The 53,952-nt window shown below is 64.1% G+C and carries 58 protein-coding genes and 1 pseudogene (2 of these 59 only partly in view); 34 read left to right on the top strand and 25 right to left on the bottom strand.

The window, feature by feature from the left end; genetic code table 11:
- A protein-coding gene (locus RFM98_RS12985; RefSeq protein WP_320309233.1) for an ACT domain-containing protein crosses the window boundary here: on the bottom strand, positions 1-166 show its beginning. The gene continues 251 nt to the left of window position 1, outside the view; the window shows 166 of its 417 coding nt (coding positions 1-166); the start codon lies at positions 164-166; its stop codon lies off the left edge, out of view.
- A gap of 172 nt (positions 167-338) precedes the next feature.
- On the opposite strand from RFM98_RS12985, the gene RFM98_RS12980 reads away from it, so the two are divergent.
- The 4 genes from RFM98_RS12980 (at position 339) to RFM98_RS12965 (ending at position 2,826) form a co-directional block, all read left to right on the top strand.
- Positions 339-1,244: a bestrophin family protein gene (locus RFM98_RS12980; RefSeq protein WP_320309232.1), complete on the top strand. Its 906-nt coding sequence runs from the start codon at positions 339-341 to the stop codon at positions 1,242-1,244.
- A 215-nt stretch (positions 1,245-1,459) separates the two neighbouring features.
- The gene (locus RFM98_RS12975; RefSeq protein ID WP_320309231.1) at positions 1,460-1,870 is read left to right on the top strand and encodes a DoxX family protein; all 411 of its coding nucleotides are present in this window, start codon (positions 1,460-1,462) and stop codon (positions 1,868-1,870) included.
- Positions 1,871-1,882: 12 nt separating this feature from the next.
- Positions 1,883-2,410 (top strand): SRPBCC family protein, encoded by a 528-nt coding sequence (locus RFM98_RS12970; protein ID WP_320309230.1) that lies wholly within the window; start codon positions 1,883-1,885, stop codon positions 2,408-2,410.
- Between the two features lie 152 nt (positions 2,411-2,562).
- On the top strand, positions 2,563-2,826 hold the full coding sequence (locus tag RFM98_RS12965) for a YMGG-like glycine zipper-containing protein (RefSeq protein ID WP_320309229.1): 264 nt from the start codon (positions 2,563-2,565) through the stop codon (positions 2,824-2,826).
- 80 nt (positions 2,827-2,906) lie between these two features.
- Here the strand turns inward: RFM98_RS12965 and rpsP are convergent, their stop codons facing one another.
- The 4 genes from rpsP to RFM98_RS12945 form a co-directional block, all read right to left on the bottom strand.
- On the bottom strand, positions 2,907-3,308 hold the full coding sequence (rpsP, locus tag RFM98_RS12960) for a 30S ribosomal protein S16 (RefSeq protein WP_320309228.1): 402 nt from the start codon (positions 3,306-3,308) through the stop codon (positions 2,907-2,909).
- Between the two features lie 48 nt (positions 3,309-3,356).
- The gene (locus tag RFM98_RS12955; RefSeq protein ID WP_320309227.1) at positions 3,357-3,683 is read right to left on the bottom strand and encodes a chorismate mutase; all 327 of its coding nucleotides are present in this window, start codon (positions 3,681-3,683) and stop codon (positions 3,357-3,359) included.
- A 7-nt stretch (positions 3,684-3,690) separates the two neighbouring features.
- Positions 3,691-5,280, bottom strand: a complete 1,590-nt coding sequence (ffh, locus tag RFM98_RS12950; protein WP_320309226.1) for a signal recognition particle protein — start codon at positions 5,278-5,280, stop codon at positions 3,691-3,693.
- Between the two features lie 345 nt (positions 5,281-5,625).
- Entirely contained in the window at positions 5,626-6,576 is a 951-nt protein-coding gene (locus RFM98_RS12945) for a CPBP family intramembrane glutamic endopeptidase (protein WP_320309225.1), read from the bottom strand.
- Positions 6,577-6,975: 399 nt separating this feature from the next.
- On the opposite strand from RFM98_RS12945, the gene RFM98_RS12940 reads away from it, so the two are divergent.
- The gene (locus tag RFM98_RS12940; RefSeq protein ID WP_320309224.1) at positions 6,976-7,275 is read left to right on the top strand and encodes a HigA family addiction module antitoxin; all 300 of its coding nucleotides are present in this window, start codon (positions 6,976-6,978) and stop codon (positions 7,273-7,275) included.
- A gap of 72 nt (positions 7,276-7,347) precedes the next feature.
- On the opposite strand, the gene RFM98_RS12935 is transcribed toward RFM98_RS12940, so the two are convergent.
- A complete protein-coding gene (locus tag RFM98_RS12935; protein WP_320216794.1) occupies positions 7,348-7,953 on the bottom strand; it encodes a DUF1236 domain-containing protein in 606 nt (201 codons plus the stop codon).
- 406 nt (positions 7,954-8,359) lie between these two features.
- Between RFM98_RS12935 and RFM98_RS12930 the strand changes: the two genes are divergently transcribed.
- Together RFM98_RS12930 and RFM98_RS12925 are read left to right on the top strand one after the other, a co-directional pair.
- Positions 8,360-9,163, top strand: a complete 804-nt coding sequence (locus RFM98_RS12930) for a lytic murein transglycosylase (RefSeq protein ID WP_320309223.1) — start codon at positions 8,360-8,362, stop codon at positions 9,161-9,163.
- Between the two features lie 287 nt (positions 9,164-9,450).
- Positions 9,451-9,739: pseudogene (locus RFM98_RS12925) on the top strand (GIY-YIG nuclease family protein).
- A 166-nt stretch (positions 9,740-9,905) separates the two neighbouring features.
- On the opposite strand, the gene RFM98_RS12920 reads toward RFM98_RS12925, so the two are convergent.
- On the bottom strand, positions 9,906-11,126 hold the full coding sequence (locus tag RFM98_RS12920) for an argininosuccinate synthase (protein ID WP_320309222.1): 1,221 nt from the start codon (positions 11,124-11,126) through the stop codon (positions 9,906-9,908).
- A gap of 207 nt (positions 11,127-11,333) precedes the next feature.
- Here RFM98_RS12920 and RFM98_RS12915 point away from each other — a divergent pair, with 207 nt between their 5' ends.
- Positions 11,334-11,975, top strand: coding sequence for a LysE family translocator (locus tag RFM98_RS12915; protein WP_320309221.1), 642 nt, complete (start codon positions 11,334-11,336; stop codon positions 11,973-11,975).
- A 23-nt stretch (positions 11,976-11,998) separates the two neighbouring features.
- On the opposite strand, the gene RFM98_RS12910 is transcribed toward RFM98_RS12915, so the two are convergent.
- Positions 11,999-12,466, bottom strand: coding sequence for a hypothetical protein (locus tag RFM98_RS12910; RefSeq protein WP_320309220.1), 468 nt, complete (start codon positions 12,464-12,466; stop codon positions 11,999-12,001).
- A complete protein-coding gene (gene rlmN / locus RFM98_RS12905; RefSeq protein ID WP_320309219.1) occupies positions 12,463-13,695 on the bottom strand; it encodes a dual-specificity RNA methyltransferase RlmN in 1,233 nt (410 codons plus the stop codon). The genes RFM98_RS12910 and rlmN overlap by 4 nt, the downstream gene beginning before the upstream one ends.
- A 311-nt stretch (positions 13,696-14,006) precedes the next feature.
- On the opposite strand from rlmN, the gene RFM98_RS12900 reads away from it, so the two are divergent.
- Positions 14,007-14,306: a hypothetical protein gene (locus RFM98_RS12900; protein WP_320216803.1), complete on the top strand. Its 300-nt coding sequence runs from the start codon at positions 14,007-14,009 to the stop codon at positions 14,304-14,306.
- Between the two features lie 145 nt (positions 14,307-14,451).
- Positions 14,452-15,801, top strand: coding sequence for a chloride channel protein (locus RFM98_RS12895; RefSeq protein WP_320309218.1), 1,350 nt, complete (start codon positions 14,452-14,454; stop codon positions 15,799-15,801).
- 70 nt (positions 15,802-15,871) lie between these two features.
- Here RFM98_RS12895 and RFM98_RS12890 read toward each other — a convergent pair whose 3' ends face one another.
- From RFM98_RS12890 to RFM98_RS12880, 3 genes are all read right to left on the bottom strand, one after another.
- Positions 15,872-16,378 (bottom strand): invasion associated locus B family protein, encoded by a 507-nt coding sequence (locus RFM98_RS12890; protein ID WP_320309217.1) that lies wholly within the window; start codon positions 16,376-16,378, stop codon positions 15,872-15,874.
- Positions 16,379-16,719: 341 nt separating this feature from the next.
- Positions 16,720-17,082 carry a YkvA family protein gene (locus tag RFM98_RS12885; RefSeq protein ID WP_320309216.1) on the bottom strand — a complete coding sequence of 121 codons (363 nt, stop codon included), beginning with the start codon at positions 17,080-17,082 and terminating at the stop codon, positions 16,720-16,722.
- 699 nt (positions 17,083-17,781) lie between these two features.
- A complete protein-coding gene (locus tag RFM98_RS12880; RefSeq protein WP_320309215.1) occupies positions 17,782-18,075 on the bottom strand; it encodes a 4a-hydroxytetrahydrobiopterin dehydratase in 294 nt (97 codons plus the stop codon).
- Positions 18,076-18,124: 49 nt separating this feature from the next.
- Between RFM98_RS12880 and RFM98_RS12875 the strand changes: the two genes are divergently transcribed.
- Entirely contained in the window at positions 18,125-18,643 is a 519-nt protein-coding gene (locus RFM98_RS12875; RefSeq protein ID WP_320309214.1) for a low molecular weight protein-tyrosine-phosphatase, read from the top strand.
- Here RFM98_RS12875 and thpR read toward each other — a convergent pair.
- On the bottom strand, positions 18,547-19,143 hold the full coding sequence (gene thpR / locus RFM98_RS12870; RefSeq protein ID WP_320309213.1) for an RNA 2',3'-cyclic phosphodiesterase: 597 nt from the start codon (positions 19,141-19,143) through the stop codon (positions 18,547-18,549). The two genes, RFM98_RS12875 and thpR, sit on opposite strands and share 97 nt — an antisense overlap.
- Before the next feature lie 118 nt (positions 19,144-19,261).
- Positions 19,262-19,924 carry an arylesterase gene (locus RFM98_RS12865; RefSeq protein ID WP_320309212.1) on the bottom strand — a complete coding sequence of 221 codons (663 nt, stop codon included), beginning with the start codon at positions 19,922-19,924 and terminating at the stop codon, positions 19,262-19,264.
- Between the two features lie 82 nt (positions 19,925-20,006).
- On the opposite strand from RFM98_RS12865, the gene RFM98_RS12860 reads away from it, so the two are divergent.
- The 4 genes from RFM98_RS12860 (at position 20,007) to RFM98_RS12845 (ending at position 25,044) form a co-directional block, all read left to right on the top strand.
- On the top strand, positions 20,007-20,702 hold the full coding sequence (locus RFM98_RS12860) for an ABC transporter ATP-binding protein (protein ID WP_320309211.1): 696 nt from the start codon (positions 20,007-20,009) through the stop codon (positions 20,700-20,702).
- A gap of 181 nt (positions 20,703-20,883) precedes the next feature.
- Positions 20,884-23,382 (top strand): ABC transporter permease, encoded by a 2,499-nt coding sequence (locus RFM98_RS12855; RefSeq protein ID WP_320309290.1) that lies wholly within the window; start codon positions 20,884-20,886, stop codon positions 23,380-23,382.
- Between the two features lie 229 nt (positions 23,383-23,611).
- Positions 23,612-24,352 (top strand): Bax inhibitor-1/YccA family protein, encoded by a 741-nt coding sequence (locus RFM98_RS12850; RefSeq protein WP_320309210.1) that lies wholly within the window; start codon positions 23,612-23,614, stop codon positions 24,350-24,352.
- Between the two features lie 116 nt (positions 24,353-24,468).
- Entirely contained in the window at positions 24,469-25,044 is a 576-nt protein-coding gene (locus RFM98_RS12845) for a GNAT family N-acetyltransferase (protein WP_320309209.1), read from the top strand.
- A gap of 79 nt (positions 25,045-25,123) precedes the next feature.
- On the opposite strand, the gene RFM98_RS12840 is transcribed toward RFM98_RS12845, so the two are convergent.
- Both RFM98_RS12840 and RFM98_RS12835 read right to left on the bottom strand, forming a co-directional pair.
- Positions 25,124-25,510: a DUF2794 domain-containing protein gene (locus RFM98_RS12840; RefSeq protein WP_320309208.1), complete on the bottom strand. Its 387-nt coding sequence runs from the start codon at positions 25,508-25,510 to the stop codon at positions 25,124-25,126.
- A 565-nt stretch (positions 25,511-26,075) separates the two neighbouring features.
- On the bottom strand, positions 26,076-26,879 hold the full coding sequence (locus RFM98_RS12835; RefSeq protein WP_320217921.1) for a DUF1223 domain-containing protein: 804 nt from the start codon (positions 26,877-26,879) through the stop codon (positions 26,076-26,078).
- 184 nt (positions 26,880-27,063) lie between these two features.
- On the opposite strand from RFM98_RS12835, the gene RFM98_RS12830 reads away from it, so the two are divergent.
- On the top strand, positions 27,064-27,735 hold the full coding sequence (locus RFM98_RS12830) for a ceramidase domain-containing protein (RefSeq protein WP_320309207.1): 672 nt from the start codon (positions 27,064-27,066) through the stop codon (positions 27,733-27,735).
- An 83-nt stretch (positions 27,736-27,818) separates the two neighbouring features.
- Here the strand turns inward: RFM98_RS12830 and acnA are convergent, their stop codons facing one another.
- The gene (acnA, locus tag RFM98_RS12825) at positions 27,819-30,509 is read right to left on the bottom strand and encodes an aconitate hydratase AcnA (protein WP_320309206.1); all 2,691 of its coding nucleotides are present in this window, start codon (positions 30,507-30,509) and stop codon (positions 27,819-27,821) included.
- Positions 30,510-30,793: 284 nt separating this feature from the next.
- On the opposite strand from acnA, the gene ccmA reads away from it, so the two are divergent.
- The 4 genes from ccmA (at position 30,794) to RFM98_RS12805 (ending at position 33,261) form a co-directional block, all read left to right on the top strand.
- Positions 30,794-31,396 carry a heme ABC exporter ATP-binding protein CcmA gene (gene ccmA / locus RFM98_RS12820; RefSeq protein ID WP_320309205.1) on the top strand — a complete coding sequence of 201 codons (603 nt, stop codon included), beginning with the start codon at positions 30,794-30,796 and terminating at the stop codon, positions 31,394-31,396.
- A 208-nt stretch (positions 31,397-31,604) separates the two neighbouring features.
- Positions 31,605-32,270, top strand: coding sequence for a heme exporter protein CcmB (gene ccmB, locus RFM98_RS12815; RefSeq protein WP_320309204.1), 666 nt, complete (start codon positions 31,605-31,607; stop codon positions 32,268-32,270).
- Positions 32,271-32,512: 242 nt separating this feature from the next.
- A complete protein-coding gene (ccmD, locus tag RFM98_RS12810) occupies positions 32,513-32,686 on the top strand; it encodes a heme exporter protein CcmD (RefSeq protein WP_320309203.1) in 174 nt (57 codons plus the stop codon).
- On the top strand, positions 32,683-33,261 hold the full coding sequence (locus tag RFM98_RS12805) for a DsbE family thiol:disulfide interchange protein (protein WP_320309202.1): 579 nt from the start codon (positions 32,683-32,685) through the stop codon (positions 33,259-33,261). Before ccmD ends, RFM98_RS12805 begins: the two co-directional genes overlap by 4 nt.
- Positions 33,262-33,418: 157 nt before the next feature.
- On the opposite strand, the gene RFM98_RS12800 is transcribed toward RFM98_RS12805, so the two are convergent.
- Positions 33,419-33,583 carry a hypothetical protein gene (locus tag RFM98_RS12800; RefSeq protein WP_224584863.1) on the bottom strand — a complete coding sequence of 55 codons (165 nt, stop codon included), beginning with the start codon at positions 33,581-33,583 and terminating at the stop codon, positions 33,419-33,421.
- A gap of 293 nt (positions 33,584-33,876) precedes the next feature.
- Here RFM98_RS12800 and RFM98_RS12795 point away from each other — a divergent pair, with 293 nt between their 5' ends.
- Both RFM98_RS12795 and RFM98_RS12790 read left to right on the top strand, forming a co-directional pair.
- Positions 33,877-34,797 (top strand): SMP-30/gluconolactonase/LRE family protein, encoded by a 921-nt coding sequence (locus tag RFM98_RS12795; protein WP_320309201.1) that lies wholly within the window; start codon positions 33,877-33,879, stop codon positions 34,795-34,797.
- Between the two features lie 205 nt (positions 34,798-35,002).
- Complete coding sequence (locus RFM98_RS12790; RefSeq protein ID WP_010912352.1) at positions 35,003-35,209, top strand: tautomerase family protein; 207 nt, start codon at positions 35,003-35,005, stop codon at positions 35,207-35,209.
- A gap of 191 nt (positions 35,210-35,400) precedes the next feature.
- On the opposite strand, the gene RFM98_RS12785 is transcribed toward RFM98_RS12790, so the two are convergent.
- From RFM98_RS12785 to RFM98_RS12755, 7 genes are all read right to left on the bottom strand, one after another.
- Positions 35,401-35,934, bottom strand: a complete 534-nt coding sequence (locus RFM98_RS12785) for an NADPH-dependent FMN reductase (RefSeq protein WP_320309200.1) — start codon at positions 35,932-35,934, stop codon at positions 35,401-35,403.
- A gap of 46 nt (positions 35,935-35,980) precedes the next feature.
- The gene (locus RFM98_RS12780; RefSeq protein ID WP_320309199.1) at positions 35,981-36,637 is read right to left on the bottom strand and encodes a septation protein A; all 657 of its coding nucleotides are present in this window, start codon (positions 36,635-36,637) and stop codon (positions 35,981-35,983) included.
- A gap of 62 nt (positions 36,638-36,699) precedes the next feature.
- Positions 36,700-38,649 carry a signal recognition particle-docking protein FtsY gene (gene ftsY / locus RFM98_RS12775; RefSeq protein ID WP_320309198.1) on the bottom strand — a complete coding sequence of 650 codons (1,950 nt, stop codon included), beginning with the start codon at positions 38,647-38,649 and terminating at the stop codon, positions 36,700-36,702.
- A gap of 15 nt (positions 38,650-38,664) precedes the next feature.
- Complete coding sequence (gene mtaB, locus RFM98_RS12770) at positions 38,665-39,993, bottom strand: tRNA (N(6)-L-threonylcarbamoyladenosine(37)-C(2))-methylthiotransferase MtaB (RefSeq protein WP_320309197.1); 1,329 nt, start codon at positions 39,991-39,993, stop codon at positions 38,665-38,667.
- Positions 39,993-40,877, bottom strand: a complete 885-nt coding sequence (dapF, locus tag RFM98_RS12765) for a diaminopimelate epimerase (RefSeq protein WP_320309196.1) — start codon at positions 40,875-40,877, stop codon at positions 39,993-39,995. Before dapF ends, mtaB begins: the two co-directional genes overlap by 1 nt.
- A 223-nt stretch (positions 40,878-41,100) precedes the next feature.
- Positions 41,101-41,262, bottom strand: a complete 162-nt coding sequence (locus RFM98_RS12760) for a DUF1328 domain-containing protein (RefSeq protein WP_320309195.1) — start codon at positions 41,260-41,262, stop codon at positions 41,101-41,103.
- Positions 41,263-41,325: 63 nt separating this feature from the next.
- Positions 41,326-42,333 carry an MBL fold metallo-hydrolase gene (locus RFM98_RS12755; protein WP_320309194.1) on the bottom strand — a complete coding sequence of 336 codons (1,008 nt, stop codon included), beginning with the start codon at positions 42,331-42,333 and terminating at the stop codon, positions 41,326-41,328.
- A 231-nt stretch (positions 42,334-42,564) separates the two neighbouring features.
- Here RFM98_RS12755 and RFM98_RS12750 point away from each other — a divergent pair, with 231 nt between their 5' ends.
- The 12 genes from RFM98_RS12750 to odhB all read left to right on the top strand — a co-directional run.
- Complete coding sequence (locus RFM98_RS12750; RefSeq protein WP_320309193.1) at positions 42,565-43,002, top strand: VOC family protein; 438 nt, start codon at positions 42,565-42,567, stop codon at positions 43,000-43,002.
- A gap of 197 nt (positions 43,003-43,199) precedes the next feature.
- Positions 43,200-43,748 carry a protease inhibitor Inh/omp19 family protein gene (locus RFM98_RS12745; protein ID WP_320309192.1) on the top strand — a complete coding sequence of 183 codons (549 nt, stop codon included), beginning with the start codon at positions 43,200-43,202 and terminating at the stop codon, positions 43,746-43,748.
- Positions 43,749-44,005: 257 nt separating this feature from the next.
- Positions 44,006-45,208, top strand: a complete 1,203-nt coding sequence (gene zapE, locus RFM98_RS12740; RefSeq protein WP_320309191.1) for a cell division protein ZapE — start codon at positions 44,006-44,008, stop codon at positions 45,206-45,208.
- Between the two features lie 481 nt (positions 45,209-45,689).
- Positions 45,690-46,658: a malate dehydrogenase gene (gene mdh / locus RFM98_RS12735; RefSeq protein ID WP_320309190.1), complete on the top strand. Its 969-nt coding sequence runs from the start codon at positions 45,690-45,692 to the stop codon at positions 46,656-46,658.
- 33 nt (positions 46,659-46,691) lie between these two features.
- Positions 46,692-47,885: an ADP-forming succinate--CoA ligase subunit beta gene (sucC, locus tag RFM98_RS12730; protein WP_320309189.1), complete on the top strand. Its 1,194-nt coding sequence runs from the start codon at positions 46,692-46,694 to the stop codon at positions 47,883-47,885.
- 5 nt (positions 47,886-47,890) lie between these two features.
- The gene (locus tag RFM98_RS12725; protein WP_320309188.1) at positions 47,891-48,262 is read left to right on the top strand and encodes a cupin domain-containing protein; all 372 of its coding nucleotides are present in this window, start codon (positions 47,891-47,893) and stop codon (positions 48,260-48,262) included.
- A 3-nt stretch (positions 48,263-48,265) separates the two neighbouring features.
- The gene (locus tag RFM98_RS12720) at positions 48,266-48,763 is read left to right on the top strand and encodes a DUF1579 family protein (protein ID WP_320309187.1); all 498 of its coding nucleotides are present in this window, start codon (positions 48,266-48,268) and stop codon (positions 48,761-48,763) included.
- Positions 48,764-48,840: 77 nt separating this feature from the next.
- Entirely contained in the window at positions 48,841-49,146 is a 306-nt protein-coding gene (locus tag RFM98_RS12715) for a hypothetical protein (protein ID WP_320309186.1), read from the top strand.
- Positions 49,073-49,489: a PIN domain-containing protein gene (locus RFM98_RS12710; RefSeq protein WP_320309185.1), complete on the top strand. Its 417-nt coding sequence runs from the start codon at positions 49,073-49,075 to the stop codon at positions 49,487-49,489. Before RFM98_RS12715 ends, RFM98_RS12710 begins: the two co-directional genes overlap by 74 nt.
- A gap of 27 nt (positions 49,490-49,516) precedes the next feature.
- Positions 49,517-50,419 (top strand): succinate--CoA ligase subunit alpha, encoded by a 903-nt coding sequence (gene sucD / locus RFM98_RS12705; protein WP_320309184.1) that lies wholly within the window; start codon positions 49,517-49,519, stop codon positions 50,417-50,419.
- Positions 50,420-50,545: 126 nt separating this feature from the next.
- The gene (locus tag RFM98_RS12700; protein WP_320309183.1) at positions 50,546-53,533 is read left to right on the top strand and encodes a 2-oxoglutarate dehydrogenase E1 component; all 2,988 of its coding nucleotides are present in this window, start codon (positions 50,546-50,548) and stop codon (positions 53,531-53,533) included.
- 60 nt (positions 53,534-53,593) lie between these two features.
- Positions 53,594-53,952, top strand: the start of a protein-coding gene (gene odhB, locus RFM98_RS12695) for a 2-oxoglutarate dehydrogenase complex dihydrolipoyllysine-residue succinyltransferase (RefSeq protein WP_320309182.1). The gene runs 922 nt beyond the window's last position; only the first 359 of its 1,281 coding nucleotides appear in the window; it begins with the start codon at positions 53,594-53,596; the stop codon falls past the right edge of the window.

The following is a 53,952-nucleotide window of genomic DNA, read 5'->3' as shown; positions in this document are numbered from 1 at the left end:
CCGTCACGATCAGCGTCAGCCCTTCGCGCTCGCGAAATTGCATGACGGGTTCGAGCCCTGCCGGGATCGGCACATCCGAAGCCAGCGTGGCGAAGACATAGGTTGCGGGAAGCAGCTGCGGCGTCATCGACGCGAGCAGTTTTCGCAGGTCGGTTTCGCCTGTCATCGTCCCTTCTCGACACCTATGCGCATCGCAATCTGCAATTCTCGATACCCGCAAATGCCAGCGGCGCGCCAGGACCATGCCGACGACATGGCGATGTCGCTTGCGGCTGCGCCGCGGGCCTTTGCCACACAATAAGACATCAAAGCCAAGCCGGCTCGCAAAGGTTCACGCAATGATTGTCCGTCCGCGCCCGACATTCCTGCAGCTGTTCTTCATCATGCGGGGTTCGGTGGTGCCGCGCATCCTGCCGCAGATCATCGGTTTTGCCATCTATTCGGCGGTCGTCCTGCTGCTGGCACGGCGGTTCCATCTCGACCTCAGCGCCTTCAACATCACACCCTTCGGGCTCGTCGGCGTGACGCTGTCGATCTATCTGTCGTTCCGCAACAACGCCGCCTATGACCGCTGGTGGGAGGCTCGCAAGCTCTGGGGCGCGCTGGTTTTCGAGATCCGCAACCTGGCGCGCGCCACCACCAGTCTGGTCAGTGACCGGACCGAGCAGCGCGCGCTTTTGATGGAGGCGCTTGCCTTCTGCCATCTGCTGCGCGGGCAATTGCGCAGGATCGACAGTATCAAGGACGCGCGCGCCTTCATCGGCGACGAGGTCGACCAGGCAGCCGGCCGCACCAATCCCGCCGACGACATGGTCCGCCGCATGGGCCGTCGCGCCAATGCACGGCGCGAGGCGGGCGCGCTCGATCCGATCGGCTTCCGCATCCTCGATGAAAGGCTGGCCGCGATCGCCGCCATCCAGGCCGGCTGCGAGCGGATCGCGGGCACGCCCTTGCCCTTCGCCTATACGCTTCTGGTGCATCGGACGGCCTATGTCGTCTGCCTGCTTTTGCCGATCGGCCTGATTTCGACCACGGGCTGGGCGACGCCGCTGTTCACGGCGCTGATCGCCTATACTTTCTTCGGCCTCGACGCACTGTCGGAAGAGCTCGAGGACCCGTTCGGCATCGAGGCCAACGACCTTGCGCTGGACGGGCTGTGCCGCGTCTGCGAGATCTCCGTGTTCGAGGCGCTGGACGAGACGCCGCCGAAAATGATTGCGGCCGACAAGTTTTACTTCTCGTAGAATGTCGGCTGCCTGGGAGATTTGCTGAAACGCTTCGCTCTTCGTCATCCTCGGGTCTCCGCGTCCGCTTCGCTCCCGCTCCGCCCGTGGATGACGGAGGCGCAATTGAGACGGCGCTAAAAAGACTCCGCCCCCTGTAGGATGGCCGCGTCCTGGCCCGTCCTTGGCTCGAAGCTGGCAGACGCGCCAGTTCTTGAACCGTGGAGGGAACATCCATGAGCATTTCCCAGGCCGTGCCTGCCTCAAAAGGTGTTTTATGGACCGGGCGCGCGCTCAGCGCCGTCGTTGTCCTGTTCATGATCTTCGACGGCGTCATCAAGCTGCCGCCGCTGGATATCGTCACCCGGACGATGACCGAACTCGGCTGGCCGGCCGACGCCAATGTCGCGCGCCTGATCGGGATCGTCGGCCTGATCTCGACCGCGCTCTATGCCCTGCCGCGCACCTCGGTGCTCGGCGCCATCCTGCTCACCGGCTATATGGGCGGCGCGGTCTCGACCCATGTGCGGATCGGCAACCCGGTCTTCTCGCACACGCTGTTCGGCGTCTATCTCGGCATCATCCTGTGGGGCGGGCTCTATCTGCGCGACCAAAGAGTGCGGGCGCTGATCCCGTTCGGCCGATAAGGGGAGAAAAAGATGCTCACCGCCATCGTCATCATCCTCGTCGTCATCGTCGCCGCCGTGCTGATCTACGCTGCGACACGGCCGAACGAATTCGTCGTCACCCGTTCCGCCAGCATCAGGGCGCCGGCCGAGACGATCTTTCCGCTGATCAACGATTTCAGGCGCTGGCCCGAATGGTCGCCCTTCGAAAAGCTCGATCCTGAGATGAAGCGCACGCTTTCCGGCGCCGAAAGCGGCAAGGGCGCGGCCTATGCCTGGGAAGGCAATTCCAAGGCCGGCAAGGGCTGCATGGAGATCACCGGTTCGGCGCCATCGTCGCTGGTGTCGCTGAAGCTCGATTTCGAAAAGCCGTTCAGGGCCAACAACAGCGTCGACTTCTCGCTTTCGCCGTCGGGCGACGGCACGACGGTCACCTGGACAATGCGCGGCGCCAGGCCGTTCATCGCCAAGCTGATGGGCTTGTTCATGAACTTCGATACGCTTATCGGCAAGGATTTCGAGGCCGGGCTCGCCAATCTCAAACGCGCCACCGAACGATAGAAAATCTATTTGTTTCAATGAGATCGTGAGATGCCGGCGCAACCTGCGCCGACGCCAATCGGCAATCTTCATCCTCTTCGGGATCAAATTAGCCGTCCGTGAGTTTAGACCATGGCGGCGAGGACCGCGATCCCCGTGAGAGAGGAACCACAATGAAGAAGATACTGACCATTTTGGTGCTGACGGCAGCGCTCGGCGCTTGCTCGCAAACGGAAAAAGGCGCGGCGATCGGCGGCCTGGGCGGTGCGGCGGTCGGTGCCGCGGTTGCCAACAATCCAGTGCAGGGCGCGGTTGTCGGCGGCGCTGTCGGCGCGGTGGCAGGTGCACTGATCGGCCACGCCAGCGAAAGCGGCCAATGCCGGTATCGCGACCGCTACGGGCGCGTTTACATCGCGCGGTGTCCGGCGGGTTACTGACCGGCAGGCTACTGAGGTATCAAACCAAAAGAAAAACGGCGGGCAAGGCCCGCCGTTTTCGCAAGTGAGAAAGACCGAGATTACTCGGCGGTAGCGGCTTCAGCCTCGGCGGGAGCGGCAGTTGCGGCGGCAGCCGCTGCTGCTGCGTCTTCCTGCGCCTTCTTCAGCAGCGCAGCGCGTTCCTGCGCCTTCTTGCCGGGCAGGGCCTTGTTCGGGTTCGAGCGGGCGTCACGCTGGGCAAGGCCGGCCTCGTCGAGGAAGCGCAGCACGCGGTCGGTCGGCTGGGCGCCGTGCGACAGCCAATGCTTGACGCGGTCGGCATCGACCTTGACGCGCTCGCCGTCCTTCGGCAGCAGCGGGTTCCACGAGCCGAGCGACTCGATGAAACGGCCGTCGCGTGGCGAACGGGCGTCGGCGACGACGACGTGGTAGTAGGGACGCTTCTTCGAGCCCGCGCGGGCCAGTCTGATCTTCAGTGCCATTTCTTTTCTCCTAAAGCTCTGATTTCGTTGATCGGTTCAGGCTGGTTATCAGCCGGTTTTCGTCACGCCGTTGGCAGCGGCGATCTGTTCGTGGTGCCGGATCACTTCGCGGACGACGAAGTTCAAAAACTTCTCCGCGAAATCCGGATCGAGATGCGCATCCTTCGCCAGCTGGCGCAGGCGGGCGATCTGCTGCTGCTCGCGCGCCGGATCGGCGGGCGGCAGGCCATGCTCGGCCTTCAGCACGCCGACCGCCTTGGTGCAGCGGAAGCGCTCGGCCAGCATATGGATGAGGGCGGCGTCGATGTTGTCGATCGAAGCGCGGTAGCCAGCCAGGATGACGCGTGCGTCGGCCATGTCCTTCTCCTCGTTCATCGCCCGCTCATTTCTTCTTGCCCAAACCAGGCAGCCCGCCACCGCCCAGGCCGGGAAGACCCGGAAGTTTCATGCCGCCGGGCAGGCCTGGCAGTCCGCCGCCACCGGGCATAGCGCCCGGCATGCCTTTGCCGAGACCGGCTGCCTGCGCCTGCTTCTGCAAGGCCTCGAGCTGCTTCGGATCCATCTTGGAAAGATCCGGCATCCCGCCCATTCCACCGCCCGGCATCATGCCGCCGAGCCCCATCTTGGAGGCAAGGCCGCCCATCATGCCGCGCATGAGGCCACCGCCTTTGCCCTTGCCGCCCATCGCCTTCATCATGTCGGCCATGCCGCGATGCATCTTCAAGAGCTTGTTGATCTCGGCAGCATCCGTGCCGGAACCGGCGGCGATGCGCTTCTTGCGCGAGTGCTTCAAAAGATCGGGATTGGCGCGCTCGGCCTTGGTCATCGAGGAGATGATGGCGAGCTGGCGGCCGAACATCTTGTCGTCGAGGCCGGCGGCGGCGAGCTGGTCCTTCATCTTGCCCATACCGGGCATCATCCCCATGATCCCGCCCATGCCGCCCATTTTCGACATCTGCTGAAGCTGCTGGGCGAGGTCGTTCAGGTCGAACTTGCCCGACTGCATCTTTTTCGCCATCGCCGCCGCCTGCTCGGCGTCGATGGTTTCGGCGGCCTTCTCGACGAGCGAAACGATGTCGCCCATGCCGAGGATGCGGTCGGCGATGCGCTTGGGGTGGAATTCCTCCAGCCCGTCCATCTTTTCGCCGGTGCCGATCAGCTTGATCGGCTTGCCGGTGACGGCGCGCATGGAAAGGGCGGCGCCGCCACGGCCGTCGCCGTCCATCCTGGTCAGCACCAGGCCGGTTATGCCGACGCGCTCGTCGAAGCTCTTGGCAAGGTTCACGGCATCCTGGCCGGTCAGCGAGTCGGCGACCAGCAGGATCTCGTGCGGCGACGACACCTTCTTGATGTCGGCCATCTCGACCATCAGCGGCTCGTCGATATGGGTGCGGCCGGCGGTGTCGAGGATGACGACGTCATGGCCGCCGAGCCTGGCCGCCTGCACGGCGCGCTTGGCGATGTCGACCGGGCTCTGGCCGGTGATGATCGGCAGCGTGGCGACCCTGGTCTGCTCGCCGAGCTGGCGCAGCTGCTCCTGCGCGGCGGGACGCCGCGTGTCGAGCGAGGCCATCAGGACTTTCTTGTTCTGCCGCTCGCTCAGGCGCTTGGCGATCTTGGCCGAAGTGGTCGTCTTGCCGGAGCCCTGCAGGCCGACCATCATGACGACGACAGGCGCCGGCGCGTTGAGGTCGACGGCCACACCTTCGGCACCCAGCATGTCGACCAGCTCGTCATGGACGATCTTGACGACCATCTGTCCGGGCTTGATCGACTTGAGCACCGCCGCGCCGACCGCCTTCTCGCGCACCTTGTCGGTGAAGGAGCGAACCACTTCCAGCGCGACGTCGGCCTCGAGCAGCGCACGACGCACCTCGCGAAGCGCCGCCGAGACATCCGCCTCGGACAGCGCGCCGCGGCCGGTCAGGCCGTTCAGGATCGAACCAAGGCGTTCCTGTAGTGATTCAAACATTCTTTTTCCTTTTCCCTGGCACCTGTGGATGCCCGAGAGGTAGTGCGTTCGCGCTGGGTTCGCCAAGCAAAAGCGCAAAGCCAAAAAGCACCCGGGGGCGCATTGCGCTGCCGGGTGTTGGCCTCCAGGATCTCTTTACAGCTCTTGCCTCAAAGAGGCTTCGGCGTCCTGGTCGGCTTTCGCGAAAGAAAACTCGTCGCGGAATTCAGCGGCTCTAGACAGGAAATCGGCCGCGGAGTCAAGGCTAATGCATGCCGCGCAAAAGTGCGCAGCGGTTTTGCGGCAACGACATGCATCAAAAAACAATGCTCAAATCCGGGTCAAGACGCCGCGATTTGAGGCGGCTCACCGCGGGCTTTGCTTGTTCGTCCCAACCTTGAGCGGCGAACGCCGATGCAAAAGCAGCAGCATCGTCAAAAGCGTGCTGACGATGCCGATGGCGGCGATGAGAACAGCGTCCAGGCTGGTCCAACCGGGGCCTTCGAGGGGCCTGGCGTTGAGCAGCGCGAAGGAATTGTAGCCCTCCTGGTGCGAGATCAGCAGGAAGCCGGTCAGGTTGTTGCCGAGATGCGCGCCGAAACCGGCGCCGAGATTGCCGGTGACATAGACCAGCAGTGTGAGCAGCAAGGCAAAGGCGCCGATCGAGACGAGCACACAGGCATTGATGGCCAGCGTCGAGGCCGAATTCCAGTGCAGCGAGGTGAATAGCAGTCCCGGCAGCACCGCCCAGATCAGCGGGCTCTTGAAGCGATAGGCCAAGCCACGCAGCAGATAGCCGCGAAACAGCACTTCTTCCGACGACGTCTGCAGGAAGGCGAGGAGTGCGATCGGCACCAGGAAGAGCAGCCAGGACGATAACGCGATCGGTCCGCGCGCGATCTCCGGCTGTAGCCAATAGAGCAGGATCTCGGAGAAGAGCGAGGTGATCAGGACCGCAACCAGGCCCTTGAGGAAATCGCCGCCCGCGATGCGGCGACTGAAGCCGAAAAGGGCCGCGAGCGGCTCGCCATGCACGTAGCGCATCGCCACCCACAGGCCGATCCAGATGCCGGCAAAGGAGGTCAGGGCGCTGAGGATGCCGATGGGCGATGCCAGGAAGTCCTGCATGTAGCGCCCGCTCGAGGGGCCGGGGAGACGCCAGACGATGTAGGCATAGGTGCCGGCAAACAGCACCAATGCCGTCGCGGCCATCCAGCACACGACGACGATCGCCGTTCCGAACAGCAGGCGCAGCGAGCTGGTCTTTTCGTTCGGCGAGCAGCGATAGCGCTCGAAGGCGGCATTTTCGATCGTCACGCGGCTCCCCTGCCGAAGGCGTTGGCCATGCAATCTAGGAGATCGCCGGTTACCGCGCGATTACTCGGCGGAACTAGCAGCTGAGTTGGGTCGCTTCGAGTGCAAAGAACCTTGAAAGATGCTATCGAACGACGTGACCCGCTGTCACGATTGGAGACGAGCTGGAACGTCTATCGCGTCGTCATCCACGGGCGAAGCAAGGAGCGAAGCGACGCGCGCAGACCCGAGGATCCATTCCGTGACTTCGAGGCGCCGCAACGAGCCAGAATTCCGCACCGCTGCACTCTTCGGTCGATGTAACGGAATGGATTCCAGGGTCTCCGCGACGGAGCTTCGCTCCTGCTTCGCCCTGGAATGACGAAGTCGCGGCATGTGCCCGCAACCAGAAAGGAAATGAAGATGGCTGCCAGCATCTTCCCGCCGATCCATCCGGGCGAAATCCTCCGTGAGGAGTATCTGGTCCCGCTTGGGCTGAAACCATATACGTTGGCCAAGAAGCTACATGTTCCTCGCACGCGCATCGAGCGCCTAGCGAGCGAAACCACGCCCGTAACACCAGACACGGCGCTTCGCCTTGCCAAGTTCTTCGGCACGACGCCCCGGTTCTGGATGAACATGCAGGCCAGCTACGATCTCGCGGTGGAAGGCGAGGCAAAGAAGGCCGAAATCGCGTCGATCGAGCAGATGCAAGCCGCCTGAGTTTCGGTCGGCGGAGCAAGCAAAACGGCCGCCATCGCTGGCGGCCGCTCTCATGACAGCGATCAAGCCTGCTCAGCGCATCACATAGACGATACGCCGCGTGCCCGGATCGACCAGCGCCGGCTGGTTGTTCACATAGACATAGCGATACCGGTAATCCGGGATTTCGCGCAGCTCGACCGTGTCGGGCAGCGTGGCGCCGGTCACCACCTCGCCGTCGAGATAGACCGGATCGACCCGGTGCGTGGTGACATAGGTGCCGACCTCGGCTGGCGGTCTGCCGATCGACTCGATGGCGTCGCCGTTGGAAACGATGGCGCCGGTGTAGGTGTCCGTGGTGTAGACATTGTCGGTCGGCGGCGCCACGACGGCAATGCCGGCATCGGCCGGCCGGCGCGTCAGCACGACGCGGCTGCCGCCGAAATCGCCCGTCACATAGTCGGAATAGACCCAGCCATTGCCGCCAGCTTCGGCGATCGTGCACCATTTGCTGTTCTCGATGCAGCCAGTGAGTGTGGCCGACTGGCCGGCGGCCAGCACGCCGATAACGGGATATTGCGGGCCGGGGCCGGCGCGCACATTGAGATCGGCCACCGCCGAGACGGCGGTGTCGGCCAGAGCCGTGCCCGACATGGCGAGCAGCGCGCCGGCAAGCGCCGGAAACAAGACGCGGTTCATGGTTTCACTCCGTTTTCAAAACGCTCCCTCGCGCTCCGAAACGAAACCAAAGCTTATGCGTTCCGGCTAAAGTGTCTTTCGGCCGCTCACGAATTGTTCCACGGTTTTTCGGCGTTCCGGTCAAAAAGGGGTGAGCGGGCTCAAGCTGCGCCCGGCTCTTCGAGTGTGTTTCCCGCCGGCCGCTCGAAGCGCCTTTGCCGCGGCAAGCCCCGCGGCACCGGCGCCAATGATCACGACATCAACGTCGTTCATGAGGCAAGCCCGCCACACTTGGCGCCTGATCGTAGGCAAATTGCCCTTCTTTCGCCAGGGTCGGGTGTCACTTCCCCCGCGAGGGCGGTGACAACTGGACGTTTCGCTGGCAAATTCACAACCGGGACGTGATTCAGGCAACCAGGAGAAGGACATGGCATTTTTTGCCAAAAGAAGGATTTTCGTGGCCGCCGCGGCGGTGGTGGCGATGCTTGGGCTGGCGACAGGCGCTGAAGCCGCGACCAGCTGTGGCAAGAACGGCGCCGGCTTCGACGCCTGGAAGCAGGACTTTGCCGCCGAGGCCAAGGCCAACGGTGTCGGCCAAAGGGGCCTGTCGGCGCTGGCCGGCGCGACCTACGCGACAAGGACGATCTCGGCCGACCGCGCCATCCACAAGGCTTTCAGCGGTTCGGTGGAGGCGTTCATGAAGCGCCGCGGCGCTTCCGCGATCATCTCGAGGGGCCGCGCGCTGAAGAAGGCCAACGCGGCGATGTTCGCCAATATCGAGCAGACCTACGGCGTGCCGCCGGGCGTGCTGCTCGCCATCTGGGGCATGGAAACCGGCTTCGGCGCTTCGATGGGCAACCAGAACACGGTTTCGGCCATCCTGACGCTGGCCTATGACTGCCGCCGTCCGGACTATTTCACCCCGCATGCCATCGCCGCGCTCAAGCTGGTCGATCGCGGAGCGCTGAGCGCCTCCTCGGTCGGCGCCATGCATGGCGAGATCGGCCACACGCAGTTCCTGCCCGGAAACGTGCTGAAATACGGCGTCGGCAGCGGAAACCTGCGCGACCGCAACACGGCTTTGGCGTCGACCGCCAACTTTCTCAAAGGCCATGGCTGGCAAGCCGGCGCGAGCTACCAGGCCAATATGGGCGCGATCGCCGGCTGGAATTCGGCAAGCGTCTATCAGCAGGCCATCGCCCAAATCGCCGAGGCGATCGACGCCGACTGATCGAGTCTCCGTTGAGCAGAACAGCCCGGCCATGCGCCGGGCTTTTTTGTTGGACTTGGAGATTGGCGAAAGCCGGGAACGCGAGAATCTCCCCCTCTCGGGGGGAGATGTCGCCGACGCGACAGAGGGGTTCTCGCGCGTGAAGCTGCGACATATCCCTCGTCATTCTAGGGCGGAGCAAGGAGCGGAGCGACGCGCGCAGACCCTAGAATCCATGCCGTGACATTGGCCGTAGAATGCAACGGTCCAGATTAGCCGTTGGCGATAGTGACAGCTAAGGTCGCTCGATGACCGGCTACGTCTATATGACCGCAAGCCAGAAAGGCGGCACGATCTATATCGGTGTCACCAACGACCTTGCTCGTCGGATGCCCGAGCACAAGACCGGCCAAGGCTCCAGCTTCACCCAGCCGTTACGGTGTGCAGCGTCTGGTCTGGTACGAGGAGTATTTCGACATCGCCGACGCCATTCAACGTGAGACGTCATTGAAGCGCTGGCCACCCCGATGGAAGATCGAACTCATCGAGAAAAACAATCCGGAATGGTTCGAGCTCTTTCGCGGAACTGGCTGGTAAGCGTTCTGGACCGTGGCGGCTCTCAAGCGCCACGGCATGGATTCTAGGGTCTGCGCGCGTCGCTTCGCTCCTTGCTCCGCCCTAGAATGACGAAGGACAGGTCGGCACGAGGCACCCCCCTCTGCCCTGCCGGGCATCTCCCCCGCAAGGGAGGAGATCAGCAGTTTCAGCGGCGGTTCCTCGCCGCCAGCGTCCGCAACCTCAAGCCGTTCAGCCGGATAAAACCCTCGGCGTCCTTCTGGTCATACGCGCCGCGATCGTCCTCGAAGGTGACGAGCGCATCCGAATAAAGCGTCTTTTTCGACTTGCGGCCGGTGACGATGACGTTGCCCTTGTAGAGCTTCAGCCGCACTGTGCCTTCGACGTCTTCCTGGCTCTTGTCGATCATCGCCTGCAGCATGACGCGCTCGGGCGAGAACCAGAAGCCGTTATAGATGAGCTCCGCGTAGCGCGGCATGAACTCGTCCTTGAGGTGGGCCGCACCCCGATCGAGCGTGATCGATTCGATCGCGCGATGGGCGGCGATAAGGATGGTGCCGCCGGGCGTCTCATAGACGCCGCGCGACTTCATGCCGACGAAGCGGTTCTCGACAAGATCGAGGCGGCCGATGCCGTTGTCGCGGCCAAGGTCGTTGAGTGCCGCCAGCATGGTGGCCGGCGACAGCTTCTTGCCGTCGAGCGCGATCGGATCGCCCTTCAGGAACTCGATTTCGATCTCGGTGACGGCATCGGGCGCGTCCATCGGCGAGACGGTGCGCTGATGGACGAATTCCGGCGGCTCGCTCCACGGATCCTCCAGCACCTTGCCCTCGGAGGAGGAGTGCAAAAGGTTGGCGTCGACCGAGAAGGGCGCTTCGCCGCGCTTGTCCTTGGCCACCGGGATCTGGTGCTGCTCGGCGAAGTTGATCAGATCCGTGCGCGACTTGAACGACCAGTCGCGCCACGGCGCGATGACCTTGATGTCAGGGTTGAGCGCATAAGCCGAAAGCTCGAAGCGGACCTGGTCGTTGCCCTTGCCGGTGGCGCCATGGGCAATTGCGTCGGCCCCGGTCTCCTTGGCGATCTCGACCAGATGCTTGGAGATCAGCGGCCGGGCGATCGAGGTGCCGAGCAGGTAGGTGCCTTCATAGACGGTGTTGGCGCGGAACATCGGGAAGACGAAGTCGGCGACGAATTCCTCGCGCACGTCGACGATGCGGATGTCCTTGATGCCCATCATCTCGGCCTTCTTGCGCGCCGGCTCCAGCTCGCCTCCCTGGCCGAGATCGGCTGTGAAGGTGACGACTTCGGCGCCGAGCTCGGTCTGCAGCCATTTCAGGATGATGGAGGTATCGAGGCCGCCGGAATAGGCGAGCACGACTTTCTTGACGTTCTTGATCTTGGACATTTTTGGCGGTCCCGCGAGAAAATAGTTTTCGCGGGCGAGGTATCACGGCCTTTCCGGGCCACGCAAGAGACGAAGGTACACAGGAGAAGCCAATCGCCGCGCGTGATCTCCCCTCACGGGGGGAGATTTGGCGCGGCCGACCTGCAGCTGGCGCGACTGGGGCGGCTGCGTTATAGACTCGCAAGCCATCACGATACTGGGCCTCTAATGTCCTTCATTCCCGACACCACCACGCTGATCCAGTTCGCGATCGCCACCGTCATCCTGGCGATCACGCCAGGACCGGACATGACGTTGTTCGTGTCGCGCACGCTGAGCCAGGGCCGTGCCACCGGTTTCGCCTCTATGGCGGGCGCGCTCACCGGCACGCTGATCCACACCACGCTGGTGGTGGTCGGCGTCTCGGCGCTGATCGTCGCTTCACCGATGGCCTTCTTCGTCCTGAAAATCTTCGGCGCCGGCTATCTGGTGTTCCTGGCCTTTCAGGCTGTGACGAAAGGCTCGGCCTTCTCGCCGGAGAAGAGGACGGGACCGCAAGTCTCCTTGTTCCGCAGCTGGGCGGCCGGGCTCGGCGTCAACCTGCTCAACCCCAAGATCATCCTGTTCTTCATGACCTTCCTGCCGCAGTTCGTCTCCGCGCATGACCCCAATGCGTCGGGCAAGCTGTTCTTCCTCGGCATGATGTTCGTCGTGCTGTCGATACCAGTAACGGTGCCGATGGTGCTGGCGGCGGAAAAGTTCTCGGCGGCGATGAAGGCAAGTCCGCGCGTCACGCGCGTGGTCGACTATCTGTTCGGCGGCGTGTTCTCAGCCTTCGCGCTCAAGATCCTGACGGCGCAGGCGAAGTAGACCCCAGCGCTTGCAGGCGCGGGTCAGGCTTCCAGATCGGGCAACGCCTCGCGGCGCCAGCTTCCGGCCCAGCGGCCGGCGGCGAGCCAATAGAAGATGCCGCCGATCATGCCGCTGCCGATCACGGCCAATCTGGCGTTGGTCTCGGTGATATCGAAATTGGCATCGCCGGTCTCGTGCACGAAACCGAGGAAGATGCCGGCCACGACGGCGCCGGCCAGCGCGTAGAACAGCCAGTCGCGCCGGCCGAGCGCTTCGGCAATCAGGATCACGACAGCCGCCGGCATAAAGGCGAAATAAGCGACGAACAGCGCCACGAAAGGCACCGAGAAATAGAGCGAGGCGGTCGCCGTCGGCTCCGGATTGGCGGGGGTATAGCCCAGATGCGCCAGGAACAGGATGTTGAGGAAGGCGCTCGCCGACAGCGAGGCCACGACATAGCCGGCCAGGATGACGGCGAAGCGGACGAGATAGGCGATGAGGCGTCTCAAGCCTCGCCGTGCCCCGCGATCATCATGGCTTCGAGCGCCAGGCGGTCGACCTTGCGCATGCGCTCCGATTCCGACTTGAGCTGGCCGCAGGCGGCGAGGATGTCGCGGCCGCGCGGCGTGCGGATCGGCGAGGCGTAGCCGGCATTGTTTATGTAGTCGGCGAACTTCTCGATCGTCTCCCAGTCCGAGCACTGATAGTTGGTGCCGGGCCATGGGTTAAACGGGATCAGGTTGATCTTGGCCGGAATGCCCTTCAAGAGCTTCACCAGCGCCTTGGCGTCGTCGAGCGAATCATTGACGTCCTTCAGCATCACATATTCGAAGGTGATGCGTTTGGCATTGGAGAGACCCGGATAGGCCTTACAGGCGGCGATCAGATCTTTCAGCGGGAACTTCTTGTTGATCGGCACCAAAAGGTCGCGCAAATCGTCATTGGTGGCGTGCAGCGAGATCGCCAGCATGACGCCGATCTCCTCGCCGGTGCGCGCGATCTCAGGCACGACGCCCGAGGTCGACAGCGTGATGCGGCGCTTCGACAGGGACAGGCCGTCGCCGTCGGAGGCGATCAGCAGCGCCTTCTTCACCGCCTCGAAATTATAGAGCGGCTCGCCCATGCCCATCATGACGATGTTGGAGATTTTTCGGCCCTCGGCCGGCACGATGGCGCCGTCCGGCGTGTCGCGGTCGGGGAAATCACCGAGACGGTCGCGCGCGGTCAGCAGCTGCGCCAGGATCTCTTCCGACGTCAGGTTGCGCACCAGCTTCTGCGTGCCGGTGTGGCAGAAGGAGCAGGTCAGCGTGCAGCCCACCTGCGAGGAGATGCAGAGCGTGCCGCGGCCCTCCTCGGGAATGTAGACGGTCTCGATCTCGACCGGACGGCCGGCGCCGCGCGGCGGAAAGCGGAACAGCCATTTGCGCGTGCCATCGGCGGAGATCTGCTCCTCGACGATTTCCGGCCGCGCGACGGTGAAATGCTTGTCGAGCTCGGCGCGCAGGTCCTTGGAGATGTTGAACATATGCGCGAAGTCGGAGACGCCGCGCACATACATCCAATGCCAGAGCTGCTGGGCGCGCATTTTTGCCTGGCGCTCGGGCACGATGCCGGCCTCGACAAGGGCGGCGCCAAGCTCGGCGCGGGTCAGGCCGATCAGCGATGGCTTCTCGGTCGGTGTTGCGCGGCGCAAGGCGTCACGGGCGCCATCGGCGGTAAGATCAAGCGAAACGGTCATGGTGGCGCCAATATAAGCGATTTGCGGCCGATTTCAGCATCGGCCGAACAGGAAGCGCGGCGCATAGCACAGCTCGGCGATAGAGTCATGCGCCCGGCCTTTCCCTTCTCCCACAAGGGGAGAAGGGGAAGACGCGGCTCGGCACAGCCTTACCCCTGGGTATCCGCCCGCCGGCGATGACCGCTGACCGTAACCCACCGCCGCTCCCGCCGGCAGGAAACCGATCACATATTCGTGTTGGCGTAACCAATCGATGCGCATCCGCGAACCTGAAAGGGGCGACCATGCCCCGCAACAATGGGAGTTTCCGGATGCACTCGATCAAGTTCGTTCTTATCGCCGGCCTCGTCGGTCTTTCCGCCTCGCAGGCCTTTGCCGAAGACACAATGGGCGCGATGACCATGATGAAGGGTGGCCAGGTTACCGCGATCATGCCGGACGGTCACATGGGCACCATGATGCCGGACGCCAAGATGAGCGCCGAGATGATGAAGATGGCCAAGCCGATCAAGCATTGCATGATGATGATCACCGACGCCAAGGGCAAAGCCTACATGGTCGATACGTCGACCAAGAAGGCCCAGGCCGAATGTGAAAAAATGGCCATGTGAATTCGAACTTTGCCCGCCTGACGTTCCCGCCGGCATGACAGCCGGCGGGACAATCCTGAGCGCCTGCGCGATAGCGCCCTCGACCTTGTGGTCTTGATCGACCCTCAGCCTGTGCTAGGGCTGGGTTTCCATCATAAAGGCGGACATGGCCGGGCTATCTCGAAAATACCGTATGTTGCGGCGCTCGCAGGCGATGTGGGTATCGCGGCGCGTCTGGCAGCCGCGTCTCGTCTTCTGGGCCGGCGCCATCTCGATCGGTCTGATCAGCGTCCTGTTCGCATTGCTCGCCGATCACGCGCAGACCCTGTTTCACGCCATGACGGGCAATGATGGCGGCTGGCGATTCTATCTGCCGCTGGTGGTGACGCCACTCGGCTTCGTCTCTTGCGCCTGGCTTGCGCATTCCTTCTTCCCCGGATCGCAAGGCAGCGGCATTCCGCAGGCGATCGCGGCGCGGCATTTGCGCGACGAGGACGATCGCAGCCACATCCTGTCGCTCAGGCTGGTGGTGGGCAAGATCGTGCTCACCATCGTCGGCCTCGCTTGCGGCGCCTCGATCGGCCGTGAGGGTCCAACAGTGCAGGTCGGCGCCTCATTGATGCTGCAGGCAGCGCGATGGGGCGGCATGGCGCAGGCACGCGGCCTGATCCTGGCCGGGTCCGCCGCCGGCATCGCCGCCGCCTTCAACACACCGCTTGCCGGCATCGTCTTCGCCATCGAAGAGATGGGCCGCGCCTATGAAGCGCGCACCAACGGCCTGGTGCTGACGGCGGTGATCCTGGCCGGCCTCGCCTCGCTGGGGCTGCTTGGCAACTACACCTATTTCGGCGTTGCCAAGGACACGGTCGCCTTCGCCAGCGACTGGCCGCTGGTGCTGGCCTGCGGCATCATCGGCGGCGGTGTCGGCGCGCTGTTCTCGCTGCTGGCGCTGAAAGCCATGCGGCGTATCCGGCGTTGGAACGCGCTGCAGCCGCTGCCGCGCACGCTGGTCGTGGCGGCTGTCTGCGGGCTGGCCGTGGCCGCGATCGGCATTGCCTCGGGAGGATTGACCTTCGGCACCGGTTACACCCAGGCGCGCGGAGCGATCGAAGGCGCGCCGCTGCCGGCCTTCTTTTTCGTGGAGAAATTCGCGGCCGGCCTGCTGTCGATGGTGTCGGGCATTCCGGGCGGCATCTTTGCGCCGTCGCTGGCGGTGGGCGCCGGCCTCGGCAGCACGCTCGGCCTGGTCTTCGGCGCGGCCACCGGCACCGCGGCGCTGCTCGGCATGGCCGGCTATTTCGCCGGCGTCGTGCAGGCGCCGATGACGGCTTTCGTCATCATCCTCGAAATGACCGGCAACCACGACAATGTGATCGCGCTGATGTGCGCGTCAATGCTGGGCTACGGCACGGCGCGGCTGATCTCGCACGAGCCGCTCTATCACGCACTGTCGCGCGTGTTCATCGCCGAGGCGATTCGGCGGCGACGGGCGGAAGCGGAGCCGGCGCGGGGCTGAACAGCGCCACCTGAAGCAAAAGGCCGGACGTCATGTCCGGCCTTGGGTCAGATCCGAATATCGTTGCGGCCTATTTGCACTTGGCGATCGAGGACAGCGCCGCCGATATGCCCTTCAGCGAAAAGACGTAAGACGTGGGGTTGCCGCGGCCCGACTTCGCCTGCACCTTCATGTCGGTGCCGGTCTTCATGGCGGCGATCAGCACCGGCTCTTCGGCGGCGTTCTCGACCCAGGCCGACTTGCCGCGGGTGAACATCGAGAACGACTTCTTGTCGATGGTGACGGTGGCCTTCGAGCCTTCCTGGAAGTTGTAACCGGCGATGAACTGCGGCTCGTAGGAGACCTGCTGTCCGGGCCGCTGGCTGACGAAGAAGAACATGTCGCCATGGTCGAGCGTCTTCGGCTGCTTGTCGGTGGGCACGGTCAGCACATAGCAGACCTTGCCGGCCTGCGACTGATAGCTGTAGGTGCCCCAGGCATTGTGCTGGCCGATCTTGGTCGCCTGCTGCGCCAGCGCCGGCGCCGCGAAGGCGGCCGCCAGGACCAGGCTGGAAACTGTAGCAATCAATCCGCGCATCGTTCTTCCCGTATTCCAAATGGTGCGGAGGCGGGCCGCCTGGCGTCCTGCCGTCGCTTCATTTTGATTTAATCAGGGTTACCAAACGGTGAATTGTCCTCGAAGAAAAGGAACTCACCCCAGGAAACCGCCACCATTCGCGCCGCCGCCGTTGAAAGCGGCTGGCGCGACGTCCCGGCGCGGAGTTGGAGGCCACGAAAACGGCAAGAGTTTGTCTTTTCGCGCGCGCTGATTTGCGGGTGTGAAGCCAAGCCTAAAAGCGCGTCGCGCTTTAAGTCCCTGGTTTTGATGCATGTCGTCGTCCCAGAACCGCTGCGCACTTCTGGGCGACATGCATTAGGTCAGTTCCTGTCGGCCAGCGCGTCCCTGGCGGCCTGCCTGTGGGCAGGCGTGATATGGGCGCTGACGGCGGCGATGGCCGCGGTCAGCACGGCAAGGTCGTCGGTGAAGCCGAGGCCGACGACGAAGTCGGGAATGAAATCGAACGGCAGCACGAAATAGCCGAGCGCGCCGAGCAGGATGCCTTTGGCGCGCAGCGGGGTGTCCTTGTCCAAGGCGCAGTAGTAGGCGGCGACCACTTCATCCATGAACGGAATCTGCCGCGCCGCCTTCTTGGCGGTGCGCCAGAATTTCTCGCGCACTTCGCCCTCCCCGGCGAGCTTGTCGCCGAAGCCGAAGAAATCGAAACGGGGACCTTGCGTCATCAATCGCTCCTTGGCTGCGCGTGTCCCTGCACGTCGACCCGCCGCGAAAGATGTGGTGAAAGGGGTGGGCTGCTACAAGAGTTCGGCGGTTGCTTGGCCGGGAAAATCGGGATCACCTGGCGTTTGGCTGCGATATGGTGCTGCGGCACTCCGAATGCCGGTTGGTGGGTGCGACCGGCAATCGCCTTAAAGCGCGTCGTGCTGAACCGGATTCAGGCGACGCGCTTTAAGTCTTTTTAAGTCTTTGTTTTGATGCATGTCGTTGTCCCAGAACCGCTGCACACTTCTGGGCGACATGCATTAGTCAGGTGATTGGCTGAGGCATCCCCTCCGATCGTCATCCACGGGCGGAGCAAGGAGCGAAGCGACGCGCGCAGACCCGAGGATCCATGCCGTTACTTTCGAGAGCCGCTCACGGTGCAGAATTCTGCTCCGCTGCATTCCTCGACCAAGGTCACGGAATGGATCCTCGGGTCTGCGCTCCGCTTCGCGTCGCTCCGCCCGTGGATGACGAAGTTCGCAAGCTTCGGCCAATCGCGAACGTTCGCCACGATCTGCACCGCCGTGACGCTCATAGGTCACGGAGACGCTCATAGGTCACGGAATGGATTCCAGGGTCTGCGCGCGTCGCTTCGCTCCTTGCTCCGCCCTGGAATGAGGACGTCAAACTACCGTCCTTAAAAGCGAGGCTGCTCGTCCTCAGCCGAAATAGCGGTTCATCCGTTTGGCGAGCTCGATGTCGAGCGCCGTCACGCCGCCGGCGTCGTGCGTGTTCAGCGTCACGTCGACGGTCTTGTAGACGTTCGACCAGTCCGGGTGATGGTCCATCTTCTCGGCCGCCAAAGCCACGCGGGTCATGAAGGCGAAGGCCTCGGAAAAATTCTTGAAGACGAAGCTGCGCTTGATGGAAGCGCCGTCGGCGGCGAGCGACCAGCCGTTGAGTTCGGCAAGCGCGGCCGTGACCGCTTCCGCGCTCAGTTTTTCCCTGTTCATGTTTGTTCCCTGTGCTATTTCGACATTAGCCAACCATAGCGCCGGATCGATGAGCGCAAAGCCCATAAAATCCATTCTGTTCGTCTGCCTGGGCAACATCTGCCGCTCGCCGCTGGCCGAAGGCGTGCTTCGCGCCGTGTTGGCCGAGCGCGGCAAGCACCAGGGCATCGTGCTCGATTCGGCGGCGACCAGTGGCTGGGAGGTCGGCTCCGCTCCCGATCCGCGCTCGATCGCGGTCGCCATAAGCCATGGCATCGATATCTCCAGGCAAAGGGCACGCAGAATAGCGCCGGAGGATTTTTCGCGCTTCGACCTGATCCTCGGCATGGATCGCGCGAATGTGCGCGACCTCAAGGCGCTGGCGTCGCCGATCGCACGCGGCCGCATCCATCTCTATCTGGACTTCGCGACGGGAAACGCCACAGACGTGCCGGATCCCTATTACGGCGATGCCGAGGCCTTCGCGTCCGTCTACCGCATGATCCGCGAGGCGTCGGAGGCGCTGGCAAGGCGGCTCGAGGTCCGTGCATCGGTGCCGACCAGCGGCCAGGCCTCCTCGACGATATAGGGGCCGCCACCGACCGAATCGCGCGACGACATCAAGACGAAGCGGCCGACGCGGAAGGGCAGCGCGGAAAAATTGCCGCGTGCCGAAAGATATTGCGCGACGTCGAGCGGGCTCCCGTTGCGCAGCCGCGCCAGCGTCACATGCGGCGAGAATTTGCGTGGGTCGGCCGGCAGGCCGAGCCGCTGGCAGATACGGTCGATCTCGCCCTGCAGCGCTGTCAGATCCGGCGAGGCCGACACGCCTGCCCATACCGCATGCGGCTTCTTGCCGCCGAAGGCGCCGACGCCGGAGAGCGTCATCTGGAAAGAGGGGCGATGAACCCTGTCGAGCGCATTGGCGATCTCGTCGGCGACATGGCCCTCGACATCGCCGATGAAGCGCAGCGTCAGATGGTAGTTTTCGACATCGATCCAGCGCGCTCCGGGCAGCCCGCCCCGGAGCAGGGAGAGCGAGAGAGCAGCATCACGCGGAATTTCGAGGGCGGTGAAAAGACGTGGCATGTGAAGCCTCCTGTCCTCGAATCGAAACTCTCGGCCCTAGCGAATCATCGATATCCGCTCGGGGCAAGCGGTTTGTTGTCCACAAGGTTTCCCCAACGGAAACCGTGACATTCCGGCCTCACGATGGGCCGCCATTGTCGGCGATCGCCTTCTCGACGATCGGCAGGATGCGCTCGACCATGACGTCGACGCCCTTCGAATTGGGGTGCAGGCCATCCTCCAACCGCAGATCGGGATGGCCGGCGACGCCGTCGAGAAAGAACGGATAGAGCGGAACATCGTATTTCGCCGCGAGCTTGGGATAGATGGCGTCGAAGGATCTCTGGTAATCGGCGCCGAGATTGGGTGCGGCGCGCATTCCGGCGAGAAGGACGGGAATGTTGCGTTGCTTCAACCTCGCGAGCATGGCGTCGAGGTTTTTCTCGGGGATATCGGGCGAGACGCCGCGCAACATGTCGTTGGCGCCGAGCTCGACGATCACCAGCCGGGTGCCGTCCGGCACCGACCAGTCGAGCCGCGCCAGCCCGCCGCTCGACGTGTCGCCGGAAACACCGGCATTGGCGACGGTGACCTCGAGGCCTTTCGCATTCAGCGCGGCCTGAAGCCTGTCGGTGAAACCCTGGCCCGGGCCAAGGCTGAAGCCCGCCATCAGGCTGTCGCCGAAGCCGACGATGGTGAAGGTGGCGGCGCGCGCCGACGAAATGGTGCCGCAAAGGGCGAGGAAAAGGACGAGGACTGGGAAAAGGGCAGGGCCTGCGGCAAAACGGTGTTTGAATGCCATGCGGCGAGCCCCATATGACCGAAACAATCCAAGGAAGGAGACACGGGCCGTCTCCTTTTCCCACATATAGGGCGCTTTCATTGTGACAGAAACCGTCATCGCGCTGAGGGATGTATCGCTGACGCTCGGCGAGGGCGCGTCCTCCGTCCATGTGCTGAAGAGCGTGAGCTTGGACGTGGCCGCCGGCGAAGCCACGGGTATCATCGGTCCGTCGGGTTCTGGCAAATCCACTTTGCTCATGGTTCTTGCGGGTCTGGAAAGGGTCGATTCGGGTACGGTACGAGTAGCCGGCGAGCTGCTTAACGGCAAAAGCGAGGATCGGATTGCATCGTTTCGTGGGCGAAACATTGGCATCGTCTTCCAATCCTTCCACCTCATTCCCAATATGACGGCGCTCGAAAATGTCGCGGTGCCGCTGGAGCTTGCCGGCCATGCCGATCCGTTCGGCGTGGCCGCGCGCGAGCTTGCGGCGGTCGGCCTGAGCGACCGTGTGACGCACTATCCGGGCGAGCTTTCCGGCGGCGAGCAGCAGCGCGTGGCGATCGCCCGGGCGTTGGCGCCGTCGCCGCGCATCCTGATTGCCGACGAGCCGACCGGCAATCTCGACCAGGCGACAGGCAGGCAGATCGCCGACCTTTTGTTCGCCAAGGCGGCGGAGCGCGGCATGACGCTGGTGCTGGTCACGCATGATCCCGCACTTGCCGCGCGCTGCGCGCGCCAGGTCTCGATGCGCTCGGGGCGGATCGAGGATGCGGCCCAGTTTAGAGTGACGGCGTAATCGCATGGCGGAGACCCCCTCATCCGGCCCCTCGGGCCACCTTCTCCCCGAGGGGAGAAGAGATCGTCGAGGCCGGCACCTCCCTCTTCTCCCCGCCGGGGAGAAGGTGGCCGCGCAGCGGCCGGATGAGGGGGCCTGGCTCCGCACGTTGAAGCTTGCCATCCGCTTCTCGCTGCGCGAGATGCGCGGCGGCCTGTCCGGCTTCATGATCTTCCTTGCCTGCATCGCGCTGGGCGTCGCGGCGATCGGCGGCGTCAATTCGGTGGCGCAGGCGATCTCCGCCGGCGTCGCCAACCAGGGCCAGACGCTGCTTGGCGGCGACCTGCGCTTCCAGGTCAACCAGCGCAGCGCTTCGAACGCTGAGCTCGGCTTCATCCGGAGCCTCGGCACGGTCTCGCAGAATTCCGGCATGCGCTCGATGGCGCGGCTGGAGGATGGCTCGGACCAGGCGCTGGTCGAAGCCAAGGCTGTCGATGACGCCTATCCGCTCTACGGCGCGCTGGAGACCGATCCGCCGCTGCCGAAGGAACAATTGTTCGGCGACAGGTCCGGCGTGTTCGGCGTCGCCGCGCCCGATCTTTTGTTCGACCGGCTCAATCTTCACATTGGCGACCGGCTGAAGCTCGGCAGCGCCATTTTCGAGCTGCGGGCCAGGCTGGCCAGCGAGCCGGATGCGGTGTCCGACGGTTTCGGCTTCGCGCCGCGGCTGATGATCTCGAGCGCGGGGCTTGCCGCATCCGGCCTGGTGCAGCCCGGCAGCCTGGTCGAGAACGCCTACAAGGTGAGGCTGCCCGACGGCACTTCGGAGGCGCGGATCAAGGACATCCAGGCTAAAGCCGCGAAGGATTTTCCGCAGGCCGGCTGGTCGATCCGCACGCGCAGCAACGCCGCCCCCGCGCTCTCCGCCAACATCGAGCGTTTCTCGCAATTCCTGACCCTGGTCGGGCTGACGGCGCTGGTGGTCGGCGGCGTCGGCGTGGCGAACGCCGTGCGCGCCTATCTCGACGGCAAGCGCGGCGTGATCGCCACCTTCAAGAGCCTCGGCGCTTCGGGCGGCTTCGTCTTCACCGTCTATCTCGTGCAGATCCTTTTGATCGCGGGCCTCGGCATCGTGCTCGGGCTCATCCTGGGCGCAGCGATGCCGTTCGTGGCGAGCGCGCTTCTGCAATCGGTCATCCCGGTGCCGGCGCAAGGCGGCTTCTATCCAGGCGCGCTCGCCATGGCGGCGCTGTTTGGCCTGCTGGTGACCTTGGCCTTCGCGCTCTTGCCGCTCGGCCGCGCCCGCGACGTGCCGGCAACCGCGCTGTTCCGCGAGATGGGCTTTGAAAGCCGCGGCCTGCCGCGCCTGCCCTATGTTGGCGCTGCGCTGGCAATCGTCGGCGCGCTGGCGGCGCTGGCGATCCTTTCGGCCAACGACTACCGCATCGCCTCGATCTTCGTCGGCGCGACGGTCCTCGCTTTCCTGGTGCTGCGGCTGGTGGCGGTGCTGGTGCAGTGGGTTGCAAAAAGGAGCCCGCGGGTGCGTTTCGTTTCGCTGAGGCTCGCGCTCGGCAATATCCATCGGCCCGGCGCGCTGACGCCCTCGGTGGTGCTGTCGCTCGGCCTCGGCCTGACGCTTCTGGTGACGCTGGCGCTGATCGACGGGAATCTTCGGCGGCAGATCTCCGGCAGCCTGCCGGAGCGGGCGCCGAACTTCTTCTTCGTCGACATCCAGAGCAGCGACGTCGATGCCTTCGCCAGCCTTGTCGGCAGGCAAGCGCCGCAAGGAACGCTGGTCAAGGTGCCGATGCTGCGCGGCCGCATCATGGCGCTCAACGGCGTCGACGTCGACAAGGTGAAGATCCTGGCCGACGGCGCCTGGGTGCTGCGCGGGGACCGTGGCCTGACCTATGACGCCAAGCAGCCGGAAAATGCGACGCTGACCGAAGGCATTTGGTGGCCGCGGGATTATTCCGGCGAGCCGCTGGTGTCGTTTTCGGCCGAGGAAGGCAAGGCGATCGGGCTGAGGCTCGGCGACACCGTGACCGTCAATGTGCTTGGCCGCAATGTCACGGCAAGAATAGCCAATTTCCGCCAGGTGCAATGGGAGACGATGGGCATCAACTTCGTCATGGTGTTCTCGCCCAATAGCTTTGCCGGGGCGCCGCATGGCTGGCTGGCGACGCTGACCGACAGGCAAGCCACCACGGCCGACGACGCGCGGCTGCTCAATGCCGTCACGCGTGCCTTTCCGGCGGTGACGACGGTGCGGGTCAAGGACGCGCTCGACATCGTCAACCGGCTGGTCGCGCAATTGGGCACGGCGATCCGCGCCGCCGCCGGCGTGGCGCTGATCGCCTCGGTGCTGGTGCTCTCCGGCGCGTTGGCCGCGGGCAACCGGGCGCGTATCCACGACGCGGTCGTGCTGAAGACGCTCGGCGCGACAAGGCGGACGCTGATTGCCGCCTTCTCGCTGGAATATGTGCTGATCGGCCTGGCGACCGCGCTCTTCGCGCTTGCCGCCGGCGGCGTCGCCGCGTGGTTCGTGGTCGCCCATATCATGACGCTGCCATCGCATTTCATGCCGGAAGTCGCGGTGGCAACGATCCTGGTTTCGCTGACTGTGACGGTCGGCATCGGCCTTGCCGGCACCTGGCGGGTGCTCGGCCACAAGGCGGCGCCGGTGCTGCGCAACCTCTGACCCGGCGGGCCCGGAGCCGTCGGTCGGGTTAAATCTTTGTAAGAATGCCGGCAACAACGGCCAGAAACCCGGCTTTTTGCCTTCTCACAAAGGGTTACGCCTCGTTACCGTCTTGTTCTTGACGTCAAGAACCATCATATTTCGCGCAGGCATGCTGGAGCCCTGCCAGCGGCGCCTGGTCCCAAAAGGACCTGTCACCGGACGGGGCAGAAGCAACAGAGGATTTCCAATGGCTGATCCCATTCGCAACTACCAGACGGGCGCCGCCTCCGGCGCGCGCGTCGATATCGATCAGGGCCTGCGCGCCTATATGATCAAAGTCTATAACCTCATGGGGCTTGGCCTTTTGATCACCGGCCTTGCCGCCTGGGGCGCGTTCCAGCTCGCCATCACCGGCGACGGACAGCTGACCGCCTTCGGCCAGCTCATCTATGCCAGCGCGTTCCGCTGGGTCGTCATCCTGGCGCCGCTCGCCGCGGTGATGTTCCTGTCGTTCCGCATCCAGACGATGAGCGTGGGGGCGGCGCAGGCCACCTTCTGGGTCTATGCCGGCCTTGTGGGCCTGTCGCTGTCGACGATCTTCCTCGTCTACACCGGCACCAGCATCACCCAGACCTTCTTCGCCACGGCCGCGGCCTTTGGCGGTCTGTCGCTGTACGGCTACACGACCAGGCGCGACCTGTCGGCGTTCGGCTCGTTCCTGGTCATGGGCGTAGTCGGCCTGCTGATCGCGATGCTGATCAACATCTTCCTGCAGTCGTCGGCGCTTGGCTTCGCCATCTCGGCGATCGGCGTGCTGGTCTTCGCCGGCCTCACCGCCTATGACACGCAGGCCATCAAGGAGATGTATTACGAGGGCGACCAGTCCGATGTCGCCGGCCGCAAGGCGATCATGGGCGCGTTGAGGCTCTATCTCGACTTCATCAACCTGTTCATGTTCCTGCTGCAGTTCATGGGTCAGCGCCGCTAAAGGCGGTTACCCGGTCTCACTGGACTATAGACTTGCGAAGGGCGGCCCAACGGCCGCCCTTTGCTTTTGTGTGCTCCTCTGCTCTCATCGAGGCAGGGAAACAAGCTGTATAAATTATGAGCAATATCGCGATCAGAGTCGCCACGCCGGCCGACCTCGACCGAATCACGGAAATCTACGCCGACGCGGTCGCGCATGGCACGGCGAGCTACGAGCTGGAGCCGCCCAGCCGCGTCGAAATGGGCAACCGATTCGACATCTTAGCGGCGGGCGGCTTTCCCTATCTGGTGGCGCAAAAGAACGGCATTGTGCTCGGCTATGCCTATGCCGGACCGTTCCGGCCGCGCCCAGCATATCGATTCGTCATCGAGGATTCGGTCTATGTCGCGCCCGAGGCCAAGGGGCAGGGCGTGGGCTCACTGCTGATGCAGGCGCTGATCGAGACGGCACGCGCGGCGGGCTTCCGCCAGATCATCGCGGTGATCGGCGACGGCCACGCGGACAGCGCTTCGGTGCGGCTGCACGAGAAACTCGGCTTCCGCCATTCCGGGCGCCTGGAGGGGTCGGGCTACAAGCACGGTCGCTGGCTGGACACGGTGTTCATGCAGCTGTCGCTGAATGGCGGCGCGGAATTGCCGCCCGATCCCGAATCACTGCCGGAACGGAGGTTTCGCGAGGGGGCTCAAGGGTAATTGAAGAACTGACACCCGGCGCTAAGCGCTTTTTTCCTCAGTTCCTCAATTCTTCAGTTCCTCAATTCCTCTTTTCCCGCTAGGCCTCGACGACCCTCAGCTTGGCATCGAACACGCCAAGCACACGGCCGAGTTCCTGGCTGCGTTTCAGGATGCGGCCGCCGGCGGCGATGACGGCGAAAGCGCCTTGCCGGCGCGCCAGCTTCGGGTCCTTGACGATCTGGAACAGCGGCACTTCGCTGGCCCGGCGGAAAACGGAAAAGACTGCGCGATCAGTGAGATGATCGATGGCATAGTCGCGCCATTCATTGGCCGCCACCATGCGTCCGTAAAGCCTGAGTATCTGGTCTAATTCACGCCGGTCGAATCGCACCGGCTGATCGAGGCGTGCGCTGCGCGCCTCGTGCAACGGGATCAATATTCCGGATGCTTCCCCATCCTCCGTCCCGCTGCTGTGATCGGTCATGCCTCGATCCTTCGATTGAATCATGCGCCGGCCAAGGTTCGCGCTTTCATGATGGAATTGCAAGGGCACGATGGCATTGCAAGGTCCGGCTAAGCACGCGCACGGTCGCGCGGTTTCCCAAACGTCCAGTCACGTTTGCGAAACACATGTTGGAATTGGTGATGCTCCGCCACATTCTCGCCACAAATAATCCGCGCTCATGCCCCAATGTCCGACGAATTTACCGGCGTTGCCTGAGACGGTTCGGTCCGGCACCGGCTCGTAAACCCCAAGCCCCCCGCCCACGGGTCAGCGTCGGATCGAACCAACCTCGGTTTTTCCTTGGAAAAATCAGGTGCGACGATCCCAAAACCTGAATAACCGGCGTCAGTAGCAAGCTGACGCCGGTTTTTTGTTGGGCTGGCGGGACTCTCCTTCTCCCCCTGCGGGAGAAGGTGGATCGGCGCGACAGCGCCGAGACGGATGAGGGGTGTTCCAGCGGAGTGAGACGTGGGTGTTCCCTGGAACACCCCTCATCCGTCGCCTTCGGCGACACCTTCTCCCACAGGGGGAGAAGGGAAAAAGCTTAAAGCCGATCCGGTTTGCGGATGAAGGCGGCGCCGAGGATCGGCCCGGGCATGCCGTCCTTGCCGACCGACTGCAGCAGCACGGCGCAGCCGCCCTTCTTGGCGATCTCGGTCATCGGCAATTCGTAGCGCTGCGCCTTGCCGTGCCACATGCCGGCGGTCTGGATGTCGGAGACCGCGTTCCAATAGGTCAGGCTGCGGCCGCTGTTCTCGCCCTGGCCGATCTGCACCATCTGCGGCGGATCGAAATAGACGATCACCACATGGGCATCGGCCGGACCGTTGCCGGCGTCGCCGGCGTCGATCATGACCCGGTCGCTGGTGCGGCTCACCTTGATGCCGACGCGCATGCCCTCGCCGGTCCTGTCCATTCGGGCCAGCGCGCCGTCGACCTCGTTGCGGCTGGCGCCGTTGACGTGGCTGCGGCCGTTGATGACGGCTTGCGGCGTGTAGACCGAGCGGCTGCCGAAGGAGCGCATATAATCATACTGCCGCTCGGTGTTTTTCTTGGTGCTCAGCGTGTCCTGCCAGCCGAGATAGTCCCAGTAATTGACGTGGTAGGCGAGCGCGACGATGTCGTCCTTGCCGGCGAGCTCGGCGAAGAACTCGTCGGCCGGCGGACAGGAACTGCAGCCCTGGCTGGTGAACAATTCGACCACGCCCAAAGGCTTTTCACTTTGGGCCCTGTCGGTCTGCGGCTTGTCGGTCTGCGGCTTCTCAGGCTCGGCTGCCAGGGCCACGCCGCCCAACGCCGTGAGGGCCAGCGCCAGTGCCGCAAGCCGCAATCGTCCTCGAAATGCCATGACTTTTCCAATTCCCGCCGGTGACGCCGGCCTTGTTCTGATTGCTAAAATATGTGGCAGAAGCGACAGTCAACGGGAAGTCACGTTGCAGTGAAATTTTGCGGTTGCAACCTCAGGTAAGGGGGCAATAGGAGAGGCCATTGCATTTCAAGGCGTGGTTCGGTTCGGGAGCAGCATCCTCACCATGTGGCAAACTCTCCTGACCCCCGTCGATCTCTATTGCGAACGGACCGGGCCTGGACTCTGGGCAGAGCCGGCTAATGCTTTGACCAACCTGGCTTTCATTGCCGCGGGACTGTGGGGCGTCCGGCAGGTGCGGCGGTACAAGACCGGTGCTTTCGCCGAAGTGCTGGCCTGGTGGGTGGTGGCGATCGGCATCGGCTCGACCCTGTTCCACACCTTCGCCACCAAAGGCACGATCTGGGCCGACATCCTGCCGATCGCCAGTTTCACGCTGGCCTACACGCTGTTCAACCTGCGCCGCTTCCTCGACATTTCGTGGGGCAAGGCGATCCTGGTCTTCGTCGCCTTCTATGTCGTCGCAGGACTGATCACCTTTGCCGTGCCGGACTGGCTGCGCCAGGCTTCGAACGGCACCACCAGCTACCTGCCGCCTTTCCTGGCGCTTGCCTTCTTCGGGGTGTGGGTAGCAGCCACCGGCAAACGGGCCGGCTGGTACAATCTAGCCGGGTCGGCGATCTTCGTCGTCTCGGTCATCTGCCGCATGATCGACCCTATCGTCTGCGCCAGCTTCCCGCTCGGCACGCATTTCCTCTGGCACGTCTTCAACGCGCTGATGCTGGCTGTGCTGCTGGCGGCGACGGCAAGGTTTGGGGCGCCGAAGCTTAGGCAGTAGGCAGTAGGCAGTAGGCAGTAGGCAGTAGGCAGTAGGCACCCTGTTTCCCTACTGCCTATTGCCTAAGCCCTACTGCCTGGCCGCTACGCGGCCAGATCGCGCAGCACGTATTGCAGGATGCCGCCGTTCTTGAAGTAGTCGAGCTCGTCCAGCGTATCGATGCGGCAGATGATCGGGACATTCTTCACCGTGCCGTCACCATAGGTGACCTTGGCGACCATCTTCTGGCGCGGCTTGATCGCGTCCAGCCCGTCGATCTCGACCAGCTCGTCGCCCTTCAGATTGAGGGAGGCCCATGAGGTGCCGTCCTCGAAGACGAAGGGGATGACGCCCATGCCGACCAGGTTGGAGCGATGGATGCGCTCGAAGGACTGGGCGATGACCGCGCGGACACCAAGCAGATTCGTTCCCTTGGCCGCCCAGTCGCGCGAGGAGCCGTTGCCGTATTCGACGCCGGCGAAGATGACCAGCGGCACGCCTTCCTGCTTGTATTCCATCGCGGCGTCGTAGATCGACATCTCCTCCTTCGAGGGGTAGTGGATCGTGTAGCCGCCCTCGCGGCCATTCTCGCCCAGCATGTGGTTGCGGATGCGGATGTTGGCGAAGGTGCCGCGCATCATCACCTCATGATTGCCGCGCCGCGTGCCGTACTGGTTGAAGTCGGCGACGCCGACGCCATGCTCGGTGAGATATTTGCCGGCCGGCGAGGCGGCCTTGATCGAGCCCGCCGGCGAGATGTGGTCGGTGGTGATCTTGTCACCGAACAGACCGAGCACGCGCGCCCCCTTGATGTCGCCGACCTTGCCGAAGGAGCGGCCCATGCCGGCGAAATAGGGCGGGTTCTGCACATAGGTCGAGTGATCGTCCCAGGCATAGGTCTGGCCTTCCGGCGCCTTGACCTTCTGCCAATAGGCGTCGCCCTTGAAGACGTCGGCATATTTGCGAGCGAACAGCTCGCGGGTGACGTTCTTCTCGATGAACTCCTGGATCTCGGCCGAAGTCGGCCAGATGTCCTTGAGATAGACCGGCTTGCCGTCGCTGCCTTCGCCGAGCGGCTCGGTGGTGAGGTCCTTGGTCACCGTGCCGGCCAGCGCGTGCGCGACCACCAGCGGCGGCGAGGCGAGGTAGTTTGCCTGCACATCGGGCGAGACGCGGCCTTCGAAGTTGCGGTTGCCGGACAAGACCGCGGCGGCGATCAGGCCCTTATCGTTGATGGTCTTCGAGATCGGCGCCGGCAGCGGGCCGGAATTGCCGATGCAGGTGGTGCAGCCGAAGCCGACCAGGTTGAAGCCGATCTGGTCGAGTTCCTTCTGCAGGCCCGATTTCTCGAGATACTCGGCGACCACCTGGCTGCCGGGGGCGAGCGAGGTCTTGACCCACGGCTTCTGCTTCAGGCCGCGCCGGTTGGCATTGCGGGCCAAGAGGCCGGCACCGATCAGCACGCTCGGGTTGGAAGTGTTGGTGCACGACGTGATGGCGGCGATGACGACATCGCCATGGCCGAGATCGTAGTCGGTGCCTTCGACCGCATAGCGCTTCGAAATCTCGGCGGCCTTCTTGTATTCGGTCTCCATCGCCTTGGCGAAGCCGGCGGGGATATCCTGCAGCGCAACGCGGCCTTCGGGCCGCTTCGGGCCGGCCATCGACGGCACGACGTCGCCGAGGTCGAGCTCAAGCAGGTCGGTGAAGACCGGATCGGCCGAGCCGGTATCACGCCACATGCCTTGCGCTTTCGAATAGGCCTCGACCAGCGCGATGCGGTTCTCCTCGCGGCCGGACATTGTCAGATAGCGGATGGTTTCCGAGTCGACCGGGAAGAAACCGCAGGTCGCGCCATATTCGGGCGCCATGTTGCCGATGGTGGCGCGGTCGGCCAGCGTCATGTTGGAGAGGCCGGGGCCGAAGAACTCGACGAACTTGCCGACGACGCCCTTCTTGCGCAGCATCTGGGTGACGGTGAGCACCAGGTCGGTGGCGGTCACGCCCTCCTTCAACTTGCCGGTGAGGCGGAAGCCGATGACCTCCGGCAGCAGCATGGAGACAGGCTGGCCGAGCATCGCGGCCTCGGCCTCGATGCCGCCGACGCCCCAGCCGAGCACGCCGAGGCCGTTGATCATGGTGGTGTGCGAATCGGTGCCGACGCAGGTGTCGGGATAGGCGACCGCCTCGCCGTCCTCTGCGTTGGTCCACACCACCTGTCCGAGATATTCGAGGTTGACCTGGTGGCAGATGCCGGTGCCGGGCGGCACGACGCGGAAGTTGCGGAAGGCCTGCTGGCCCCATTTCAGGAACTTGTAACGCTCTTCGTTGCGCTCATATTCGAGCTCGACATTGCGGGCGAAGGCCATCGGCGTGCCGAACTCGTCGACGATGACGGAGTGGTCGATGACGAGGTCGACCGGCACCAGCGGATTGATCTTCTCCGGGTCGCCGCCGAGCGCCTTGATGCCTTCACGCATGGCGGCGAGGTCGACCACCGCCGGAACGCCGGTGAAATCCTGCATCAGCACGCGGGCCGGGCGATAGGCGATCTCGACGCCGGCGGTGCCCTTGTCCGTCAGCCAGGCGGCGACCGCCTGGATCGATTCCTTGGTGACCGAGCGGCCATCCTCGTTGCGAAGCAGGTTCTCCAGCAGCACCTTCATCGAATAGGGCAGCTTTGCGATGCCGGTGAGGCCGTTCTTCTCGGCCTCGACCAAGTTGAAATAAACATAGTCGGCGCCACCTGCGGTCAGGGTGCGGCGGCAATTGAAACTGTCGAGGGATTTCGTCACGGCGATCCGTCCTTGTCTGTTCAGCCTGAAAGGGAACGGACGCCGTTGGCATGCAATCACGCGCAAAGGTGCGGGTACGGCCATTTCCGCTGTCCGTTCCCGAGCAACCCGAGCCGTTCAAGGCGGCGCGTGCGCTGGTTCGGCGCTAATCCTGTTCCCGCGCCGACCGCTGGCACGGATGAACCGCATATAGAGAATTTCCTGGAATAGTTCTAGACAGTCGAAAGACGAATTTGCGTGAGGCGGCGAGCGCCGCGAAACGGTGCTTTCGGGACGGGCAAGGAATGCGGCTGATCGCCGAAAATCTGGGCGGCGAGCGCGGCGGCGAGGCGGTTTTCTCCAATATCGGCTTCGCGCTCGACAAGGGCGAGGCGCTCATCGTCAGCGGTCCTAACGGCTCGGGCAAATCGACGCTGCTGAGAGTCGTCGCCGGGCTATTGCCGGCCGCTGGAGGCAAAGTGCTTGTCGAAGGCGGCGGCGAGGCATTTCCGACGGTCGCCTCGGCCTCGCATTATCTGGGCCATCTCAACGCGATGAAGCCGGCGCTGAGCGTGGAGGAGAATCTGGGATTCTGGCGGGCTTTCCAGGGCGAGGCGGCGTTGAGCGTCGAAGAGGCGCTGGAGACGGTGGCGCTTGGCGGGCTCGGGCATTTGCCCTTCGGTTATCTGTCGACCGGGCAAAGACGGCGTGCCTCGATCGCGAAGCTGCTGGTCAGCAGGCGGCCGATCTGGCTGCTCGACGAGCCAACGGCGGGGCTGGACAAGGCGTCGGAAGAGCGCTTCGCGGGGCTGATGCGGGGACACCTGGAGGATGGGGGGATTTTGGTGGCGGCGACGCATCTGCCGCTCGGCCTGGACGGGGCGAAGGCGCTGAGGATGGGGGATTGATGTCGGTGCGAGGCACCCCCCTCTGGCCTGCCGGCCATCTCCCCCGCAAGGGGGGAGATCAGCAGCTTTGCCGACGGCACTCTCCTACCAACGTTGGAGATTGGCGAAAGCCTGCGCGACCTTCGATCTCCCCCCTTGCGGGGGAGATGGCCGGCAGGCCAGAGGGGGGTGTGCCGGAGCGCCAGCCTCGCCAAGGGATTCCTTCCTGATGTGGTCCCTCTTCCTGCGCGATATCCGCCTTTCGATCCGCGCGGGCGGTGGGGCGTTGATCGGCGCGATCTTCTTCCTCGCCGTCATCGTCACCATCCCGTTCGGCGTCGGACCCGACCTCAACCTGTTATCGCGCATCGGCCCGGCTATCCTGTGGATCGCCGCTTTGCTCGCCTGCCTGCTCGGTCTCGACCGGCTGTTCCAGGCCGACCGCGAGGACGGCTCGCTCGATCTTCTGGTGCTCAATAGCGACCGCCACATGCTGGCGCTGACGGTGCTGACGAAATGCCTGGCGCATTGGACGGGCAGCGTGCTGCCGCTGGTGGTCGCCGCACCCTTGCTCGGCCTGTTCATGAATATGGAGCCGCTGGGCATCGGCGCCACGGCGCTGACGCTGTTTGTCGGCACGCCGGCCATCACCTTCATAGGTGCTGCCGGCGCCGCTGTCGCGGTGGCGCTGCCGCGCGGCGGGCTCTTGATCTCGGTGCTGGTGCTGCCGCTCACCATTCCGGTGCTGATCTTCGGTGTCTCGGCCAGTTATGGCGCTGTCGCCGATCCGGCGCCGTTCCTGCAGCCTTTCCTCATTCTTGCCGCGCTGACGCTGTTTCTTGCCGTGCTGGGTCCCTTGGCGGCGGCGCTGGCGCTGCGGCACGGGACGGATTGAGGCGACAGGGGCGTTCCTTCAATGCGGCACCGCGACAAATTGCGCGACGGCCGCGGCGGGGCTAGAGCAATTCCAGGAAAAGTGCGAGCGGTTAAGTTCGGCGCCTTCGCCGTAACCTTCCGCCCGGAATTGCGTCAAAACAAGGAAATAGAGCGGATAGCCGTTTCCGTGAAACGGTGAAACGCTCTAAGGGAAGACATGATTGGAACGATTGGCACGGCGGAGAGTGGGGAGCGGCTGGCATGAGCGCGCACGCCCTGTTCGTCACCGCCGCTTATGCCATCACGGCCGTCGTGCTCGCCGGGCTGATCGGCTGGATCCTGCTCGACCAGCGGGCGCGCAAGCGCGAGCTCGCGGCGCTGGAAGCGGCCGGCGTGCGGCGGCGCTCCGACAAATCCGGGTCGACAAAACCATGAGAACCGAGACCGAAGCGCCGGCGCCTCGGCGCCGCCTGTTCGTGCTTTTGCCGCTCTTGGTGTTCCTGGGGCTGGCGGGGTTGTTCCTGGCGCAGCTTCTGTCAGGCCGCGATGTCGCTGAAATCCCGTCGGCGCTGATCGGCCTGCCGGCGCCGCAGACCAGCCTGCCGCCGCTCGAAGGCGTGAACCTGCCGGGGCTCGATTCCAAAAACTTCGCCGGCAAGGTGACGCTGGTCAATGTCTTCGCGTCATGGTGCGCCCCGTGCCGCGAAGAGCATCCGGTGCTTCTCGGCCTGTCGCAGGACAAGCGCTTCACGCTCGCGGCGCTGAACTACAAGGACCAGCCGGAAAACGCCCGCCGCTTCCTTGGCGATCTCGGCAATCCGTATCAGGCCGTCGGCGTCGACCCGGCCGGGCGCGCGGCTATCGATTGGGGCGTCTATGGCGTGCCGGAGACCTTCGTCATCGGCAAGGACGGCAAGATTGCCTACAAGCATGTCGGGCCGCTGACGCCGGAGTCGGCGCGGGACCTGCTGTTGCCGCAGATCGAGAAGGCGCTGGCGGCGCCGGGCTGAGGCGCCCCCTCATCCGGCCGCTACGCGGCCACCTTCTCCCCGAGGGGAGAAGAGGTTGGCGCCGGCGCTTACTTGCTCCTCTCCCCTCGGGGAGAGGTCGGATTGCCCCGAATTGCCCTTCGCAATTCGGTTGGCGATCCGGGTGAGGGGCGATCGCTCAGCCGTAGATCTGCTTGTGGATCTGGTAGAGCATCTCGGAACGGTCGGCGCGCAGATCGGCGAGATCGCGGCTGGACAGGTTCTCGATTTCGGCGACGAGGCGGTTGTAGTGGCGGCGCTTGGCCATGCTGGCGCGGGCGCGGGAGACAAGATTGTCGAACATGACAGGGTTCCTTTAAATGCCGCACTGGTGCGGCCGGTTGTTCCTCCCTGACGATTGTGAGCATGACATAGGGATGGTGCATTGCAAAATAAAGATGTTGCAATGCACCATTGCAATTAGCGCATAGCCGGTTAATTCCGAACTAACAGGCCATGCGCCCAGCGCGGCATGCAAGGGCCCACTTCACCCAGTTCTTCTCCGTTTTTGTCATACAAATTGCCGTCTTGCCGTCTTGCCAGATCGGTTGCGGGCTGGCTTGATCCACCCCGTCACGTGATGCCGGGAGGAAATGCATGGCGGCCGCAGCCTATTACGAGGTTCTCGATCCGCGCTTCGCGCGCCTGTTCAACGGCAGCGCGCAGGTGGAGAAGCTTTTCACCGGATGCCGGTGGGCGGAAGGGCCGGCCTGGTTCGCCGCCGGCCGCTATGTCGTCTGGTCGGACATCCCCAACAACCGCATGCTGCGCTATGACGAGACCGACGGCAGCGTCAGCGTGTTTCGCCAGCCGTCCGGCAATTCCAACGGCAACACGGTCGACCGGCAGGGCCGGCTGGTGACCTGCGAGCATTCCGGCCGCCGCGTCAGCCGCACCGAGCATGACGGTTCGGTCACCACCATCGCCGACAAATGGAAAGGCAAGCGGCTGAATTCGCCCAACGACGTAGTGGTGCGCTCCGACGACTCGATCTGGTTCACCGATCCGAGCTATGGCATCGACACCGACTATGAGGGCGACAAGGCCGAGAGCGAGATCGGCAACTGCAATGTCTATCGCGTCGATCCCGATACGGGCGATGTCGAGGCGGTCATCACCGATATGGTGCGGCCGAACGGGCTTGCCTTCTCACTCGATGAAAGCCTGCTCTATGTCGTCGACACCGGCCGCACGCATGGCGAGAAGAACCCGGCGCATATGCGCGTCTTCACTGTCGGCAAGCATGGCAAGAAGGTTTCGGGAGGCAAGGTGTTCGCCGACTGCACGGCCGGCCTGTTCGACGGTTTCAGGCTCGATTCGGACGGACGCATCTGGACAAGTGCGGCCGACGGCATCCATTGCTACGACCCTGACGGCACACTGATCGGCAAGGTCAAGGTGCCGGAAGTGACCGCCAACTGCGTGTTCGGCGGCAACAAGCTCAACTGTCTCTACATCGCCGGCACCACCTCGCTCTATATGGTTCGGCTGATGGTGAACGGGGCCAAGACCTATTGAGGCGAGACCGTTTGGAAATTCTACCCCGGCGGCCATCTGCCGGCGTTTTCTGCGCTTCCGCCTTCGCCGGCCGGAGCCTCATGCGTGGTCGCGCGGTTGCGGCTACGGTCGCCGTAGGCCGGTACTCGAAACCGCTACCAGATGACTTGCCGGAGCGAATTTCGAAACAGTCCCGACCGCGTGTGCAATTGAACGGGAGGACATCATGCCATTCGTCAACATCCGCATCGTCAAGGAAGTGATCGCCGCCGATCCGGCCGGCAAGAAGGCTGACATCGCCAAGAAGGTCACCGCGGCCATCATGGAGGCCACCGGGCTCGGCAATGACGATGTCTGGGTGGTGTTCGAGGAGGTCAACGCCCGCGACTGGTATGTCGGCAAGACCGATGTCGAGACGCTGAGGAAGGGGTAGGGCTCTCCCTTCTCCCCTTGTGGGAGAAGGTGGCCTCGCGAAGCGAGGTCGGATGAGGGGTGTTCCAGCTTGGCGACGCCGTTTGTCCAGCGAGGAGGTCGCCAACGTCTCACTCCGCTGGAACACCCCTCATCCGTCTCGGCGCTGCGCGCCGATCCACCTTCTCCCACAAGGGGAGAAGGGAAGACCGCTCACCGCCCGCGAATAAACCCGGCGAAAGCCCGCACCGCTCCGCGTATCGCCTGTCGGTTCGTCGGCTCGGCCAGGATTGCCTCCATCTCAACCGGCTTCTTGCCCAGCAGCGCGATCTCCAGCGCCACCTCCTCATAGAGCGCGAAGGACATGGTCCGCATGATCTCGCTCAGCGCGGCGCGCGCATAGAGCGACCGGGCCGAGGCATGGACCAGCATCGCCGGCTTGCCGACGGCGGCATCGCGCGACACCAGCCAGTCCAGCGCGTTCTTGAGGCCGCCGGGCACGCCATGCGCATATTCCGGGCAGGAGACGACGACGCCATCGGCGCGGGTCACCGCCTCGATCAGGCGCGCCGCTTCGGGCGGCGTGCGCTCGCCCTCGTCGTCCGGGTTGAAGATCGGCAGCCGGCCAAGACCGTCATAAACCTCGACGCGGCAGTCCGCGGGCGCGTTGGCGGCTAAAGCCGCCACCAGGGCCGAGTTGGTCGAGGCGGCGCGCAGGCTGCCTGAGATGGCGATGATGTTCAGCATTAGAGCAATTGCAGGAAACCCGTTTCACACTTTTCCTGGAATTGCCCTAGTTTCCGGCTTTCTCTTCCTTGGGTTTTTCCTCAAGCGAGTGGCGCATGATCAGCGGCATCTGGCTGAAGGTGAACAGCAAGGTGATCGGGATCGTGCCCCAGACCTTGAAATAAAGCCAGGTCGCCTCGGAAAAGTTGCGCCACATGACCTCGTTGAGCACGGCGAGGAAGAGGAAGAACAGCCCCCAGCGGAAAGTCAGCTTGCGCCAGCCTTCGGCATCGAGCTGGAAAGCGGAATCGAAGACATAGCCGAGCAGCGACCTGCCGAACAGCAGCCCGCCGAGCAGCGTTACACCGAACAGCGAGTTGATGATCGTCGGCTTCATGAAGGCGAAGGTCTTGTCCTGCAGGTAAAGGGCGAGCGCGCCGAAGACGAAGACGACGATCGCCGAGACCAGCGGCATCAGCGGCAGGCTGCGCGTCAGCAGCCAGGAAGCGCTCAGCGACAGCGCCGTCGCGACCATGAAGAAGGCGGTGGCGATCAGGATCGGCTCGCCGAGATGGGCGAGCACCGGGAATTTCTCGGCCAGCCACTCGCCGCGGATGGTGGTGAAGAAGAACACCAGGCCCGGTCCGAGCTCGAGCAGGAACTTCAAGCCGGGGTTCATCGGCTTGCGGCGTGGATCGGACGGGTCGCGTTCGAGGATATTCATAAAAACCCTTCTTGCGCATGATCTGGCCAAAAAGCAGGCCGTTTCAAGAGATCACGCCTTATTCAAGCCACGCCGGCGATTGCTCTGGCGAATTCGCTGGCGGAAAACGGTTCGAGGTCGTCGACCTGCTCGCCGACGCCGATGAAATAGACCGGCAGCCGGTGCTTGGCGGCGATCGCCACCAGAATGCCGCCGCGCGCCGTGCCGTCCAGCTTGGTCATCACCAACCCATTGACGCCGGCGACGTTGCGGAAGATCTCGACCTGGTTGAGCGCATTCTGGCCGGTGGTGGCATCGACCGTCTGCAGCACCGTGTGCGGCGCTTCGGGGTCGAGCTTGCCCAGCACGCGCACGATCTTTTCCAGCTCCGCCATCAATTCGGTCTTGTTCTGCAGCCGGCCGGCGGTGTCGATGATCAGCACGTCGGAGCCGGCCTCCTTCGCCTTTTCGAAGGCATCGTAGGCGAGGCCGGCCGCATCGGCGCCGAGTTTCGAGGCGACGACCGGCGATTTCGTGCGCTCGCCCCAGATTTTCAGCTGCTCTATGGCGGCGGCGCGGAACGTGTCGCCGGCCGCCAGCATCACCTTGAGGCCGCCATCGGTGAGCTTGGCGGCGAGCTTGCCGATGGTCGTGGTCTTGCCGGTGCCATTGACGCCGACGACCAGAACGACATGCGGCTTGTGGCTGAGATCGAGCTCGAGCGGTCTGGCGACCGGGGTCAGCACCTTCTCTACCTCCGCCGCCATCACGGCGCGGACTTCAGCGTCGGAGACGTCGCGGCCGTAGCGGCTCGCCGCAAGCGAATCGGTGACGCGAAGTGCTGTCTCCACGCCAAGATCGGCGCGGATCAGCACGTCCTCCAGGTCCTGCAGCGTGTCGTCGTCCAATTTGCGCTTGGTGAAGACGCCGGCAATGTTGCCGGTGAGCTCGCGCGAGGAACGGGCGAGCCCATCGCGCATGCGCTGGAACCAGGAGCGCCGAGGCGCAGGCTCGGGCGCTTTTACCGGCTCTGCCTTCTGCTCGACCTTTTTGGCGACGGTGACCTTGCCGGCGGGTGGCGTTAGCTGCGGTGCAGGCTGCGGGGCTGGCGGAACGGGCGCGGCCCCTACCTCCCCCTCGATGGGGGAGGTCCCGAGCGCAGCTCGGGGGTGGGGGTGACTGGCGCCGGCGTCGGCGCCGTCAACCCCCGCCACTTCGTGGCGACCCTCCCCATCAAGGGGAGGGTGGGGCGTTGGCACGGCTTCAGGTTCCGGTGCGATCTCGGCATGGATCGCCCGCGGCTCGATAGGCGCGGGCTGGCGGATGGGAGGCGAGATTTCGGCCGACGGCTCGACGGCCGGCGGCGCCGAAGGCGGCACCTCGATCGGCGCGGGCGTCTCGGCGGGAACCTCGCTGGGTGGGGACGGCACTTCCACAGGCGCGGGCTGCGGCTGCGGTTCCGGACGCGAAGGCTCGATCTCCGGCTCGGCCGGCGCGGGCGCAGGCACTTCCGGCGGCGCGGGTTCGGGCGCCGGTGTCGGCTTCGCAGGTTCAGGTTCCGGCTGTGCCGGCGGCACTTCCTCGGGCGCCGGAGGCTCAGGCTTCTCAGGCGCCGGTCGCGGCTCTTCTTCGGGCTGAGGCTGCGGCAGCGGTTCCGGCTCGGCAGGAATGGTTGGTTCCGGCGGCTGTGGGATAGCCGGCGTTGGCTCGGGTATCGGCTCTTCCGGAGCGGGTTGAATCGCGGCCTCTACCTCCCCCTCGATGGGAGAGGTCCCGAGCGCAGCTCGGGGGTGACCCACGTCGGCGCTGTCACCCCGCCCCGCCACTTCGTGGCGACCCTCCCCATCGAGGGAAGGGTGGGGCGCCGGCTCCTGCTTGCGCGCCAAAAGTTCCGGCTCAGCCTGCTCGGCTTCCGGCTTCAGCGTGTCCAGCGCGTCCCATCTGATCGGCGGCAGCGGCGCGGTCTCGTCGACGCGCTCCTCGACGACCTCTTTCTTGCCGAACGAAAATATCTTCTTGAAAAAACCAGCCATGCGTCTCGCAGTTTCTCAGGCGGCTTGCGCGGCAAGCGGCGCCGCGATCAGTCTGGCGCCGTCATCGCCGGTGATCATGGCGTCGACAATCTCGCCCGGCTGTCCAGCAGCGATCGCGGCGAGCGTGAACCCTTCGGTGCGGCCGAGGCCGTCGCGCTCGACCAGGATCGATTGCCTTGTGCCGGCGAGCGACGACAAATGACGACGATAAGCGGCCTCGCCGGCGGCGCGCAACCTGGCGGCGCGCGCCTTCACCACCTCGCGGCGGACCTGCGGCATGCGGGCGGCGGGCGTGCCCTCGCGTGGCGAGAACGGAAAGACGTGCAGATGCGTCAGGCCGCATTCCTCGACTATTCTTTCCGAATTCTCGAACATCGTCTCGGTCTCGGTCGGGAAGCCGGCGATGATGTCGGCGCCGAAGACGATTTCGGGGCGCAGCTTGCGCACATCCTCGCAGAAGCGGATCGACTGATCGCGCAGATGCCTTCGCTTCATGCGCTTCAGGATCATGTCGTCGCCCGACTGCAGCGACAGGTGCAGATGCGGCATCAGCCTCGGCTCGGTGGCGATGGCATCGAGCAGGTCGTCGTCGGCTTCGATGGAATCGATCGAGGACAGCCGGAGCCGCTTCACGTCCGGCACCTGGCGCAGGATCGCCTTGACCAGTTTTCCGAGCTTCGGGCTGCCTGGCAGGTCGACGCCGAAGCTGGTCATATCGACACCGGTCAAAACGATCTCGGCGTAGCCATTGCCGGTGAGACGCTTGACCTGCTCGACCACCGCGCCCATCGGCACCGAGCGCGAATTGCCGCGGCCGTAAGGAATGATGCAGAAGGTGCAGCGGTGGTCGCAGCCATTTTGCACCTGCACGAAGGCGCGCGCCCGGCCTTCGATGGCGTCGACCATGTGGCTTGCCGTCTCGCGCACCGAAAAGATGTCGTTGACGCGCGCCTTCTCGGTGTCGTTGACGCCGAAATCGGGCAGCGCGCGATAGGAGTTGGCCTTGAGCTTCTCCTCATTGCCGAGCACGAGGTCGACCTCGTCCATGGCGGCGAAATTCTGCGGCTCGGTCTGCGCCGCGCAGCCGGTGACGATGATGCGCGCGGCAGGGTTCTCGCGGCGGGCCTTGCGGATCGCCTGCTTGGCCTGGCGCACCGCTTCCGCCGTGACGGCGCAGGTGTTGAAGATGACGGCGCCGCCTTGGAGCGCGCCGAGGCCGGCGCTTTCGGCCTCGCGCCGCATCACTTCCGATTCATAGGTGTTGAGGCGGCAGCCGAAGGTGACGACGTCGATACCGGTCGTGGCGGAGGCTTTGGGGACCGCGCCTTTTTCAAGCGCGGACATCAGGCGGCGCTTTCGGTGTCGCGGGCCCACGTGCCGGTCGAGGGATCGAAGCTGCCGGAAAATTCCCATTCGGCGGCACCGGTCAGTATGACGTGGTCGTCATCGCGCCACTCGACATGCAACTCGCCGCCGCCCGGCGTCATCAGCGAGACGCTGCGGCCGGTGCGCTTGGTGCGGGCGGCGGCGACCACGGCGGCGCAGGCCGCCGAGCCGCAGGCCTTGGTGAGGCCGGCGCCGCGCTCCCAGGTGCGGATAATCATGGTTTGCGGCGACGTGACCTGGGCGATGGTGATGTTGGCGCGCTCGGGGAAGATCGGATGGTTCTCGAGCAGCGGGCCGAAACGGTCGAGCTCATAGGACCAGACATCGTTGTCGACCCAGAAGATGGCGTGTGGATTGCCCATCGAGACCGCAGACGGCGAATGCAGCACCGGCGCATCGATCGGGCCGATCTGCAGTTCGATCATGCGAGTATCGCGGAACTCCTCGGCGAGCGGGATATCCTGCCAGCCGAAGCGCGGCTTGCCCATGTCAACCGAGATCAGGCCGTCGGCGTGCTCCTGCGCATTCAGGATGCCGGCGCGGGTCTCGAAGGTGAAGGTCTTCTGCCCGGTCTCGGCGGCCAAAGCCTGCACCACGCAGCGCATGCCATTGCCGCAGGCTTGCGCACCGGATCCATCGGAATTCAGGATGTCGACATAGTAGGCGGTGCCGGCCGTGCGCGCATCATGGATCGCCATGATCTGGTCGAACTTGGTCGCGGCATCGCCGTTGAGGGCGATCGCCGCTTGCGCCGTCACCTTGTCGGCGCGGCCGCGCATATCGGCGACGATGATCTCGTTGCCGATGCCGTTCATCTTGGCGAAGGGGGCGGTGCCTGCCATCTAACCGGTCGTTCCAATTCCGTTGGCCAATTCCGTTTGGCGCTATATGGCGGAAACGGGCGGGAATTACCAGTCCGGCGGACGCTTGGTGACGACCAAGGGATCCCGCCTGCGACGACCAAGGGGTCGCGCCTGCGACGGTGAAGACGCCGCGCCTGCGACGACCAAGAGGTCGCGCCTGCGACGGCGAAGACGCCGCGCCTCGACGACCGAGAGGTCGCGCTTAGGTTACCGCGAAGACGCCGAGTAGGATCAGCAGGAAGATGATCAGGACGACGCCGATCAGGACGCGCGCACCGGTGGCGGCGGCACCTGCCAGCGCCGGCATGCCGAGCAGGCTCGCCGCGGCGGCGACAATCAGAAGGATGATGATCCACTTGATCATGGAAGAGGCTCCCAGCCGAGTTGCGTTGTGGATCAACGCGCCTTGTCGGCCTGGGTTCCTTGGCTAGGTGGCCGGCACGTCCCATACCTCTCCAGGCCTCAACGCTCGGAATTGCTCCGGCGGCAGGCCTTCCGCGGCCAGCGCCTCGGCGAGCTTTGCCGCCGGCTCGTCGACCGGCTCGTCGGTGAGATGGAAGGTGCCCCAATGGCAGCCGGCGGCGAACGCCGCCTTGCACAGCTTCATGCCTTGCACGGCTTCCTTGGGGTTCTGGTGCTGGGGCGCCATGAACCAGCGCGGCTCATAGGCGCCGATCGGCAGGATGGCGAGGCGAAAGCCGCCATGCTTCTCAGCCATCAGCCGGTAATTGATGCCGTCATGGAAGCCCGTATCGCCGGCGAAATAGATGTTGCCGCCCGCCGTCTCGATGACGAAGCTCGCCCACAGCGCCATGCGGCGGTCACGCCCGCCGCGCGCCGACCAATGATGCGTCGGCTCGACATGGATGACGGCCGCGCCGGCGTCGACCCTGTCGCCCCAGTCATGCACGCTGAGCCGCATGCCGGGCACAGCGCGGTTGATGACGGCATCGTTGCCGAGCGGCGCGACGACGCGCGCGTCGTGGCTCTGCCTCAACCGCTTCAGCGTGGCAAGGTCGAGATGGTCATAGTGATTGTGGCTGATGAGGACCAGATCGATCGGCGGCAGCTCGGCAAAGGCAATCCCCGGCGCATTTGCCCTTCTCGGACCGGCGAAGGAAAAGGGCGAGGCACGCTCCGACCATACCGGGTCGGTCAGGATGTTCAGGCCCGCCGTCTGGATGAGAAGCGAGGCATGGCCGACCATGGTAAGCCTGAGCGCGCCGCCGTCCACCCGATCGGCCGGCTTTGCTTGTGGATGGGGACTCGGAAAGGCGGCCGGCCATTTCGCCCGCCCGCCGCTGAATTGCCATCTGAGCAGATCGGTGAAGCGCCCTGGCGGCTTGCCGCCGGGATTGAAGAACAAGGTGCCGTCGAAATGATCGCTGGGCGGGCCGCTGTAGTAGCGGTTGGCGGTTGCTGTTCTCGCGGCCATTCTCTCTCCCGCCGGCTCGGTCCCTTCCTGAGATAAGGAAGCGCCTGCCTGGTGCAAGCATTTTGCTGGCGAATGCCAAGGGCCGAAGGTCGGCTTCGGCTAAAGCGCGTCGCGCTGAACCGGATTCAGGCGACGCGCTTAAAGTCTCTATTTTGATGCATGTCGTTGTCCCAGAACCGCTGCACACTTCTGGGCGAGATGCATTAGGATCGGGCGAGGGAGACGATCACCATGGTAATGAAGCGAACCAGGACACCGTGGATGAAGGCCGAGGATTTCGGCCGCTCGCTGCCGCAAGGACTGGGCGTCAACCTGCTGGTCACCGACATGGCGGCGATGGAGGCTTTTTGCCGCGACGTGCTTGGCGCCCGTATCATCTATGCCGATGAGGATTTCGCGGCGATCGAGCTGCTGGGCTCGATCTTCATGCTGCATGCCGACCATTCCTATCTCGACAATCCGATGACGGGCGTCGTCACTGGAACCGAAACGCGAGGCGTCGGCATCGAGCTGCGCCTTTACGGCGCCGATCCGGATGCGATCGAGAAAAAGGCGGCGGCACTCGGCCACATGGTGCTTGCCGGCTCGATCGACAAGCCGCACGGCCTGCGCGAATGCTATGTTGTTGGTCCGGATGGCTATGTGTTCGTGCCGAGCGCTCGAATATAATAGCGGTATTTCAACAATTTAGAGGACTGCTTCCGGCAATTTCCCGGCGCCGGCCCTCCGCTGCGATAAATTTACAACAGCCGCTTCGAAAACCCTATTTTAACCATATCAGGTTGAAATTCTGCCACCTTCGCCATCTTGGTGGAAGCGAACATTGCGCGGACGGCTCCCCCCGGCCAGATCCGACGGAGGTTGGAATGAATTTTTCGAAGACTGGCCCCTTTTCCAGAACTGGCCTTCTGGCCGTAGCGCTGGCCGCGCTGGTTGCGAGCGGCTGCTCGACTTCGCGCTTCTCGTCGATGGACGACCAGCAGCCGGCGCCGCTGACGCCGGCGCCTTCCGGCACGGTGACGCAGAATCAGTTGCCGCCGCCGGCTTCTCCCGGCGCGTCGCAATTCCCGACCGCTCCGAAGAACACCCAGGTCGCCGCGCTGCCGCCGGACGGTACGGCGCCCGCCGGCGCCGCCGATCTCACCGCGGCCAGCGTCGCCGGCGTGTGGAACGCCAATGTCTCCGGGCAGAGCTGCAAGGTGGCGACGCCGCAGACCAAGTTCGGCGCCGGCTACCGCGCCGGCCCGTTGCACTGCCCGGCTCCGATCGACGGCATCAAGTCGTGGAATGTCGCCGGCAAGCAGCTGACGCTCTACGACGAAAACGGCGGCACGCTGGCCAGGCTCTATTCCTCGGGCGGCGAAAAGTTCGACGGCCAGACTTCCAGCGGCCAGCCCATCTCGCTTACAAGGTAAGGGTATGCTGATATTCAGGTGATGCCGGCCTGCGAATGGCGGCTTCCTGCGCTTCCGGCCTTCGCCGGCCGAAGCACTTATGACTGGCGCGGAAGTCAAATTGAGGCTATGGCCGGCGTAGGCCGGTGCTCACGTACTTCAAATACGCTCCGCTCCGGTTCTCGGAAGCCACCATTCTCGGCTCGGCCTGACCTGAATCTCAGCACACCCTTGGCGCCTTTCTTAGAGCATTCTGCTCGATATAAATGACGTGATCCATGCATCTGCGCGACGGCATCCAGACCCATGCGACCGTCAGGCAGCGCTACGACCATCTGGTTGAAAGCGGCGTGGTCGCGCGCGACCCGGCGCAGGAGCGTATCGTCGCCGCGCTCGACCGGTTGATCGAAGAGATCTCGGCCAAAAGGCTGGCGCAGAAATCGAGCGCGCTGGGCTGGCTGTTCGCGGCCAAGCGGCAGCCGCGCGAGCCGGTCAAGGGCCTCTACATCCATGGCGGCGTCGGTCGCGGCAAGACCATGCTGATGGACATGTTCTTCGAGCTGCTGCCGGTCCGGCGCAAGCGCCGCGTGCATTTCAACGACTTCATGGCCGATGTGCAGGACCGCATCCAGAAGCACCGGCAGGCGCGCAAGGACGGCTCGGTCAAGGAGGACGACCCGATCCCGCCGGTGGCCCGCGCGCTCGCCGACGAAGCCTGGGTGCTGTGCTTCGACGAGTTCTCGGTCACCGACATCGCCGACGCGATGATCCTGTCGCGCCTGTTCTCGGCGCTGTTTGCCAGCGGGGTGGTGCTGGTTGCCACCTCCAACGTGGCGCCGCAGGACCTCTATCGCGACGGGCTGAACCGCCAACTCTTCCTGCCATTCATTTCGCTGCTGGAACGCAATGCCGAGGTGATGACGCTGGATGCCGACAAAGACTACCGGCAGGAAAAGCTCAACCGCCAGCCGGTCTACGTCACGCCGGACAATGCTGCGGCCGACCGCGCGCTGGACGACGCCTGGAAGGCGATGACGCATGGCCAGCCGACCGGCGAGGTGACGTTGACGCTGAAAGGCCGCCATCTCGTGGTGCCGCGCGCCGCCGGCGATGCGGCGCGCTTTTCCTTTGCCGACCTCTGCGAAAGGCCGCTCGGCGCGCGCGACTATCTGGCGATCGCCGGCCGATTCTCGACCGTCTTCATCGACCACGTGCCGGTGCTGGGCGAAGGCAAGCGCAACGAAGCCAAGCGCTTCATCCTCTTGATCGACACGCTCTACGACCACCGCATGCGGCTGGTGGTGAGCGCGGCAGCGCCGCCCGAAGGGCTCTACACCGCCAGGCGCGGCACGGAGGTGTTCGAATTCGAGCGCACCGCCTCGCGCCTGGTCGAGATGCAGAGCCGCGACTGGCTGGACGGCTGGGCGGAACGGCGGGAGGGTGAGGCGGCGGCCGCGGAGGCAAGGCAGGCGCAGGGATAGGATATTGTTTCGCCACTCCCTTTGCATCGTGGGAGGTTGGCGAAATCCAGCGCGACAGCGTGAAGCGGCGGCGTATCCCTCGTCATTCTAGGGTCTGCGCGCGTCGCTTCGCTCCTGCTCCGCCCTAGAATGACGAGGGACAGGTTGACGGGACAGCGACCCCGTCTGGCGTACCGGGCATCTCCCCTTTCGGATCCTCGGGGGACCGGACATCCGCATCACAAGGGCGTCATCGCCGGGATAAAGCCTTCTGATTTCGACGTTCATTGTGTAAATTCTCCTCATTGGGCTTGAAAACTTTGACGTTTACGTAATTCCCAAATCATCTAACCGATTGAAAACACTAGCTCCAAAATAATCGTTTGAATTTCTTCCGTGCCGGAGTTATTCGGTGCGGCTAAATCTCGCGGTTTCCCCGCATCCTTTCGGCCTCCCCGGCCACGTCACGGTCTCGTCACAGACAAAGGGAAAACATCCTCACATGGCACGCAACAAGATAGCGCTCATCGGCTCGGGCATGATCGGCGGCACGCTCGCCCATATGATCGGCCTCAAGGATCTCGGCGACGTGGTGCTGTTCGATATCGCCGAGGGCATTCCGCAGGGCAAGGGCCTCGACATCGCGCAGTCGTCGCCGGTGGACGGCTTCGATTCCCGGCTGACCGGCGTCAACGATTATGCCGGCATCGAGGGCGCGGATGTCTGCATCGTGACCGCCGGCGTGCCGCGCAAGCCGGGCATGAGCCGCGACGACCTGCTGGGCATCAATCTCAAGGTCATGGAACAGGTCGGCGCGGGTCTCAAGAAATACGCGCCGAAGGCCTTCGTCATCTGCATCACCAACCCGCTCGACGCCATGGTCTGGGCGCTGCAGAAGTTTTCGGGCCTGCCGAGCAGCCATGTCGTCGGCATGGCCGGCGTGCTGGACTCGTCGCGTTTCCGCTACTTCCTTGCCGAAGAGTTCAAGGTTTCGGTCGAGGACGTCACCGCCTTCGTGCTCGGCGGCCATGGCGACTCGATGGTGCCGATGATCCGCTATTCGACGGTGGCCGGCATCCCGTTGCCCGACCTCGTCAAGATGGGCTGGACCTCGAAGGAGAAGCTCGACCAGATCGTGCAGCGCACCCGCGATGGCGGCGCCGAGATCGTCGGCCTGTTGAAGACCGGCTCCGCCTATTACGCGCCGGCTGCTTCGGCCATCTCGATGGCCGAATCCTACCTGAAGGACAAGAAGCGCGTGCTGCCCTGCGCCGCGCACCTCTCCGGCCAGTATGGCGTCAAGGGCACCTATGTCGGCGTTCCGGTGGTGATCGGCGCCGGCGGTGTCGAGCGCGTCATCGAGATCGACCTCTCCAAGGCCGAGCAGAAGATGTTCGATTCCTCGGTCGCGGCCGTTCAGGGCCTGACCGAGGCCTGTACCAAGATCGCCCCTCATCTCGCCGGCAAGTAATCTCGCCGGCAAGTAATCGCGGAGACCAAGCGCATGAACATCCATGAGTATCAGGCCAAGGCGTTGCTGAAGACGTTCGGCGCGCCGGTAGCAAGCGGCGTTCCGGTGTTCAAGGCAAGCGAGGCGGAAGCCGCCGCCAAGGCGTTGCCCGGCCCGCTCTATGTCGTGAAGAGCCAGATCCATGCCGGCGGCCGCGGCAAGGGCAAGTTCAAGGAGCTCGGCCCCGACGCCAAGGGCGGCGTGCGGCTGGCGAAGTCGGCGGCCGAAGTGGTCGCCAACACCAACGAGATGCTCGGCCACACGCTGGTCACCAAGCAGACAGGCCCCGCCGGCAAGCAGGTCAACCGCCTCTATATCGAGGACGGCGCCGACATTGACCGCGAGCTCTATCTGTCGATCCTGGTCGACCGCTCCGTCGGCCGCATCGCCTTCGTCGTGTCGACCGAGGGCGGCATGGACATCGAAACGGTCGCGCACGATACGCCCGAAAAGATCGTCACCGTCGCCATCGATCCGGAAAAGGGCGTGACGGCCGATGACGTGAAGAAGCTCAACGCCGCGCTGAAGCTGGACGGCGATGCCGCCAGGGACGGCGGCACGCTGTTCCCGATCCTCTACAAGGCCTTTGCCGAGAAGGATATGAGCCTGCTCGAGGTCAATCCGCTGATCGTCATGAAGGACGGGCACCTGCGCGTGCTCGACGCGAAAGTGTCGTTCGACAACAACGCGCTGTTCCGCCATCCGGACGTGATGGAACTGCGCGACACCACCGAAGAGGACGAGAAGGAGATCGAGGCGTCGAAATACGACCTCGCCTATGTCGCGCTCGACGGCAATATCGGCTGCATGGTCAACGGCGCCGGCCTTGCCATGGCGACGATGGATATCATCAAGCTCTACGGTGCTGAGCCGGCTAACTTCCTCGACGTCGGCGGCGGCGCTTCGAAGGAGAAAGTGACGGCGGCGTTCAAGATCATCACCAAGGACCCGGCCGTCGAAGGCATCCTGATCAACATCTTCGGCGGCATCATGAAATGCGACGTCATCGCCGAGGGCGTGATCGCCGCGGTCAAGGAAGTCGGCCTGAAGGTGCCGTTGGTGGTGCGCCTCGAAGGCACCAATGCCGAACTCGGCAAGAAGATCATCAACGACAGCGGCCTCAACGTCGTGTCGGCCGATGATCTCGACGACGCGGCCAAGAAGATCGTCAAGGCGGTGAAGGGCTAAAGCGGATGCCTCCGCGCAAGATAAACCTGGTCGAGGCCGCGGACGCGAAGATCGCCAAGGTCTTCGATCCGCATATCGCCGGCGACGTCAATGACAGCCAGGCCAAGGTCGCCAAATTCGGCGAGGCCTTCGACTGGCACGCGCATGACCACGAGGACGAGGCCTTCCTCGTGCTGCGCGGCAGGATCGCCATCGATTTTCGCGATGGGCCGGTCGAGCTCGGCGAGGGCGATTTCATCGTCGTGCCGCGCGGCGTCGAGCACCGGCCGCGTTCGCTGAGCCTGGAGCCGGTTGTGCTGATGTTCGAGCCGGCGACGACCTTGAACACCGGCAATGCCCGGAGCGACCTCACCGTCACCGATCTCAAGCGGCTCTGAGTTATGAACGCGGCGTCCTTCTCCTCCCTCTCGGCCGATCACCAACGCCTGCAGGCATTGGTCGGCGCGTGGCGTGGCGAGGAAGACGTCGCGGCCACGCAATGGACCGATGCCGGCACGGCGACCGCGGACGTGCTGGCCGAGGCGCAGTTCGGTGGCCTGTTCGTGGTGCAGCGTTATCGCCAGCGCCGCGACGGCACGATCTCGTTCGGCTCGCACAATGTGTTCGGTTTCGACCAGCAGAACAGCCTCGTCACCATGCACCAGTTCGACTCGATGGGGTTCGTGCCGATGTCACCGGCCACCGGCAGCTGGAACGGCAACGAGCTTACTCTCGAACGGTCGTCGCCGCGCGGCGCCGCCCGCGTGACGTATGGCTTTGACGGCGCCGACACCTATCGCATGAAACTCCAGTTCAAGACCGCCGGCAGCGATGCCTGGCAAGACATGGTGAGCGGCCTTTACCGGCGCGGTTCGCCTTCCGAGATGAAGGCGGGCTGACCGATGGAGATCGAGGTGGTTGAAGAATTGCACATAATCACACATATTAGCCCTGTGTATTTATGTGTAGTCGGACGATGAAGAACGTCACCCTGGCCATCGACGAAGCTCTGCTGGAAAAGGCGCGCGGCCTTGCCGGGCGTCGGCAGACCACGCTTAACGCCCTTGTTCGTTCCTTGCTCGCGCATGAGGTCGAGCAGGAAGACCGGATTGCCTGGGCCAAGGCGGGAATGAAGCGGCTTATGGACGAGGCCGCGAAACGGAGCGACAGCGCCGACACCCCTTACAAGTGGGATCGAAGGGACGCCTATGCCGACCGGGAAGATCGACTGCTTTCTCGACACGAACGTCCTGATCTACGCGGCTTCGGAGAAGAATCGTGATCCGCGCCGTGCGCCAATCGCCGAAGAGCTCATTTCGCGAACCGTCTTTGGCGTTTCGGGGCAGACCTTGGCTGAATTTGTCGCCGTGGCGCGAGGAAAATCGCTCGTCGGCGACGATCTGCTCGATCAATGGCTGGTATTCCTCGGAACCTACCCGTTGGCGCCTGTCGATGAAGGCTATGTCCGTTCGGGATTGGACCTCGCGCGGCGCTACGGCATTCACTACTACGACGCCGCGCTGCTCGGAGCGGCAGAATATCTCGGCGCGCCGATTTTCTACACCGAAGATCTCAACCACAATCAGATCTACGGCTCGGTCCGAGCCGTCAATCCTTTCTTGTAATCGCTGAATTCAGAGGCGTTCCCACCCATGTCCATTCTCATCGACAAGAATACCAAGGTTCTGGTTCAGGGTCTGACCGGCAAGACCGGCACGTTCCATACCGAGCAGGCGCTGGCCTATCACGGCACCAAGATGGTGGGCGGCATCCATCCGAAGAAAGGCGGCGAGACCTGGATCGGTTCCAAGGGCGAGACCCTGCCGATCTTCGCCACCGTTGCCGAGGGCAAGGAAAAGACGGGCGCCAACGCCTCCGTCATCTATGTGCCGCCGGCGGGCGCCGGTGAAGCCATCATCGAAGCGATCGAGGCCGAGATCCCGCTCATCGTCTGCATCACCGAAGGCATACCGGTGATGGACATGGTCAAGGTCAAGGCGCGGCTCGACCGCTCCACTTCGCGGCTGATCGGACCGAACTGCCCGGGCGTGCTCACCCCCGACGAATGCAAGATCGGCATCATGCCCGGCAACATCTTCCGCAAGGGCTCGGTCGGCGTTGTTTCCCGCTCGGGAACACTTACCTATGAGGCAGTCTTCCAGACCACCAATGTCGGCCTTGGCCAGACCACCGCGGTCGGCATCGGCGGCGACCCGGTCAAGGGCACCGAGTTTATCGACGTTTTGGAGATGTTCCTCGCTGACGACGAAACCAAGTCGATCATCATGATCGGCGAGATCGGCGGCTCGGCCGAGGAAGACGCCGCGCAGTTCCTCAAGGACGAAGCCAAGCGCGGCCGCAAGAAACCGATGGCGGGCTTCATCGCCGGGCGCACCGCGCCGGCCGGCCGTACCATGGGCCATGCGGGCGCCGTGATCTCCGGCGGCAAGGGCGGCGCGGAAGACAAGATCGCGGCGATGGAATCGGCCGGCATCAAGGTTTCGCCGTCGCCGGCAAGGCTTGGCACGACGCTGGTCGAGGCGATCAAGGGTTAAGCGAATAGTGAGTAGCGAATAGCGAATAGGGAAAACAGAGTAACGACGCGACTCCAGGGAAATTCCCTACTCGCTATTCGCTATTCGCTTCAAAAAGGAGACGGAGCAAGGCTCCGCTAAAACGACATGGCAAGACAAGATCAGGCCAACGACCAATTCTCGCTCACCTCATTCCTCTACGGCGGCAATGCCGATTACATCGACGCGCTCTACGCGGCCTATGAAGACGATCCGGCTTCCGTCGATCCAGAGTGGCAGGATTTCTTCGCTGCGCTGAAGGATGACGCGGGCGACGTCCGCAAGAACGCCAAGGGCGCCTCCTGGGCGAAGCCTTCCTGGCCGCTCACCGCCAATGGCGAGCTGGTCTCGGCGCTCGACGGCAATTGGGGCCTGGTCGAAAAGGCGATCGAAAAGAAGGTGAAGGAAAAGGCGGTCGTCAACGGCGCCGTGCTTTCCGACGCCGACGTGCACCAGGCGACACGCGATTCCGTGCGCGCCATCATGATGATCCGTGCCTACCGCATGCGCGGCCATCTGCATGCCAATCTCGATCCGCTCGGCATCGCCAAGCCGCTGGAGGATTATAACGAGCTGTCGCCGGAGAATTACGGCTTCACCGAAGCCGATTACGACCGGCCGATCTTCCTCGACAATGTGCTGGGGCTCGAATTCGGCACCGTCCGGCAGATGCTGGATATCCTGACCCGCACCTATTGCTCGACGCTCGGCGTCGAGTTCATGCACATTTCCGACCCCGAGGAGAAGGCCTGGATCCAGGCGCGCATCGAAGGCGCCGACAAGGAGATCACTTTCACCGCCACCGGCAAGAAGGCGATCCTGTCGAAGCTGGTCGAGGCCGAGGGCTTCGAGCAGTATATCGACGTCAAGTACAAGGGCACCAAGCGCTTCGGCCTCGACGGCAGCGAATCGCTGATCCCGGCGCTGGAGCAGATCGTCAAGCGCGGCGGCCAGCTCGGGCTGAAGGAAATCGTGCTCGGCATGGCGCATCGCGGCCGCCTCAACGTGCTTTCCCAGGTGATGGCGAAGCCGCATCGCGCCATCTTCCACGAATTCAAGGGCGGCTCCGCGGCGCCCGACGAGGTCGAAGGCTCGGGCGACGTCAAGTACCATCTCGGCGCCTCGTCGGACCGCGAGTTCGACGGCAACAAGGTGCATCTGTCGCTGACCGCCAACCCTTCGCATCTGGAAATCGTCGATCCTGTGGTGATGGGCAAGGCGCGCGCCAAGCAGGACCAGCTTTCCGGCCGCGAGCGCGGCGAGGTGGTGCCGCTGTCGGAGCGCGCCAAGGTGATGCCGCTGCTGCTGCACGGCGACGCGGCCTTTGCCGGCCAGGGCGTGATCGCCGAGATCCTCGGCCTGTCGGGCCTGCGCGGTCATCGCGTTGCCGGCACGCTGCACGTCATCATCAACAACCAGATCGGCTTCACCACCAATCCGCGCTTCTCGCGCTCCTCGCCCTATCCATCGGACGTGGCCAAGATGATCGAGGCGCCGATCTTCCACGTCAACGGCGACGACCCGGAGGCGGTGGTGCATGCCGCCAAGGTCGCGACCGAGTTCCGCATGAAGTTCCACAAGCCGGTGGTGGTGGACATGTTCTGCTACCGCCGCTTCGGCCACAATGAAGGCGACGAGCCGGCCTTCACCCAGCCGATCATGTACCGCAACATCCGTACCCATAAGACGGTGGTGCAGGTCTATGCCGACCGGCTGATCGCCGAAGGCCACGCCACCCAGGCCGAGGTCGACAAGATGCGGGCCGACTGGCGCGCGCACCTGGAAGCCGAATGGGAGGTCGGCCAGAGCTACAAGCCGAACAAGGCGGACTGGCTGGACGGCGCGTGGTCGGGCCTGCGCACCGCCGACAACCAGGACGAACAGCGGCGCGGCAAGACCGCCGTGCCGGTGCGCACGCTGAAGGAGATCGGCAAGAAGCTGACCGAAGTGCCGAAGGATTTCGAGGCGCACAAGACCATCCTGCGCTTCCTCGAAAACCGCCGCCAGGCGATCGAATCCGGCGAAGGCATCGATTGGTCGACGGCCGAGGCGCTGGCTTTCGGCGCCATCCTGCTCGACGGCAATCCGATCCGGCTCTCCGGCCAGGATTCGGAACGCGGCACCTTCTCGCAGCGCCATTCGGTGCTTTATGACCAGCGCGACGAGAACCGCTATATCCCGCTCAACAATCTGTCGGCGGCGCAAGCAGGCTACGAAGTCATCAACTCGATGCTGTCGGAAGAGGCGGTGCTCGGTTTCGAATATGGCTACAGCCTTGCCGAGCCCAAGGCGCTGACGCTCTGGGAGGCGCAGTTCGGCGACTTCGCCAACGGCGCCCAGGTGGTGTTCGACCAGTTCATCTCGTCGGGCGAGCGCAAGTGGCTGAGAATGTCGGGCCTCGTGTGTCTCTTGCCACATGGCTATGAAGGCCAGGGACCGGAGCATTCGTCGGCGCGCCTGGAGCGCTTCCTGCAGCTCTGCGCCGAAGACAACATGCAGGTCGCCAACGTCACCACGCCGGCTAATTATTTCCACATCCTGCGCCGGCAGCTGAAGCGCGACTTCCGCAAGCCGCTGATCCTGATGACGCCGAAGTCACTGCTGCGCCACAAGCGGGCGGTTTCGACGCTGCCGGAGATGTCGGGCGAAAGCTCGTTCCACCGCCTGCTGTGGGACGATGCTCAGCTGCTGCCGAACCAGGCGATCAAGCTGGTGAAGGATTCGAAGATCCGCCGCGTCGTGCTGTGCTCGGGCAAGGTCTATTACGACCTCTACGAGGAGCGCGAGAAGCGCGGCATCAACGACATCTACCTCCTGCGCGTCGAACAGCTGTATCCGTTCCCGGCCAAGGCGCTGATCACCGAATTGTCACGCTTCCGCAATGCCGAGATGGTGTGGTGCCAGGAGGAGCCCAAGAACATGGGCGCCTGGTCGTTCATCGATCCCTATCTCGAATGGGTGCTGGCGCATATCGACGCCAAGCATCAGCGGGTGCGCTATACCGGCCGGCCGGCCTCGGCCTCGCCGGCGACAGGGCTGATGTCGAAGCATCTCAGCCAGCTCGCTGCGTTGCTCGACGACGCTCTCGGCGAATAGGGCGCTGGGCGAATAGAAGACCGGACGAAACAGACCTCCAGAAGACAACGGACAGGCACAATGGCTACCGAAATCCGCGTCCCCACTCTCGGCGAATCCGTCACCGAGGCGACCGTCGGCAAGTGGTTCAAGAAGGTCGGCGACGCGATCGCCGCCGACGAGCCCGTGGTCGAGCTCGAAACCGACAAGGTGACGGTGGAAGTGCCCGCCGCGGGCGCCGGAACGCTGGCGGAGATCGCCGTCAAGGAAGGCGAGACGGTCAATGTCGGCGCGTTGCTCGGCTCGATTTCGGCAGGCGGCGCGGCCGCCGCTCCGGCCACGAAGCCGCAGGCGGTGGCGCAGGCCTCGAGCCCGGATGCCGCTTCCACGGTCAAGCAGGCCGCCGCCGAGACCGCCAAGGTCGCCGGCGACGGCGGCCA

Source organism: Mesorhizobium australafricanum, from assembly GCF_033977265.1.
Classification (GTDB): Bacteria; Pseudomonadota; Alphaproteobacteria; order Rhizobiales; family Rhizobiaceae; genus Mesorhizobium; species Mesorhizobium australafricanum.
Note: the sequence above shows the minus strand (reverse complement) of the source record. Positions and strands in the feature narration are given on the sequence as shown.

Coding starts and splice junctions, on each gene's coding strand:
- RFM98_RS12715 (WP_320309186.1), top strand. CDS start 48,841: ATGAAGAACGTCACCCTGGCCATCGACGAAGCTCTGCTGGAAAAGGCG.
- rpsP (WP_320309228.1), bottom strand. CDS start 3,308: ATGGCACTGAAGATCAGACTGGCCCGCGCGGGCTCGAAGAAGCGTCCC.
- RFM98_RS12880 (WP_320309215.1), bottom strand. CDS start 18,075: ATGAACAGGGAAAAACTGAGCGCGGAAGCGGTCACGGCCGCGCTTGCC.
- RFM98_RS12955 (WP_320309227.1), bottom strand. CDS start 3,683: ATGAACGAGGAGAAGGACATGGCCGACGCACGCGTCATCCTGGCTGGC.
- RFM98_RS12830 (WP_320309207.1), top strand. CDS start 27,064: ATGTGGCAAACTCTCCTGACCCCCGTCGATCTCTATTGCGAACGGACC.
- RFM98_RS12710 (WP_320309185.1), top strand. CDS start 49,073: ATGCCGACCGGGAAGATCGACTGCTTTCTCGACACGAACGTCCTGATC.
- RFM98_RS12835 (WP_320217921.1), bottom strand. CDS start 26,879: ATGGCATTTCGAGGACGATTGCGGCTTGCGGCACTGGCGCTGGCCCTC.
- RFM98_RS12780 (WP_320309199.1), bottom strand. CDS start 36,637: ATGAATATCCTCGAACGCGACCCGTCCGATCCACGCCGCAAGCCGATG.
- RFM98_RS12760 (WP_320309195.1), bottom strand. CDS start 41,262: ATGATCAAGTGGATCATCATCCTTCTGATTGTCGCCGCCGCGGCGAGC.
- RFM98_RS12885 (WP_320309216.1), bottom strand. CDS start 17,082: ATGACGCAAGGTCCCCGTTTCGATTTCTTCGGCTTCGGCGACAAGCTC.
- ccmA (WP_320309205.1), top strand. CDS start 30,794: ATGCGGCTGATCGCCGAAAATCTGGGCGGCGAGCGCGGCGGCGAGGCG.
- RFM98_RS12940 (WP_320309224.1), top strand. CDS start 6,976: ATGGCTGCCAGCATCTTCCCGCCGATCCATCCGGGCGAAATCCTCCGT.
- RFM98_RS12800 (WP_224584863.1), bottom strand. CDS start 33,583: ATGTTCGACAATCTTGTCTCCCGCGCCCGCGCCAGCATGGCCAAGCGC.
- RFM98_RS12920 (WP_320309222.1), bottom strand. CDS start 11,126: ATGTCCAAGATCAAGAACGTCAAGAAAGTCGTGCTCGCCTATTCCGGC.
- ccmB (WP_320309204.1), top strand. CDS start 31,605: ATGTGGTCCCTCTTCCTGCGCGATATCCGCCTTTCGATCCGCGCGGGC.
- RFM98_RS12725 (WP_320309188.1), top strand. CDS start 47,891: ATGCCTCCGCGCAAGATAAACCTGGTCGAGGCCGCGGACGCGAAGATC.
- RFM98_RS12755 (WP_320309194.1), bottom strand. CDS start 42,333: ATGGCCGCGAGAACAGCAACCGCCAACCGCTACTACAGCGGCCCGCCC.
- RFM98_RS12795 (WP_320309201.1), top strand. CDS start 33,877: ATGGCGGCCGCAGCCTATTACGAGGTTCTCGATCCGCGCTTCGCGCGC.
- dapF (WP_320309196.1), bottom strand. CDS start 40,877: ATGGCAGGCACCGCCCCCTTCGCCAAGATGAACGGCATCGGCAACGAG.
- RFM98_RS12970 (WP_320309230.1), top strand. CDS start 1,883: ATGCTCACCGCCATCGTCATCATCCTCGTCGTCATCGTCGCCGCCGTG.
- RFM98_RS12865 (WP_320309212.1), bottom strand. CDS start 19,924: ATGGCATTCAAACACCGTTTTGCCGCAGGCCCTGCCCTTTTCCCAGTC.
- RFM98_RS12845 (WP_320309209.1), top strand. CDS start 24,469: ATGAGCAATATCGCGATCAGAGTCGCCACGCCGGCCGACCTCGACCGA.
- mtaB (WP_320309197.1), bottom strand. CDS start 39,993: ATGTCCGCGCTTGAAAAAGGCGCGGTCCCCAAAGCCTCCGCCACGACC.
- RFM98_RS12965 (WP_320309229.1), top strand. CDS start 2,563: ATGAAGAAGATACTGACCATTTTGGTGCTGACGGCAGCGCTCGGCGCT.
- RFM98_RS12855 (WP_320309290.1), top strand. CDS start 20,884: ATGCGCGGCGGCCTGTCCGGCTTCATGATCTTCCTTGCCTGCATCGCG.
- thpR (WP_320309213.1), bottom strand. CDS start 19,143: ATGCCACGTCTTTTCACCGCCCTCGAAATTCCGCGTGATGCTGCTCTC.
- sucC (WP_320309189.1), top strand. CDS start 46,692: ATGAACATCCATGAGTATCAGGCCAAGGCGTTGCTGAAGACGTTCGGC.
- RFM98_RS12915 (WP_320309221.1), top strand. CDS start 11,334: ATGTCCTTCATTCCCGACACCACCACGCTGATCCAGTTCGCGATCGCC.
- RFM98_RS12720 (WP_320309187.1), top strand. CDS start 48,266: ATGAACGCGGCGTCCTTCTCCTCCCTCTCGGCCGATCACCAACGCCTG.
- RFM98_RS12790 (WP_010912352.1), top strand. CDS start 35,003: ATGCCATTCGTCAACATCCGCATCGTCAAGGAAGTGATCGCCGCCGAT.
- rlmN (WP_320309219.1), bottom strand. CDS start 13,695: ATGACCGTTTCGCTTGATCTTACCGCCGATGGCGCCCGTGACGCCTTG.
- mdh (WP_320309190.1), top strand. CDS start 45,690: ATGGCACGCAACAAGATAGCGCTCATCGGCTCGGGCATGATCGGCGGC.
- RFM98_RS12805 (WP_320309202.1), top strand. CDS start 32,683: ATGAGAACCGAGACCGAAGCGCCGGCGCCTCGGCGCCGCCTGTTCGTG.
- RFM98_RS12980 (WP_320309232.1), top strand. CDS start 339: ATGATTGTCCGTCCGCGCCCGACATTCCTGCAGCTGTTCTTCATCATG.
- sucD (WP_320309184.1), top strand. CDS start 49,517: ATGTCCATTCTCATCGACAAGAATACCAAGGTTCTGGTTCAGGGTCTG.
- RFM98_RS12745 (WP_320309192.1), top strand. CDS start 43,200: ATGAATTTTTCGAAGACTGGCCCCTTTTCCAGAACTGGCCTTCTGGCC.
- RFM98_RS12700 (WP_320309183.1), top strand. CDS start 50,546: ATGGCAAGACAAGATCAGGCCAACGACCAATTCTCGCTCACCTCATTC.
- RFM98_RS12895 (WP_320309218.1), top strand. CDS start 14,452: ATGGCCGGGCTATCTCGAAAATACCGTATGTTGCGGCGCTCGCAGGCG.
- RFM98_RS12975 (WP_320309231.1), top strand. CDS start 1,460: ATGAGCATTTCCCAGGCCGTGCCTGCCTCAAAAGGTGTTTTATGGACC.
- ftsY (WP_320309198.1), bottom strand. CDS start 38,649: ATGGCTGGTTTTTTCAAGAAGATATTTTCGTTCGGCAAGAAAGAGGTC.
- RFM98_RS12900 (WP_320216803.1), top strand. CDS start 14,007: ATGCACTCGATCAAGTTCGTTCTTATCGCCGGCCTCGTCGGTCTTTCC.
- RFM98_RS12850 (WP_320309210.1), top strand. CDS start 23,612: ATGGCTGATCCCATTCGCAACTACCAGACGGGCGCCGCCTCCGGCGCG.
- RFM98_RS12930 (WP_320309223.1), top strand. CDS start 8,360: ATGGCATTTTTTGCCAAAAGAAGGATTTTCGTGGCCGCCGCGGCGGTG.
- RFM98_RS12750 (WP_320309193.1), top strand. CDS start 42,565: ATGGTAATGAAGCGAACCAGGACACCGTGGATGAAGGCCGAGGATTTC.
- RFM98_RS12875 (WP_320309214.1), top strand. CDS start 18,125: ATGAGCGCAAAGCCCATAAAATCCATTCTGTTCGTCTGCCTGGGCAAC.
- RFM98_RS12890 (WP_320309217.1), bottom strand. CDS start 16,378: ATGCGCGGATTGATTGCTACAGTTTCCAGCCTGGTCCTGGCGGCCGCC.
- RFM98_RS12935 (WP_320216794.1), bottom strand. CDS start 7,953: ATGAACCGCGTCTTGTTTCCGGCGCTTGCCGGCGCGCTGCTCGCCATG.
- ccmD (WP_320309203.1), top strand. CDS start 32,513: ATGAGCGCGCACGCCCTGTTCGTCACCGCCGCTTATGCCATCACGGCC.
- zapE (WP_320309191.1), top strand. CDS start 44,006: ATGCATCTGCGCGACGGCATCCAGACCCATGCGACCGTCAGGCAGCGC.
- RFM98_RS12785 (WP_320309200.1), bottom strand. CDS start 35,934: ATGCTGAACATCATCGCCATCTCAGGCAGCCTGCGCGCCGCCTCGACC.
- ffh (WP_320309226.1), bottom strand. CDS start 5,280: ATGTTTGAATCACTACAGGAACGCCTTGGTTCGATCCTGAACGGCCTG.
- RFM98_RS12840 (WP_320309208.1), bottom strand. CDS start 25,510: ATGACCGATCACAGCAGCGGGACGGAGGATGGGGAAGCATCCGGAATA.